Genomic DNA, 57,671 nt, shown 5'->3' on the forward strand with positions numbered 1-57,671 from the left:
CCAATTTTACGTATATTGGTTGTACTGGTCTCTGAAAAACTATTGGTCAGTGCATTAATAGGCAATTTTTTAAACTGCTCAAACGAAGGGTAACAACTGATGGATGATAACTCCTCAAAAGTCATTTTACGGGCTACAAAACCCAAAAACGAAACACTACATAAGATATTCGTATTCTGCCAGGTGTAGATTCCTCTCTGCGTAGGTCTTACTTCATACACCACTTTCTGATTCGATGCTTTTTTCAACAGCACGGCAATTTTCCATATCCGCAATTGTAATAAATCGGGTAAGTCTTCATAAATAGTCAGAGTCAGGTCCATTGCAGCGTTATTTCTTAGCTGCAATTCAATCTGGTTTTCATCACCATTACTCAGTCTGTTAGGCAAAACCCTTCGGCTGCTAATCAACTGCGATTTGCTATAAAGTAAGATTGTTTCTACCAAAACCACTAAAAAAAGCAGAAACAGCAGTAGTTGACCCAATACAAAGCTAAGGTTCAGCACCAAACCTATACAAAACAGGCCGATGCAAATGCCTAAAACTATAAATGCTCTTGGCGTAAGATAAAACGATTTAAAGAAATTCATCAGCGTGGAATCTCTACTTTTGAAAACAGATTATCAAGTACTTCATCTTCATTCACCCCTTCCATTTCAGCATCGGGTGTCAGAATAATCCGATGTCTTAACGTAGGTTTTGCCATACTTTTTACATCTTCCGGCGTTACAAAATCTCTGCCTGACAAGGCGGCTTTCGCTTTGGAGGCTAACATCAGCGCAATAGAAGCACGTGGTGAAGCACCTAACTCAAGTAATTTATAGTTTCTGGTTGCCTGAATCAGCAGCGTAATGTATTTTAGGATATTATCTTCAATAATCACCTGTCTCACATTCTGCCGTAATTCTTTCAATAACCTGATACTTAATACGGGCTGAAGATTGCTTACCACATCATTATACGTTTCATAATTAAAACGTTTAAGCATCAGAACCTCATCGTCCGGTGATGGGTAACCGATATTTACCTTGAAAAGAAAACGGTCTAATTGTGCTTCCGGCAAACGATAGGTTCCCTCCTGCTCTATCGGGTTTTGTGTAGCCAGCACAATAAAAGGCGTATCCATCAGATACGTGTTGCCATCAATCGTTATCTGGCGTTCTTCCATCAGTTCAAATAAGGCGGCCTGTGTTTTGGCAGGAGCTCTGTTTATCTCATCTATTAATATGATATTACCAAAAACAGGCCCACGTCTGTATTCAAAATCAAGGGTTTTCGGGTTAAACACAGAAGTACCCAGCACATCAGAAGGCATTAAATCGGGTGTAAACTGAATCCGTTTGAACGAAATGTCTAATACCTTACCCAATAGTTTACTCATCATGGTTTTGGCAACGCCCGGCACACCTTCAATCAGTATATGGCCATCGCTCAAAATGCCTATCAATATCAGGTCTATTACCTCATCTTGCCCGAAAACAATCTGATTAAGCTCGTGTTTAATATCGCTCACAGCTTTGGTAACCAATTCAAGGTCTATTCTATTTTTAAATATTTCTTCTTCGTTTTCCATTGGTAAGGTTTATGCTTGGTAAAAGGCGTTAATTCTCTGGTATAGGCTCATCAGGCTCTGCTTGGTAATTTCTTCCTGAGATTTAATAAGTGTAATTTCATCAAAAATCTCACGGATACTCTCTAAACTCCTGCCTGTTTTCAGGCTGATTTTTTCTAATTCTGACTCCTGAAAATCTTTGATGTGGATATGAAAATTATGAGTGAGATACTCAAAAAACTGACCTATGATTTTGTCGGCAATAGATTTATGGTTTTGCTGTTGCCAGTAAAGCCCGCTTACTACACTAATATACGCCTCGCTATTATTTTTAGGAGTACTATAAATTGGAATAGGCTTCTGTATTCTTCGGTAATAAATTAACAGGAATAATGCTATACCTGCCATAAAAGTATAAAAAGCCCATACTAAAGGCGGATTCTGAAAAATTACACGAAATACTTCGCTCCTGCCTATACCTGTCGAATCATTATCATCAAGGCTATTTACTGTCCGATAATAATCGTCCCATATAATATTATTTTCGGCCAGATTTATTTTATCTGCTATTTTATTAAAAAACGTATAATTATCTTGATAAAGCAAAAAATAATTGCTCACCAATATAGGGTTATTACAGAGAAATATACGGCCATACCCACACTCAATTTCAAGCATCTGTATTTTGTTGGCATTATCTGTAATAAGGGTATCGATATCTGTTATCAGGTCGTTGCCTGGCAGATAGATAGAATCCAATACGGCTGTTATAGGTTTATGTCCCCATAAATGGTACTGTGTCTGGGTGCTATCTTCTCCGTTCCAGTTAACATTCCAACGGCTTTCGATCAGATAAGGTGGAAACGATACACTGAGGTTATTTTTTTGTGGAGAAGAATATAAAGAATCTATTAGTTCTGCCGTAAGGCTGAAAGCACAAATAAATACATTGTTACCTTTACTGGCAAACGCTTTTAAATGGTTAATGGCAAAACTTGTCGGATAAAACTTGGGAGAGACAATAATGTAAGAAGTATTAGTGGTATTTCCCTCTCCCAGCTGGGTTAACTCAAAACTTATATTGTTTTCTTTGAATCCTTCTCCGGCGTTTCGCTTGAGCTCATCAAAAAAGAACTTGCAGTCATAAGGCTTGTAGGAATAGCGGCTTACTGTAAAAGACTTATCGAACTTCTTCTCAGAATTTAATAATTTATTCAGAATAAGAAAGAGAAAAGTTACTACTATTAGTATAGCTCCTCCTATTATCAATCTACTTTTCATGCTTTTTTAGCCAGAAAATCTTTAAAAGTTTTTTCAATTTTTAAAAATGCAGGTTCAGAAACAGCAAAATTACCAAACCACAAATACTCATAATAATGTGTACACAGCATAAACAGTTTCAACCTGTCGCCCGAAAAAGCACTTTTTCTACTTAATTCTTTGGTATAATCCTGATTGGTTTTATCAATATTAAATTCTATGAGATGAGACTCATTCAGCATTTTCATTACCCATAAATAGTAGAATCTTACCGCCAGACGATAATTTTTATCCTGAATACATTTTTCAATCTGACTACCTAAATCAACAGTATTGACCACCTTTATATCCAGTTCTTCTGTCAGCAGTTCTGACGTAGTAACCGGAATATCAGGATTGCTTTTGAATCTGAACCCTCTGAGGTTTTTGAAGATAAGATAACAAGCCCCGACAATAGCTAAACCTATAATAATCCAGACTAACACCTGAAAAATTGAGGCAATGATTTCAATAATTCTACTTAGATCATTATTGGGCTTTTTGTCTTTCTGTACCGGTTCGCTAACAGGTTTTTGCTCACTCTTAAACTTATCTACATACCAGAGTTTCTCTTCACTTTTCTTCAAAGAATCGACATGGCTTTTGGCTAAAGTACCTTTATCGGCAAAAGACATTGTACTTGAAAACAGGAAACTCAACCCCAATATAGTTATTTTATTTATGAACAATGTCTTCAAGGTATTTTTCATAAGGGTATTTTTCAGTCAGCTTTTTAGAGTAAATAAAAAAGTACCAGATAACAACCAGCCAACTGCCTATAAAGACCAGCGACAAAAATAGCATTACCAGTAAATTGTTATTCTGGAAGCCTTGTTTACCAAGATAGGTTACATAACTTTCTATCAGTGCCGCTATGGTGGTAAAAGGAACAGTTCCGATATAGATTTTTACACTTTCTGACAGGCCTTTTCTGAAAGCCTGTTTACGGGTGAGTGTACCGGGGAACAGAAAACTTAAGCCTAAGATAAATCCTGCCATGCACTCTAATACTAATCCCATGAGTTCAAAAGTACCATGTAGCATAATAACAAATACGGCATCGGTCCCAAGGTTATTGTGAATAAAGAGCGAGAGAAAAGCTCCTACCATTACCCCATTAGAAAAGGTAAAATAGAAACTCCCGATACCTAAACATATACCCGAAATAAAAAGAATAAGACCTACCCGAAGATTATTGGAGAAAATGGCTAAAAACATTTCTAAAGGAGACTTAGAGTCATATACGCCAAATGGCTCACCGTTTTTGATATTTTCTTCGGTCATTCTCACATAGTCTTTCCCAAGTATTCCCTCAATAAAATCGGTATCAATAAAAGAGCAAATGTAGCCTAAAATACAGAAAGTAAAAAAATAGCAGTGGCTACCCAGAGTACTCTGATATTATGACCAATGGTAAGCGGAAAATCTTTTACCCAGAAATGATAGAATGGGTTTTTATCTTGTTTTTGTTGAAGAAATATTTTCTTGTAAACCCTTGATGACAAAGAGTTTACGTATTCGTTTATTTTACTATGAGGATAATGTGTCTGAGCATAAGACAAATCGTTCATTAAATCAATGAAATCAGATGAAATCTCATCAGGATCTGTTTTTAAGTCGTTTTCAATCTCTTCCCATCGCTTAAAATTTTTATCAATAAAATTACTTTCTCGCATAGTGATATTTGAAACCTCAATGAAGCAAATTAGAAAATATATTTGATAAAGTTATATTTTTAAAAATAAAAAAAATAATTTTATCAGGTAACCGAGGCGTTCTAAAATGAAAGCACTTTTTGTTCCTACTTACCTGAATATTGACCTGAAATTTGAGTTGGCTCATGCAGGTACCCGATTTGGTGCCTATCTGATAGATTGGGTAATTAAATGGCTGTATTTATTAATTGTTTCTTCTATTACCAGTATTACCTTTCTGGGCAGTTCGGTTTTGCTTTCGTTCCTGGTTTATCTGCCACTCATCTTTTATTCATTTTTATTTGAATGGTTAAACAAGGGGCAATCGTTAGGAAAATATTTTCTTAAAATAAGAGTAGTAGGAGTTGATGGCAACTACCCGTCTGTTTACCAGTGTGCAACCCGATGGCTGTTTTTAGGAGCAGACACCTGGCTTATCTGGCTATTTGTTATCATTCATCCGGCCTTTTATTTTCTGGCCATTTTTAGCCCATTAATTGGCGGATTGCTGATTTTATTGACTGATAAACATCAGCGTTTTGGCGACATGGCCGCTAATACAGTGGTGATTAGTACAAAACAAAAGGAGATTTATATAGAAGATACTATTTATGCTTATGCTACCAAAAATAAGGGCTACCAGCCTAAATATCCTGAAATCATGCGCTTGTCAGACAAAGATATTAACCAGATAAAATTTCTGCTGGAAAGGGGTAGCGAAACGTTGAATCCTGAAATTGCCAATAAATTGGCCAGACACATCAAAAATCTACTGAAAATTGAAAGTAACGATGATAATTATGATTTTTTGAAACAGTTGCTGAACGATTATAATTATTATGCCATCAATGAAATAAAGTAGTGGCCTACTTAAATCCAAAAGTATAGCTTCCCCAATAGCTTTGCCAGTCGGCCTCGGTAGAATCAGTATGAGGTACCATCTGAACGGTACTAATCATAAATATGCCTTTGGGTTCAAAACTGAATGTTACTTTGCCTGTGGCATCAGTTCTGAATTTTCTTACATTCGGTTTTTCGATACCTTTTTGCCATACCAATAGCAAAGCATTTTCTACGGGTTTATTATCAAATAATACCTGAAATGTTAATGACTCTTTAGCTATATATGGATTTTGCTGCGGTATCAGTTCTAAACGCATACCTGTGTTGCGGCGATAGAGTTCATTCTGTGTTTTTCCTACCTGCAAAAGTGTTTTTACACAGCGCTGATACATTTCTCTACCTTTTTTATTCAGTGCCCCGTGTTCTTTTCGCCATTGCAATACATTATCCAATCCTTCCTCTTTCAGATACTCATTAAATTTATCTGCTTCTAACTCTATGTGTTTATTGGTATTGTTCAAGGCAATCAGGTGATTCCCTTCTTTTTCAAATTTCAGAAAATCATTCAGTTGCTGTTCATTAAGGCTACCACTGGTATTTTCTTCATCATCAGGTGAATAATGCGTATATTTAGCTACTTTGAATTTTGAAAAGTCAATTTCTTCTCCTACGAATCCCTCGCCGACAAAAATTTTCAGATGTAGTTTTTCGCCTGCTTCCAAAAGAAACTTTTGTGGCTCAAGCCAGAACTCATGGGCAATAGCAAACAGAGAAGAAACAATAATAAGACTTAGCAGAAGGGATAGTTTTTTCATTGGGTTGTTGAAGTAAAGCACAAATATACGAACATTAAAAAATCCTCTCAGTGGGCTGAGAGGATTTTTTCTATACACTTAATTGTGTCCGACGGAAAGTTTTGTTCAGAATTCCCCGATAAATACTTCCAAATTTTTCATAACACCATTTTTTCAATTCACGTACTTCTCGGAAAGACAATAGTTTTAATGCTTTTTTTAACTCTTTTTCAAACAAACTACTTTCAAAACTTACTTTTTCCAGGATCACCTTCACATAATCTAACATTTTCATAAATCATTAATTGGTTAGAATGGTTATAGCGATTAGATAGGTGTAAATTTACCAAATATTTTTTTAAATAAAAGCAAGAGAAACTTTAATTTTTTATTAAAAAAATAATTCAATTAAATCGGGTAATATTTACACTTTGTACTACTCTAACGCCTCAACTACTTCGGTTATTTCTTTGGTAATATTAAAAAAAGATGAAATCTTCATCATCACCGCTTCCATCACGGCATCGGGGCATGAGGCACCACACGTAAGCAGAATAGTTGTTTTTTCCTGTTCAGGAATAAATGCAGTTGTTACTTCCTGTCTGGTATGCAGGTCATAATGCTGAATCAGATTTTTGTCTAAAATCTTATGTTGCGACTGTATAAAAAACGTAGGCAGTTTCTCTTCGCATAACTCTACGAGGTGCGAGGTATTGGAGCTATTGTACCCTCCTACCACTACGGCAAAGTCTGCTTCGTTTGTCAGCAACGCATAAGTTGCCTGCTGGTTATCGCTGGTAGCATAACAAAGCGTATCACGTGTATTGGCAAAGTGTTTCTCAACCTCTTGTGGTTGTAGTTGGTAGTGCGTAATCATTACATGTTTCAGATAATCGGCTATAGCCTGGGTATCAGATGCCAGCATAGTTGTCTGGTTTACTACTCCGATACGCATCAGGTCTCTATCAGGGTCAAAGCCTTGTGAGTATTGCCCTTCAAAATCCTGATAGAACTGTTCTTTTGGTAATGAATGAGTAATGTATTGTGCCAGTAGTTGGGCCTCTTTCATATCATTTACCACCACCGTAGGCGCATTCTCTTTGCTATGCGAAAAAGTGGCACGGGTTTCTTCATGTTTTGGTTTGCCGTGTACCACTATGCTATATCCTCGCTCGCCTATCTGCGAGGCACGATTCCAGACTTTCTCTACAAAGGGGCAGGTAGTATCATATTTATAAGGGTCTATCTGCAAAGCCTCTAATTGTTGCTGAATCTCTAAGGTTGTACCAAAAGCAGGTACAATTACCGCATCGTCCGGATTCAGTTCTTTCCAGTCAATCAACTGATTGCCTTTCGTATCCATCAGAAATTTTACCCCCTGTGATTGCAAATCAGCATTTACATCAGGGTTATGAATCATTTCGCTCAATAAGAAAATTCGTTTTTCCGGATTTTCATTCACTGTTTTATAGGCAATCTCAACAGCATTTTCTACCCCGTAACAGAAACCAAAATGGCGGGCAATCAGAAACCTGACAGGACCTAAATCTAATATAGTAGGTGTAAAATCTTTCTTCAACCTGTCTTTGGTTCTGCGTATTTCTTTTATTTTGCCAATGACAGTACTCTTATAAATTTCAGGAATAACAAATGCTTTCATAAAGAATATGAGTGTTTTAATAATCAGTATGATTGAACAAAGATTTGCTTTTTTTGTTAATCATATAGTGTGCCCGATATACACGTATTGCACAAAATTACAATATCTGTAAGATAAACTAAGGAATTATCCGTAATTTCGCACCAAATAGCCTTAGCTATATAAAAGAACATATTTTAATGCGTTTGAGTTTTATCTTTTTTCTGGGAGTAATTTGTTTTAGTTCTTCGGCACAAGGTACGTTTACTCCGCTGAATAGCGATTATTTGCATTATATTGAACGCTATGAAATAAAAAGCGGTAAACTCTCCAATAAATTTTATAGCAATGTTAAACCTATAACTCGTAAAGACCTCATAGGGTTTATTGTTAATTTAGAAAAAGATTCTTCTGCAAAACTTTCTAAAGTTGACCATTTTAATCTGGCTTATTTGCAGAATGATAGCTGGGAATGGCTGGCCGATGCTTATCCTGACGGGATAGACGAAAGTAAAAACACCCAGAATAATACTAAAAAACCACTGCTCAAATATTTCCTCCAGAAAAAATCAGACTTTTATTATTTTCAGAACGAGGACTTTGATATACATATCAGCCCGATTTTTCAGTTTGCTTTTGGTAACGATAATCTGACGAACAATAGCCCGTTTACGAATACACGTGGAATAGAACTCAGAGGAAACCTGAATAAGAAATTAGGTTTTTATACCATGCTTACCGAAAACCAGATTGCCTATCCGCAATATGTAAGAGATTATTCAAGACTATATAATGGTTTCCCTTACGAGGGTTTTACCAAAGTTACCAATAATGATTCGACCAGAATGGTAACCGACTTCTTTTCGGCAAGAGGTTACATTACGTTTAAGGCATTAAAAAATCTTACCTTACAGTTCGGACACGACAAAAATTTTATTGGCTCTGGCATAAGATCATTAATCCTTTCTGACTTCTCGGCACCTTATTTGCACCTGAAAGCCATTACACAGGTAGGACGGTTTCAGTACATCAATATATTTGCACAGGCTGTTAATAAGCAGGTACCCGTAGCCAAAGATGGCACCGAGCAAATTCCGCCTAAATACTTTACTTTTCATCACCTGAGTGCCAATGTTACCAAAAACCTTAATATTGGTCTGTTTGAAACCGTTGTATTTGGGCAGCGTAAAATAGGTTTTGATGTCAATTATCTTAATCCTGTTATTTTCTACCGGTATGTAGAAGGACACCTAGGGAGTGTAGATAATTCAATTATCGGTGCCGACTTTAAGTATAATTTCCTGCGTCGTTTTTCGCTTTACGGGCAATTGGTGTTAGACGAGTTTAACTTCAAACATTTTCAAAGAAAAGGCTGGTGGGCAACAAAATATGCTACACAAATCGGCCTTCGCTATATAGACGCCCTGGGGGTGAAGAATCTTGACTTGCAGTTTGAATATAACCTGGCACGGCCTTATATTTACAGTCATAACTCTACTTACAGCAATTTTATACATTATAATATGCCTCTGGCTCATCCTTTGGGGGCAAATTTCCGTGAGTTTTTGTTCATTGCCCGTTATCAGCCTGTTAAAAGACTAACCCTGAACTATAATCTGATGATAGCCCAACACGGCGAAGACTATAATTTTATTAACTGGGGGGGGAATATTCAGCGTAATTATAATCTCTTACGCCCTTACGATTACAATAACTTTATCGGGCAAGGCAACGAGGCTAATATTCAATACATTGAGGTTGGAGCTTCGTATATGCTGGGTCATAATTTATTTATAGATGCAGGCTTTCAGAGCAGAAGAGTGAATTATCCAGAAACAGCACAAACCACCACAAGCAATATATTCTCATTCGGTGTACGATGGAATATAGGTAAAAGACAGCTATTATTTTAGTATTTTCATCTACTTTTAATCTCATTTCTACAGATTATTCATCTTTATTTGTAATTTTGCAATATAGTTGCATTTATAACAGTACGCCCTGATAATCGTACGATTGAACCAATGAAGAAAGTCTTTTCCCTATTCTTTTATTTTTTATACTTCTCCTCTTTCAGCCAGACCAAAGAAGAAACCGCTAAACCCATTCATTGCGACTGCTTCATACATGGAGTAGTGCTTGATAATGTTACGAAAGAGCCTATTGTGGGAGCAGTAGTATTTATAAAAGAATTAAATAAAGGTGTTGTTACTGACCTGACCGGGCATTATCATATGGCTAACCTTTGCCAGGGTACTTATACAGTCATTGGTCGGATTGTAGGCTATCAGGAGAAAACCTATACCATTAAACTTGTTCATGAAGCTGAACAGGAAATTAAACTTTCGGAAGGCGAATTGCATTTAGCTAATGTTGATATTAAAGCCGAAAAGATTGATAACCTGACCCAAACCAAAAATGTATTAGAAAATGCTGCACTTGACCAGACACGGGGTCAATCTTTAGGTGAAACCCTGAAACAGATTTCAGGGGTAACCACACTCCAGACAGGTAGCTCTATTTCAAAGCCTGTTATTCATGGCATGCACTCAAACCGTGTGCTGATTCTGAATAATGGTGTTCGGCAGGAAGGACAACAATGGGGTAGCGAACATGCCCCTGAGATTGACCCTTTTGTAGCTAAGAAAATAACTGTACTGAAAGGTGCGGCAGGTGTAAGATATGGCTCTGATGCCATAGCTGGGGTAGTTATGCTTGAACCCGAAGCCCTGCCTGACTCCACCACCATAGGTGGTGAAGTAAATACCGTTTACTTTACCAATGGCAATCAGATTGTAACATCAGCCATTGTAGAAGGTGGGCTTCGACCTAAAAAGGTAGCAGTTCCGCAATCTTTTGGGTATCGCTTACAGGGCACTTTTAAAAGAGGGGGTGATATTTCAACGCCCGATTACAGATTAGCCAATACAGGTGTTTCAGAAATCAATTTTTCGGTTGGCGCCAATTATAAAAGAAGAAACTGGCAATCAGAGGTTTTCTTTAGCCAGTTTAATACCCAGATTGGCGTATTCTCAGGGTCACATATCGGTAATGTAACTGATTTGATTGAAGCCATCAATCGTGGTAGCCCATTGAGTATTTATACGCCCGAAAACTTTACCTATACTATCGGTCGCCCGTATCAGGACGTACAACACAATCTGTTAAAACTCAAATCTATTCATGCTTTGCCGGGTGGTAAATTATCACTTACGTTAGGTCGTCAGTATAATTACAGAAAAGAAGTAGATATTCTGCGGGGCGATAAAAACCTTGTGCAGCTTTTTCAGATAACTACGTATACCGGAGAATTGCTTTTTGAGCATAAGCCGCTCTTCAGATTATTGACAGGCTCTATTGGCGTGAATGCCAATTTTCAACAAAATCTGACTACAGGCAACTTACGGGAACCTCGTTCTTCAACGGTTCTGATTCCTAATTTTCAGAACACAACAGGTGGCATATTTCTTATTGAAAGAATTGTAAAAAGCCAATGGGAAATAGAGGGAGGAGTAAGATACGACTTCCGTACGCTGAATGTATATAGAATACCCAGAGGACAGCAGGATATGGTTGAGAGTCTGAAGAAAAATGAAAATTTTACTGGTACTTTCGGAGTAAATTTCAGACCCAATTCACAGTGGAATTTTCTCTTTAATCTTACTTCTGCCTGGCGTGCCCCGACTGTCAATGAATTGTATAGCGATGGTGTACATCATGGTGCAGCCAGTTATGAAAAAGGCGACGAAAACCTGAATGCCGAAGTAGCCACTAATTTATCTTTTACAACCAATTATTTTACCAGACTATTCCAGTTAGAATTACATATGTATAATAACTATATACAAAACTTTATTTTTCTGGCGCCAACCGGACGCCCTACCCTTACTATCCGTGGAGCATTCCCTGAATTCTGGTACACGCAAACCAATGCACGTTTCAGAGGAATTGATTTAACCGGAAATTTCCAGATTCAGAAGCATATTTCGCTCAACTCTAAATTATCGTATCTGCAAGCACAGGATATCAGCCATGCACAGCCATTAATTATGATTCCACCCAATCGTTGGGAAAATACACTACGTTATGAATGGAAAAAGAGCGGTATTTCACTCACAAACCTATACGTAGCAAAACAGAGCCGTGTGCCTGCTAAAGTAATTTTCAGCGAGATTCCGGCAGATGAAATTATCTTTAATCAGTATGGTGGCGACTTTGCGCCTCCCCCACCCGCTTATATGCTTTGGTCGGCGGCGTTTACGCAACAATTAAAATTTAATAACAAAAATAGCTTAGACGTATCGCTCACAGTCAATAATTTATTAAATACTAACTACCGCGATTACCTGAACCGCTTCAGATACTTTGCTGATGAAATAGGTAGAAATTTTGTTATAAGAGCCAAGTATTCTTTCTGAAACTATTTTTTTAGACAGATATTATTTTTGCAATATTGTTGCATAAGAAAAAACGTGATCTTATATTTGCACCATTGTTGCAAACACAAAATCATCATTAAATCTAAAACCCATGCAAAAAAATCGCATCAGTATTTTCAGTTACTTTGCTTTAGCCTTGTTGTTTTCAATGGCAGCTTGTAAAGACACCTCTGTAGATATAGAAGAAGAAAATGAAATCATCACGACAGTAAAATTAAATTTCACCTCTGCAGGTAATACACAAACCTTTGTATTTAATGACCCCGACGGTGAAGGAGGAAACACCCCTACTAAATTCGACAATATCACTCTTAAACCCAATACCAGCTATACGCTTACAGTTGAGTTGTTAGATGAGTCAAAAACACCTGCAGAAAATATTACAAATGAAGTAGCTACTGAGAGCGACGAACATTTATTTGTATTTACACCATCACCAACAAGCCTCTTGACTTATACCTATACCGACAAAGATGCCCGTAATTTTCCGATTGGATTGGCTGGCACAGTACAGACAGGTGCCGCTGGCACAGGTAAATTAAAAGTACAATTACGTCATCAGCCGCCTGTAAATGGCAAAGAAGTAAAAGATGGTACCTCTGCACCGGGCAGTGATGATGTAAACTTAGATTTTAATCTTACAATTCAATAAAGATTTTCTTTTTAATCTTATATAGTTTAGTTTAGGTAATAAATCCACAGGCTTATGGTTTGTGGATTTTTAATTGGAAGAAGTACGCAGATTAACTTCTGTAGGTATTTTTACAGTTTTCACGGCTTTGGCTGTTTGCTTATTCTCAATAGTCTCTAAAAGAATTTCAGCGGCAGTTTTACCAATTTCAAAGGCAGGCTGCACAACAGTACTCAAAGGTGGGTCTAACAGGTGTGCTACCTGTAAATTGGTAAACCCTATAAAAGCAACCTGCTTTGGTATATCAATGTCTTTTGCCTTTACAGCCGCATAACTATCAAGCGCAAGGCGGTCGCTGGCTGTAAAAATAGCATCAGGGTGCTGTTTATCTAATACGTCAAAAATCACCTGCTGTGCTTCTTCGGGTGCAAACCCGCAATATCGCACCAGGTTTTCATCAAAGGCTATTCCGTGTTTTTCGAGTGCTGCCTTGTAGCCTTCTAATCTCTGACTGGTTGTGTAAAGCAAAGAAGGGCTTGTAATATGGGCTATTCGTTTTCTGCCAGATAATATAAGGTGTTCTGTTGCCTCAAAAGCTCCCTGAAAATTATCAGCAATTACTTTATTCGCTTCAATTTCATTCGAAATCCTGTCGAAAACCACCAATGGCACTCCCCTCCTCTGTATTTCCTGCAAATGACTTACATCGGTAGTTTCACCTGATAAAGAAATCAGTAAACCATCTACCTTGCGTCCTACCAGATGCTGAATATTACTCAATTCTCTTTCGTAAGACTCATGGCTCTGAAAAATTACCACATGGTATCCCCGGTCATAAGCAACTGCTTCAATTCCGTTGATCGCCTGAGAAAAAAAGTTATTGGCTATTTCAGGCACAATTACCCCTATGGCTCTGCTCCGGTTTTCTTTTAAACTCAGTGCTATCGGGTTAGGGTGGTAATTCATCTTTTCAGCATATTCCAACACGAGTTTTTTCGTCTCGGAATTAATCTCATAGCTGCCCCTTAATGCCCTCGAAACCGTAGAAGTAGAGAGATTAAGTGCCTTAGCAATATCTTTGATGGTTATAGCTTCCAAGATGCGTAAGTAAAATACAATTTTATAATTGGCTCATTAGAGAACGAATCTCTGAACAGGAACAACTATCAAAGATATTAAAATTATCTGTACCTATGGTAGCAGGAAGTTTTTTTGGTAACGTTCCCGATAACGATTGCATAAATAAAGTCAATTATTTATTTGTTTATTCCTATGTTGCGTTTGCATCTTCGTGTATAAATTTGAATGATTTCAAAGGCCTATTTGTAGGCTTTATCTTAGACTAACTTTATTACTCTCAGAAAAATGTTCAATCTTTCAGGCAAAGTTGCCCTTGTAACAGGTTGCAATAAAGGCATCGGTAAAGCCATAGCTATCGGGCTTGCAGAAGCAGGTGCCGACATCATAGGGGTATCTGCCAGTATCGAATTAGAAAATAGTGCGGTAGAAATAGCCGTTAAAGGTTTACAGAGAAATTTTAAAGCCTATCAGGCCGACTTCGGTAATCGAGAGAGTCTTTATCAATTTATTAATCAGGTTAAAGCCGATTTTCCGGTTATTGATATTTTAATAAATAATGCAGGTACTATTATGCGCAAACCTGCCGCTGAACATCCGGACGAATATTGGGATAAAGTAATGACTATCAATCTTGATTCTCAGTTTATACTGGCACGTGAAATAGGAGCCGGAATGGTAGAACGGCAATCAGGGAAAATCATATTTACTGCTTCATTACTAACCTTTCAGGGAGGTATCAATGTACCTGGATACGCTGCCAGTAAAGGAGCTATCGGTAGTTTAGTAAAAGCATTAGCCAATGAATGGGCATCGAAAGGCGTTAACGTAAATGCCATTGCGCCGGGGTATATTGCCACTGATAATACGGAAGCCTTAAGAAATGACCCCGACAGAAGCATATCGATATTAGCCCGTATTCCGGCAGGGCGTTGGGGAGAACCCGAAGATTTCAAAGGCCCCGCAGTATTTCTGGCTTCATCAGCTTCTGATTATATACACGGCACTATCCTGACTGTGGACGGCGGCTGGATGGGAAGGTAAACTATTGAGTGATTGTGTGAATTAGTGATTAAGTGATTAGTCTCTATTGCAAATACCTCTATCAGACTAAGGAATCAGTGAAATCCTAAAATCAGTTAAATCACAGTTCAAAGACACAATCACTCAATCACTCAATTTTTAAAATCACTAAATTAAAACATATGCAAGCAAGATATGAAAGTAGCCCCAAAGAAACGGCAAGCATGAATACTGCCGAATTAAGGAGTAATTTTCTGGTAGAAACTTTGTTTACACCTGACCAGATACATATAGTTTACTCTCACTATGACCGTATGATTTTAGGCGGAATTATGCCTAAGAACGAATCTTTAAACCTAAGCACTTATGATGAATTAAAATCTGATTATTTTCTGGAAAGAAGAGAAATCGGTATCATCAATGTAGCAGGTGATGGCAAAATTACGGCAGATGGCGAGGTTTTTAGCATTAGCAAATTAGACTGCCTTTATGTAGGTAAAGGAGTAAAAAAAGTAGTTTTCGAAAGTATCGACAGTACAAATCCTGCAAAGTATTTTATTCTTTCTGCACCTGCACATGCCACTTACCCAACCAGACTCATGACCAAAGAAGAGGCTTCTCCGGCTGTGATGGGTGCCATTGAAACAGCCAATCAAAGGGTAATTTATAAATATATCCATTTAGAGGGTATCAAGAGTTGCCAGTTGGTGATGGGTTTAACCGTATTACAAATAGGTAGTGTATGGAATACAATGCCTTCTCATACACACGACCGCCGCATGGAGGCCTATTGCTATTTTGATGTACCCGAAAATCATGGGGTATTACACCTGATGGGGCAACCACAAGAAACCCGCCATCTCTGGATTAGCAACCATCAGGCAATCATTTCACCACCCTGGTCGGTTCATTCAGGTTGTGGTACCTCCAACTATTCGTTTATCTGGGGTATGGCAGGCGAAAACCAGTCTTTTTCAGATATGGATTTTATTCCAATTTCAGAGCTGCGTTAGTACCTATTTATTCATACGCTTATTTTTTATTTTCAACCGTTTATACAAATGAAACTTACCTCTAAATTGATTATTGCACTGCTTTTTGTTTCATCAATTGTTCTTGGCCAGAAGAAAATTGATGTAGCGAAAGAATTTGCCTTTGCTGCCCAGCAATATGAAGGCATGTTGAAAAGCCATCCTGATATTACTAAAACACCGCAATCGACTAATCCTGATGGCTCTCCAAGAGATATGCCTACCAGTTGGTGGTGCAGTGGCTTCTTTGGCGGTTCTCTATGGTATATTTTTGAACAAACCAAAGACCAGAAATGGAAAGAGGCAGCCGACAAATGGACAATGGCCATAGAAAAAGAACAATACAACACAGGCACGCATGATTTGGGCTTTATGCTGTATTGTCCTTTTGGTAATGGGTATCGTCTGACCAAAAACCCGAAATACAAAGAAATCATGCTTACCGGAGCTAAATCTTTGGCTACCCGTTTTGGCCCGAAAGTAGGTGTAATCAAATCCTGGAATAACTGGAAAGGTTATAAATATCCGGTGATTGTGGATAACATGATGAACCTTGAATTTCTATTCTGGGCAGCACGTGAATCTGGTAATAAAGAATTTTACAATATCAGCGTAACTCATGCAGATAATACCATAAAAAATCATTTTCGCCCGGATAATAGCAGCTACCATGTAATTGCCTATGGTGAAAATGGTGAGGTACTGAAAAAAGGCACACATCAGGGCTATGCCGACGAATCGGCATGGGCAAGAGGTCAGGCATGGGCGTTATATGGCTATACCGATATGTATAGAGAAACCAAAGACAAAAAATATCTCGCACAAGCTGAGAAAATCGCTGACTTTTACCTGAATCACCCAAACTTACCTAAAGACAAAATTCCTTACTGGGACTTTAATGCACCTAATATCCCGAACGAAGAACGTGATGCCTCTGCAGGTGCTATTACAGCATCAGCCTTATTAGAGTTGAGTACTTATGTAAGCAAAGCCAAAAGCAAAGTTTATTTTGATGCCGCCGAAACCATGTTAGAAAATCTGGCAAGTCCTGCTTATAAAGCAAATTTAGGTGAGAACAACCATTTCATACTCAAACATTCGGTAGGTGCCAAGCCTCTTAAATCAGAAATAGACGTACCACTGGTTTATGCTGATTATTATTTTCTGGAAGGGTTATTGCGTTATCAGAAATTAAAGAAATAATAGAAAACCAGTCTTTATTATAAATAGTAAAAGTCTATCATAAACAGTGAAAAACTGACACTTATGATAGACTTTTGCAGTTATGATAAACGCTCTTTGTTTGCCTGGTACTGATGCCCCTTGTCAATACTGTTTCTCACATACTTTACCTTGTTGGTTCGGTTATATACCTAACTTTTCCATTCATCTAATCAAAAAACAATCTGCGTCCAAGTTATCCGATAAAAAGTTTGAAAAGGTTTACTATTATTTAGCAGACTTGGCATCAGGTTTGTGCATATTTTCTTGTTTTATACATTTAACTTTTCTTACTCACCCAAATGCCGGAAAACAAAAAAATAAGAATTCTACAAACAATCAGACAAGGGAAAATAGGCGGTGGTGAAACCCATGTTCTTGATTTGGTAAGTACGCTGGACCAAAACAAATACGAATCAGTTGTGCTTTCTTTTACTGAAGGTCCAATGGTTGATAAAATGAAAGCTATGGGTGTAAAAACCTATATGATTTATACCGAAAAACCCTTTGATATATCTGTATGGGATAAAGTCAAAACAATTCTGATAGAAGAGAAAATAGATATAGTGCATGCCCACGGCACAAGAGCCAATTCTAATACCTATTCTTCTGCTAAAAAACTGGGCATTCCTTTACTATATACCGTTCATGGTTGGTCTTTTCACAACGACCAGAATTTTCTGGTTAAAACTCTCAGAACTTACAGTGAAAAGTTTTTAGTGAAAAACGCCACAAAAACCATTTGCGTTTCTAAGAGCAACTATGAAGATGGTGCCAAAAGATTCAGCATGAAAAATGCCACCGTCATTACCAATGGGATTAATCTGGCAAAATTTGACCTCAATAAATCGTTTAAAAATGTAAGAAAAGAGTTTAACATTAAAGAAAATGAAGTTTTAGTGGGCTTTATTGCACGTATGACATCCCAGAAAGACCCTTTTACCTTGCTTAAAGCCATAGCAAAGATTCCTGCCGACAGCCTGATAAAATTCCTGTTGGTTGGCGATGGCGATAGTAAAGAAGAAGTTTTGAAAATGGCCGAAGATTTAGGCATTAATTCAAGGGTTATTTTTGAGAGCTTCAGAGAAGATATACCGGATATACTTCATGCTATTGATATTTTTTGTCTGCCATCATTATGGGAAGGCTTACCCATTGCTTTATTAGAAGCTATGGCTATGGCAAAAGCTGTAGTAGCCACTGCTATTGATGGCACAAAAGAAGTAATTGTACATGAGAAAAACGGTTTATTAGTACAACCTTCCAACCCCGATGAATTGGCCAATGCCCTGATACGTTTAGCCAATGATAAAGCTTTACGGGAGCAACTGAGGAAAGAAGCCCGTATGACTGTTGAAAAGAACTATAATGTAGCACGTATGACACGGGAAGTTGAAAAGATTTACGACGAATTACACCAACCACATTAACCATTCACGCTATCGATAAAAATTTATCTGCTACCTCAAATCTTAACATTCAGGCAATTATAAAAACCAGATTTATATGTATTTTGGCAAAATAATTGCTATATAACTTATTGACTGAAAGGTTAATAAAAAACTGTAATCATAGCAAAGAATATTTCTGTTAACACTATTGCAACATTCAGACACAGTAATCTACCAATAGTGCTTTCTCAATTGTTAAATAGGGTTAAATACAGAATATTACCAATGCTTTTCTAAATTTTCTCAAAACTTAATAACGATGAACAAAAAATTAAAACTTCTGATAATTGATGATGAGGCAAGTATTAGAAAAGTTTTAGAGCATTTCCTTAATAAAGAGTTTGAAGTAACAGCCAAGAACGATGGTATGGAAGGTATGAGCTGGCTTGAGGCCGGAAACGATACCGACTTTATTATTGCTGACCTGAATATGCCGAATCTGAACGGTAAAGAATTTACGAAGGTAATAAGAGCCAGTAATCTGTATGCAGATTTACCAATCATTATTCTTTCAGGGACTGACGAGAGTAAGGAACGGATTGAGTGTCTGAATATCGGAGCTGACGACTTTATGCTGAAACCTTTCAATCCAATGGAAGTACATGCTAAAATCAAAGCGATTTTACGACGCGTAAAACCAAAATCTATAGTTGATTCATATTAACCTCATCATTCTTATATGAATAATACTGTACCAAATACTACGACACTTACAGAAGCAGAAAAACTTCCGATTAAGATAATTTTAGTTGAAAGAGATGACAAAGCAGTAGTGGATTTTCTGAAGAGATTCGGAGAGAAAATTCATGTAAAAGTGATGAACAGCGCTGAAAACTGTCTTGAATACCTGAAAAATACTTATCCGCCCGATGCCGTTGTCATTGGCAGAAGTAGCGGTGGCTTAAAATTCTTAGAAACCATTCGGGGACAAGCCTGGACAAGGACACTACCGGTAATTATTACAAGCGACCACATTACACATGGATTATTGAAAGAAATCCAAGAAAAAGGTGGTGACGACATCTATCCGAGTGATTTTAGTAGCGGAGACTTAATTACCCGTCTCGACTATTTCGTTAAGCGTCGTCATTACAAAGCGATGCAGCAAACCAAAGCCAGTATTTTAGATGTGAAAATTCCTTTATGGAAGAGATTTATAGATGTAACCACAACCGGATTAGCACTATTGTTGTTATCACCGCTTTTAATCATCGTAGCTATTTTAATCAAACTTGACTCTAAAGGTCCGGTTATTTATTTATCGAAACGTGTAGGTGCCGGATACAAGATTTTCAGCATTTATAAATTCCGTACCATGCGAACTGATGCCGATAAGCTGATTAAAAACATGGGTTCGCTGAATATGTACACCAAAAATACAGAAACCAAACAAACAATCGGGCTCTGCGAAACCTGTGCCGGTATAGGTACCTGCCAACAGCAATTATATCTGGACGGTGAAATGGTTTGTGAAAAAATGTACTTAACTGAGAAGAAAGAAAAAGTGGCTTTCATGAAATTTCAGAACGACCCGCGTATTACGAGATTAGGTAAATTTTTGCGCAATAGTAGTATAGATGAATTACCTCAGCTGTTCAATATTTTTTTAGGAGATATGTCTTTGGTTGGCAATCGTCCTTTGCCCTTATATGAGGCAGAAAAGCTGACAACTGATGAATACATAGAGCGTTTTGCAGGCCCCGGAGGCTTAACCGGACTATGGCAGGTAACCAAACGAGGCAAAGGTAAAAAAGACATGACCGAAGAAGAAAGAATTCAGTTAGATATTGAGTATGCAAGAAACTTCTCCTTCAAATATGATATGAAAATTTTCTTTATGACATTCCCTGCCTTGTTACAGTCTGAGAATGTTTAAGGTTGTTTCTCATCACTTTTGAGCCTTTAACTTTCCTGAGTATAAAGCTTACCAATTACGTTTAGTCTTTTATGTCAAGCAAAGCACCTAAAGTTTCAATTATTACAGTCAATTTCAATGGTACTGCTGTAACTGCCGATTTACTTCGTTCTTTGGAGAAAATCACCTATCCCTCTATTGAGGTAATTGTGGTTGATAATAGTAATAAAGAACCGGGACACCAGCTACCCATTGATTTTCCCTGGATTAAATATATTGAAACCGGAGCTAATTTAGGCTTTGCTGGTGGCAATAATCTTGGCATGGAAGCCGCCACAGGCGACTACTTTTTTTTATTGAATAATGATACAGAAGTTGACCCGGGATTCTTGGAGCCATTGGTGCAGCGTATGCAAAGCGATAGAAATATCGGTATAGTTTGTCCCAAACTACTCTATTTCGATGAACCTGACACTATTCAGTTTGCAGGTTTCTTGCCTATCAACCCGGTTACAGGCAGAGGTTTTTCAATTGGTCATTTAGAAAAAGATAAAGGACAACACGAAGTAGCCCGGCCTACCTCAAGGGCACATGGCGCAGCCATGATGTATTCGAGAGAAGCCTTCGAAAAAGTAGGCATGATGGCCGAACTTTTCTTTCTGTATTATGAAGAAATGGACTATTGTGAAAGATTCAAGCGGGCAGGTTATACCATCTGGTATGAACCTAAAAGCAGGGTCTGGCATAAAGAATCGATGAGTACCGGAAAAGGCTCTACTTTAAAAACATATTATTACAGCCGAAACAGGTTGCTTTATTTACGCCGCAATACCTTTGGCTTCCAGAAATTCCTGATGTTTATTTATTACTACCTGATAGCTGTGCCTAAAAATATGATAGGATATTTGTTTAAACGCGACTGGCCACATCTCAAAGCTTTCTGGCAAGGTTTTATCTGGAATTTCAGTAACAGTACTAAAGATGTGCATGATAAAATGAGTTTATCATAAAGTTTGAGTTCATAGCTATTCTTACCGGAACTTTTACGCACGTTTTGTTTTTGTATCTACACATATTTTATTTACTTATCAGATGCGTATAGGAATAGAAGCCCAACGAATTTTCCGACAAAAAAAGCATGGCATGGACATTGTCATACTTGAAATATTACGCCAGCTACAGCAAATAAAAACCCCTCACGAATACTTAGTTTATGCGCAATCCTATAAAGATACAGACACGCTTCGCTCTACCGAAAATGTCAATATCAAACTAAGTGGACCCACTTTATACCCCATCTGGGAGCAATACATTTTACCAAAGGCAATCAGAAAAGATAAAATAGATTTGTTGCATTGTACCAGCAATACCGCTCCTATTACTCCCACTATTCCTTTAGTAGTTACCATTCATGATGTTATTTATCTCGAAAAAAAGGTAAGCAATAATGGCGTTTTTTACCAGCGATTAGGTGGCATTTATCGAAGATGGAATGTACCTCAGATTGCTAAAAAAGCCTCTATGATTGTTACAGTAAGTAATTATGAGCGCAACCGGATGATTGAAAAACTAAACCTGCCTGAAGAAAAGGTACGAACGGTTTATAATGCCTGCAGCAACCATTTTGCCGACGAATATAGTACAGAAGAGTTGAACGATTTTAGTAAACGAATGAATCTGCCTGAACGGTTTGTGTTATTTTTAGGCAATACAGACCCGAAAAAGAATTTACCGAATGTAATAAGGACATTAGCATTACTTTATGAAAGGAAACAATTAGACTTTACTTTAGTAATTACTGATTTTAAGGAAGAACACCTGTTACCTTTATTAAAAGAACAAAACAACGAACATCTGCTGAAACATATTCTGCTTATTGGTTATGTGGTTAACCGGGAATTGCCTAAGCTCTATAAACTGGCGCAATTATTTTTGTATCCGTCTCTGAGAGAAAGTTTCGGGATTCCGATACTGGAAGCCATGCAGTGTGGTACACCAGTAATTACCAGTAATACCTCAGCTATGCCCGAAATAGCCGGAGCAGGCGCAGTATTGATAGACCCCACACAAATAGAAGATATTGCCGAAAAAATAGTAAGACTGTTAAACGATGCTGATATGAGAGCAAAAGTAATAGCTTATGGTCTCGAAAGAGTCAAGCTATTTTCATGGAAACAGACAACTGAACAAATGGTTGGTATTTATAATGAGGTTTTAGGAGTTTAACCGATAGTCAGTGCAACTCCTTGTATTTAACTTTATCCAATTCGTCTAATAATTCATCAGAAAGTTGTGGACTGAATTTTCTGGCAAATATCTTTCCTGAATTTAGTAACACCTGAAAATCCTGCATTGTAAAAGTTTTTGGACTCGCCTTTCCTTCCGACCAGTCAATATACCTCAGATTATCGTTTACAATATCTTCTCTGTAAGAAGAATTATACAGAATTGTCTGGAATATAATTTCATCTGCCCCCCAGGTCAATTCAAAGAATCGCTTAATCTGCGGATTTTTCTGTAAGTATTCAACAATATAACTGACATGATTCAAGCTCATGGTAAACCACTGAGAACGCCCGACCGGAACTAACCCATTAGGCATCTTGCGGCGTGGAGTCAGCAAGTTCACCGCCTTTTCAAAGAAATATCTCCCTCTAAAATGGAAGTCCGCAAAATGATATTTTCTTATTCTTGGTAATGCTTCCTGCCATTCAGTTTCTATGAGCAGAGCATCCATAAAAGCTTTTCCGGGCTGATGCGCTAAAAAATCATGAATAAATTCTGCACTCTTCAGCGGGTAATCCTGGCCACTCAACAGATTTACATAGTCATATGGCTCATGTGAACCCAGAATTTCATTGAAGCTATTTACTGTTGCCTGCACAATACTATAAGCCCCCCAATAGACTTTTATACGTTTCTGAATGAAAAAAACATGATTACTTGCTAAAGGAAGTAGTGGCTCTATATCGGTCTTTAAGTCAACATGAATATAAAAATCTGCGTCAGGATGCGCTAAACTTTCTATCAATCTTTTTAATTGACCTGAATTATTCGCATGGGTTAATATTAAATGGGCTATTTTCATAAGTAATTGTTAAGCAGTCTTATTTTTATAGAAAAACTGACTGTATAATTGTTTGATTTCATTAAACCCTGTTGTAAAAAAACCCAATAGCGTAAAGTCCAGATACCTTTTCAACCAGATATATCCAAAAATAATACCTGCCGAAAAAGTAAAGAAAGTAGCGATAGCCACACCAATAATGTCATTAAAAAGATAAAGACCTAAAAAATCAAAAGCGATATTGGTCGATAACATGATTAATACTTTATAAAAATTGATTCTGGGCTGATGAATAATATCCAGCGTAACACCCATGAATCTATCAAGAGGAAAAAACATGGCAAAAGACATAAAAATGCGATAAACCGTAACTGCCTGCGTATCTACATACTTACCTCCGCCTAAAATACCAATGGCTAAATCTGCCAGTACTAAGGCTATCAGACTTATGGGTATCAGGCATATGGTAAGCATGCCCCCATATTTCTGCATAATATTTACAACCTCTTTTTTGTTATTTTTATTAAACGCTTCTGACATAGAAGGCATACCTGTTGCCAAAAAACTACGCAGAGGTATTTCTATAATTTCCATTAATCGCATCGGAATATTATACATGGCAACTGCAGCAGGTCCTGCTGTACCTAATACAATCATAATAATGAAAGTATCTGAGCTACGGAGCAGGTTAGCACTGATGGTTGTTCCGACACTGTACTTTCCGAAATGAAACAGTTCACTGATTGATTCTTTAGTACGTTTCTTGAATGTATCTAAATGCGTCCAGCCTTTCAGTAAACTGAAAATACTTACCACCAATACACAGGCGGCATTAATTATCAATATCTTTGGCAGTGATAATTCATGAAATATGATCATCGCTAAAACAGCGAGAATAAACAATCCCTGATTGATGACTCTCAAAATCAGTAGTTTATCAAATCTTTGTTCAGCCTGTAAAACCCACATGGCAATATTTGATGGTAAACTGCACAGAAAAGTAATGCCAAACCATTGAATTGTAATAACTGTACCTGTACTATCGGTAAAATTTAAAAAAGGAACAGCCAATAGATTCAGTACTACCATAACCCCTGTAATAACAATACCCAGATACCATACCGAGCCTAATACCGCTTCGGCTTTGGCTTTTTCGGCACCTGTATAAAATTTTATCAATGCTACCTGCAAACAGCCACTTCTGAATGTATCTAACAATACAAATACAGACTGAAAAAAGAACCAGTATCCGAGGTCGTCTGATGGCATGAATCTGAATAAAATACCGGCCAGCACCATTCCTAAAACAGCCATTGCGCCATTCCCAAACAGCGACAAAAAATGTCTGTTACGCAGTTTTGATATAATACCCTTTAGATTCATGCGAATGATTACAGCGATGAAATGCTTTTAAGATGAGACTGGTCTTTTTCTGTTAATAACTGGTCTTGTACTGCAAAGATTTTCTCAACGCAGGCTTCCCAGGTGTGGCTTTTGGCACAGTTGATAGCCGCTAACTTTTGCTCCATACTTTGTGGTTGCAGGGCTTTTTCTATGGCTTTCAGGTAACCTTCTAAGCCGACGGCTAACTCTACGTGTGGCAGAAACATTTTCATTGCCAGGGTTTCTGTAGCTACTGTTGGCTTACCCATTGATAAATACTCATCAATTTTCCGGGGATAATTGCCAATCGTTAACCCATTAATTACCTGCGGATTCATACATACATCCATATAGTGCATATAAGCAGGCAATTCGCTTGTTTTTTTTGCGCCTAAGAAATGTACGTTCGGAATCTCATGCAATCGGCTTTTTTCAAATACAGGGTCCTCTGGCCCTATCAATACAATCTGCCAGTCTTTTTTGGCCTCGGCGATTTGCTCTAATAATTGAATATCCAATCGCTCATGTGTCAGAAAACCTACGTAACCTATTCTTGGGTGCTTGATAGGTGCTAAGTCAGCAGGTTCTGTTTTCTCCGAAAAAGCATCATAGATGTCAGTTTCACACCCCTGCCCTATTTCCAGACTTCTTAAATTATATTTTAAGCCATATTCGGTAAGATAAGCCGAATTACCAAAAATAGCATCAGCTTCTTTGATGGTAACAGGCTCTATACGTGGCCCGTGAAATCTAAAATAGGCCTGCTCAACCAGATTATCTCTGATATAGTAAAAACTTAATCTTGGATTAAAAAACTCTTTCACAAAAGGCCCTGCAAACATCTGGCTATCATTAAAAACAATACAGTTTTCAGGTTGCCAGTTGAGTTTTTTTACCGCCTTTTTCAGGCTTTCAAAAAATCCTTTTGCATTTCTTCTGTTCAGCATATCATACAGCTTAAAATTTTTCAACCAGTTAATAGAGCTACTGATATTCTGTGGGGTATGTAACCATAAGTTATCGGCAAGTTTTTCGGTATTTTCACCTATGCCTAAAGCTAATTTCAATCGTTTACGTCCATAAGGCGTGCTGGCCCTGCTAATAAGCGATTTAACATTAGTATCAGGGTTTACATATATTACAGGCATGGTCTTACTGATTTCCACGGCCAGATTACGGGCATTACTACCGAGGTTCAGTTCCCATTCCTGCTGTGCAATCAGAATAAATGCATCAACTTTTTTTGACATAACGTTTACTTTTAGTTTTCAGACCTTTCAAAAAACCCCAGACTATACCTATTATACCCACTACTGCAATAATATCCCAAGGCATAATTACTCTAATTTAAGTGTTAAGACTCACCATGTGGTGTATGAATAAACTGCTTGCGGGCTTTACCAATATGCAACATGGCTTTCAGCATTGAGAATAATGCGCTTGGTATCTGCAAAAATGCCATGAGCAGCTTTTTGTTATACCACTTAGCTGGAATGCCCATCAATAATGCTAAAACCAAAGCAAAAAACATTCCAATTGTTACATACAAAAACTCCTTAAAAAACAAGATTGTTAGTACTAACCAAAGGCATACTATGGCTACCAACATCACTCTTGGCAACAGATATGTCTGGAAAACTTTATCGAAAAAAGCCACATTTCCTCTGAAAAGCTGAACCCAACCCTCAACAAAATATTTTTCAAAAAACTCAATTTGCATGGCTATCCAGCGGCTTCTTTGTTTGCTAAAAACATCAGTCTTAGCTACTTTTTCATCATAGACATAGCGCCCGTCCAGAAAAGCTATCTTTTTCCCTTGTCTGATAATTCTGTATTCCATTTCCTTATCTTCACCTGATGTATCGCCGATATTATGCAGTAACGAAACAAAGAAATCCCATTGAAAAGCCATACCGCTACCAATCAGTGCCGAAGGCAAACCTACGGCCACGTGGCCTCTACGGAAAATATGATTATTAATTTCTTCAGTACAGGCATCTAACAAAGCAAATGGCGTTTTAAAATCCTTAGCAGTTCTGTGGCCTTGCACTACCTGATACCCTTTTTCAAAAGCATTGTTTACCGCATGCAGAAAACCTTTAGACATATGATTATCAGCATCTAAAATCACTACGATGTCCACAGGTTCATGGGCTGTAGCGGCAACAGCTTTCTCTAAAGCCTTTCCTTTCGTACTTTTCTCAAAGCTCACTTCTATCACTTTAATCGGAAGTGTTTTAAGCGTAGCCAAGGTAGCTTCGCTGAAAGAGTCAGCTATAATGACGACCTCGTATTTATCTTTGGGATAATCTTGCAGAACAGCATCTTTTGCGGTATTGATAATTACGGCATCTTCTTTATAACCCGGAATAAAAATCCTGATTTTTCTGAGTGTTTTTGCCTCTGCAAAAGTTTCTTTCCGGGCTATTTTACCTGCAATAGAATAAAAAAGCAGATAAGCTACCTGAATAAACAGATAGACAAGAATAATGTAGAGAAAAATGTTCAGTATAAGGTATAGTACACTCATCGTTTGATTAGGTTTTGCCCAAAGGTGATTACATATTTGAAATAGAACTGATTCATGAAAAACACTTATTAGATGCTTAATTAAGCCATTACTTCCTGACCTTCTTCAATTTTTACCTCTTTAGGTGCAGGCGTGTCCCATCTTGGACTTAACCATATAAAGGCAAAACTTACATAAACAACAGCTTCTGACGGCATGGCATTGAGTACCTCGTTGCCATAGCTACAAAGCAGAATACCGGCTGCTCCCGAACATAGCGATACCAGTTGATTTTTAAGCACCGGGTCACGTGTTTTCCAGATGATTCCGGCACTTTTACCCATAATATACATCATCATTCCAAACCATATCAGAAAACCTACAATGCCGTACATACCCCATATTTTTACATAAAGGCTGTCGGGTGGTATAGTAGAAATATATTTATCCTTATTATAGATAGTACCCCATGTACCCATTGTACCTACTCCTGCACCAAAAGGCTTGGTGCGTATATATTCAGCCAATATTTTCTGGTTGATAAATCGTACCTGTAAAGAAGCATCTTTAGGGTCTAATGAGGTACGCAAACGTCTTACTTCAGCATTCTGGTTTCCTATGGTAGTATATTTCAGAACTCCAAGGGCTCCTCCACCTACTATTGCGCCTAAGAGCAGAATTTTTATCTGCTTACTTAGTATCAGAAAGGTAAAGCCCCCTCCTACCAGGCCAAACAAAGCACCTCTTGTGCCGGATATAAGCATCCCATACATAATTACCAACCCTGCAATCATATACACTATTTTCTTTTTCTTTGTATAAGGCCCAACTGCCAGAATGATACACATAATGGCAATCTGTGCCTGAGATGCACCAAATTGTCCGGCATCAGAGTAATAGGAGAAAACCCTGAGTTTGCCGAACAAAACGTGTGTTTTCTTAGGTCCTTCTTCCAGCCACCTGTTTTCGGCAGCATCAGGCCCTAATTTCATTTGTTTTACCCCATATATGGCGCCTATAAAAGAAAGCACGATAATAATGGTCAGAAAAGTGTTAATATCTTTCTTTTTATAAAAGAGTAAAATAGCCAGTGGAATGGTTAATATCCAGTATAATGTTGCCGAACGCATTTCATATACCCAACCTAAAACACTGGGTCTTTCGGGATTACCTAATTGCAGTACAGTAATCACAAACCATACTACTGCTGTCCAGAACAAATCGTTGTTGATATATCTGAACTTAAACTTATCGCTCCTGAAAAACAATACGGCAAACAGCGTAAGAAACAGCAAAGCATCTGTACCTAAACCAGCCTGCAACCCCGGCACGTGCTTACCAATAGTTGGCATCAGAAAACAGTACACAATGTAGGTAAACATGCCTATACGAGGTTTCAGAAACACTAATGTTACAAAGCCTACAATAAATGGTAATACCAAAAGAATTATGCCGATAGCAACCCCCATCTTGGCTATTATCCAACCAAAGGCAACGGCAAAAAGAACAATGGGTATCAGCCAGATATTCTTTATGACATTACGGTTAGTTGTATAAAAAACATTGCTTTCCATGCGTACTACTGCTTATCCTCTATAGACAGATTTTCTGTTACCAAATTCAAATTTTACCACTTTCTTTATAAACGACCTTATGGCATTACGTTTCTTAGGCACTTCACCAATGTATTCTTCGGCAAAATCAGTTTCTACCCCATTCAGAATAAACATTGGTTGACTGCCGGTAGTCTGGGTAAAGATTGAAACCATTTGTTTATCTTTTGTATCCCAGATACGATTGGCTCTACAAACAAGAATAGAATGACTGAGTGGTGGAAAAAGGCCGGGCTTAATTACCATTTTTTCTAAGGCAGGAAACTCTACCAATACAAAATCTTTTTCTTTCTTTCTTACCAACTCCCCCCCTTGCATTTTCAGTAGTCCGGTATCCTGATGCTGTTTGATAATCTCCTGTTCATTGGCCCATTCTATCTGGTGAGCCGCTAAACTAAGAGGCATAGAAATACCTAATTGCCGATACTCGGTATTTGATAATAATAGTTGTTTTTCGACATGGTAATTAAGGTCTAATAACTGTCTCTCTAATATATCAATAATTGTGCTTTTACCCTCTCCTTTTTGTGTACTGATAAAACCTAAATAAATGGTATCCTGACGGCCATCTATTTTAGCAAGCACATGTTGCAAGAGTCTCAGGTCGGCTTGTCTTAAAAAATCAGGATTATCGTTCAGCAGCGGATAGATTCCTAACAATGGTAAATTAACCATTTTTTTAGCCCTTGATGGCTCTAATAATGTTTTATTAATAAAGGCCCTGCCAATAATCACAGCCATTACCAATACAAAACCCACCATAAAACCTACTATAACCAATATAATACGTTTAGACGGATTAGGTTTTAATGGAAGAAACGGTGGGTCAACCACATCTAATCTTGATGTAAGCTCGGTATTTTGTTGCGAGAGCTTTGCCTGATTAAGGTCGTGCAATAGTTGCAGGTACTCCTGTTCCGAGACATTGATTTGCCTTTCAATCTTTTTGAGAATGGCACCCAATGGTGCAAATTTCCTATATTCTTCAGTAAACTCTTTTTTGCGTTTATCCATAACGGCCAGTTTTGCTTTGCTTTGTTCAAAAGCAAGCGTTGTTCTCAGCCATTCGTCCAGCACATTCTTGGTCGGGATTCCATTAGGGGTATTTGTCTGCTGATTCAGGTTATTGAGCGATTTCTTGATATTAGCCTCATAAGTAGCAGCCAGGTTTTTAAGGCTATCTAATTCTCTTTTATTAGAACCATCTTTATTAACAATTTCGCTATTGGCAATTTTGTTATAGATATCCGACAGTTTCTGACGCTCGTCAATAATTTCACTTCCATAAATCGACTGATATACACGGTTTTTGATGCTTTCATTTACTTTATCCAAAGATTTACTGGAGGCCAGCTCTTCCATTTCCAAATCATGATTCATGGCATACAAATCTTCTCTTTCCCCTGCTACAGCTTTGGTTTGTTCGTAGTAGTTAATGATGTCGTTATTTTTATTAAAATCCAGGAAGAGTTTTTCTACCGAATCAAGCTTGATAAAAGCTTTTCTGGTTTGTGTTTCAAAATAATCTACTACCGAGGTAGTCTGTCCACCTTTCACCGACTTGTATTTTTCCATAAAAATACTTTCCAGCAACTCCAACGTCCGCTTGCAGATAAAAGGGTCATTGGTTTCGTAGGAGATTTTCACCAAATCACTGGAACTGATACGATTCGCTTCAATTTTCTTGAGTGCATCTAAAGAATAGAAAGGCTCTTTCGAATTCAGAAGTTCATATATCAGATTATCGTCGCTACTCTCCATAAATTTAGTGATAGCTTCACGTGTTTCAGATAGTGTTGGCTTTACTATTATTTGTCTAATACTATCCGGCACCTGCCTGCTTAGTTCGTCGTATGCCAACCAGGTCATTACCTGTGGGTCATGTTTTTTTAGGGATAAATGCTCTGCCAGTAATGAAATGGCAACATCTTGTTTAGTTTCCCGTGATTGAATAAGCGTAAGGAGGTTATCAAATGCATTGCTGGTAGAAAAGAAGTCAGCCTTAATTTCGCCACTAAGGCTATATCCTGAGGCAATACCCGTGTAAATAGTTGATTCTGAAGCATATACTTTTTTCTCCTTACGTGTAAAATAAAAAATCGCAACAGCTAATACGATAGGTACCAATATCAGCCATTTAAGATTTTTATAAACCAGATTAAGGAAATGCAAGAAACTCATTTTATTCTCTTTAATAATGACGCTAAAGTTGTTCCTGTGAATGTCTCTAATTGCATAAGATTAGTCTGAAACAGGTTTACTGTCTGCTCATATTCTATCTTAGCTTTATTATTCATATCAAGTACTCTCGAAAGTTGCTCAACAGTCAGTTGTCCTTGCAAAAACTCTTTCTCAGCCAGGTCATAATTCAATTGTGACGATTGCTTATTACTGGTAGTGATAGCCAGTAATTTCTGAGAGAGTTTCAGTTCCTGATACATCCGTATTACCTCTTGCTTTACCGCCATCGTAGCCGATTCTCTTTCATGACCAAATATTTCCATCTGCATCTGAGCCGTTTTTACCAGATGTTTACGGTTGATAACTGTGGTAATAGGTAAAGATATACCTACACCTAAATTATAAAAGCCTGTTTGGGTAGTAGTAAGTCTGTTAAAATTGGTCGATGCCGTAGCATCCGCTACCGCAGCATAATTGGTACCGTAGGCATAACTGGCCTGCAAACCAAGCGCACTATAAATAGAATTCTTATTTATTTTCACGTTGGCCTGAGCCATTTGAATACTCTTATCGAATCTTTTTATATCTCCCGAATTTTTTAAGGCAGCATCGATCAGAAAAGGCAGGAGTTCATCGGTGGCAAATGCTTTTGCCAGAGTGGCGTCAACAGAGGTAACCTGAGCATGTACTTCTGTATTAATAGAAATAAGGATAAATACAGCAATAAACACTGTAGAAAGTCTTCTAAGGCACGTCATTTTTTTATCAACAAAGGTTTGTTGTCTTTCAATATAAGTTAAGCCTAAAGGCTTATTAGCAAGTTCCTCAAATATCATACCCAATCTTATTTTGGTAAGAAATACTTATCAAAAATCACTTTTCTTTTTTTTGAGTAACCCAATAGCAGAGTTCAAGAGGATAGCAGGAGTTCAGGAAAAGGAGGAAAATTTTGATTCAATTACAGCAATAATTATAAATTCTGTGAATTTATAATACAATTAACACTCTTTCTGAATAAAAACAGCTACTAATGTTTTAGTAACTGTTTTTTTCGAAAATTATTATATTTTTATCATTGCGCACGTTTAACTTTCTCCCAGATACCGGAAGTAATTCCCTGGCGATAGCGGTTATAGCCTTTAATAGCACAATAGTTCATGAATGAAAAGTAAAATGGTACAAAAAGCAGTTTTATTCTGATTTTCTGATTTTCTAACCAATAGCCTACTATGGCTAATACATAAAACACAATCTGTGCAACCAGTAATGCTTTATAAAAAGTTACAGGCTCGTTCATATCTTCCATCAATACCAAAGCCAGATTCAATAAAAATATAATAGGCAGGCAAAACGGTGCTACTGCCCAACGCATGGCTCTATGCGATACGTATTGAAAAGATAACCAGCCATACTTAAATATATTCCATAAAAACCCAAGACGGGCAATAGACTGAAATCCTCCTGTGGCAATACGGATTTTTCGTTTCATTTCGTCCTGAATAGAAAAAGATGGTCGCTCAATAGCATAGGCTTCCGGTTCATAGATTACCCGATATCCGTTAGCGGCCACCCTTAGCGAAACCATAAAGTCGTCAAGCAAAGTATCTTTTTCAACCGAGCCATAAAGATTTGTTCTGACAGCAAATAATTCACCTGCTGCCCCAACTACCGAATAAAGCTTGGTATCTAATTTTTTCAGAAAAGACTCGTACTTCCAGTATAACCCCTCTCCTGCGCCTGCCGCAGCTTCACTATCATCAACCTGAATACGTTTCTCTCCTGCTACTGCTCCTACGTTTTCATCTTTAAAATGGCGGACAATATTCTTGATAACTGCTTTATTCAGTGTGGTGTTAGCGTCGGTAAAAATAACAATCGGCGTATCAATTGTTTTAATTGCCATATTCATGGCTTCTATCTTTCCCTTACGTTCGTTGCCTCCAATGATTTTCAGGTTCGGATAAGTAGCCATCAAAGACTGTATATATTCGGTAGTACCATCATTTGAACCCTCTGTTACAAACAGAATATCTATTTTATCTGCCGGATAATCTAAGCCAAAAGAATTTTTCACTTTTGCTTCGATACAACTCATTTCGTTGTAGGCAGGAATCGCCAGCGTAACTTTAGGCTGAAAAGCAGGGTCATTCAATGTTGGGAAGGAGATTCCCAGTAGGGTTCTGATTTTAACAAATAGCCAGGCTACTATGCCATAGCCTATATAAGTGTAAAAAACCAGACCTATACAAACCCAGAAAAGAATTTCAATGATAGTTTTCATTATGAATCTAATAAGTAGCAGGAAAGTTCTATAATACAAAAACAACGATTGACCAGATAGGAACTTGCCTTACCGGAACAAATCATTATTTTTTTAATTAAACATAATCTTCCATTCGCTTCAGGTCTTCTTCAATTACCAGTTTTGCATGATTAACATCTACTGCAATCTGTTGGTATTGAGTCAGCAACTCTCCCTGAGCAGGGCCTGATTTGGCAAAAGTTTCAAAGGCCTGAATCTTGGGATGTAAGAAAGTTAACCCTACCATCGAAAACGACGGTTTAATCTGATGAGCCAGACGACCAACTTCAGCATAATTTTTACTGACTATTTTATCGTACATCTCATTCCATACCGGAATGCTTTCTTCTAAAAAAGAACTAAACATGATTTGTACGATAGATAAATCTCCACCATAAATTTCGTTGATATAGTCGGCGTCAAGATGAGCATTAAACTCAAACATACAAGTATAATTTTTTAGGTAAGAATAAAGCAAAAAAAGTACCATTATGAACTTTTCACTGAAAAATATTTCAGCGAAACTCTGGTAGTTTTTCAGGGGTTAACAGGAGAGCTGAAATGGTTAGAGCATATTAAGGCGGTTCATTAACTCAGGTTTATTGGCTCGGCTGATAGGAATTACTTTCTTGGCTATAACCAGGTTGTTTTCTTCTATATCAACAATTTTATCGAGATGAACAATGAAAGAACGATGTACACGTAGAAACTGGTTGCCTAATTTTTCTTCCAGATACTTCATGGTTGTATGAATAATGTAAGAATTGTCTTGTGTAAAAATTTTGACATAATCGCCTATGTTTTCAATATACAGAATATCTGCATAGGCCAGACGTATATATCTGCCATCTGTTTTTACATAAATCTCTTGTCGTTGTGTGGAAACCGTCGTTTTCCGGGCATTCAGTTCCAATACCTTATCAACTGCCATTTTAAACCGTGGCAGCATAACAGGTTTTTTCAGATAATCGGTTACTTGATACTGATAGGCATCAAAGGCATATTCTATCTTAGTAGTAGTCATTATCACCTGAGGTATAGAGGTCAGGTTTTCCAGCAAATCAAATCCTGAAAGTCCTGGCATCTCTACGTCAAGCCATATAATATCCACTTTTTCAGTCGATAAGAAAACTAAAGCATCTTCGGCATTCTCAAAAACAGAAACTAAGTCAAGCGACTCATGTTGTTCGCAGAGTCGCTGTAATGATTTCCGAGCCATTACTTCATCTTCAACGATGATACATTTTAATTTCATGTTCGTAATTTGGCTAATTCATTTTTTATAATTGGAAGGCTCTGATTTATATCAGCAAAAATATCTTTCCAGATGTTCAATAAATTTTCTTTATCCGGCGTAATCCTTACTTTTTCTTCAAAATCAAGCATTCTTTTTTCCAGTTCTGTCAATCCTACCATAGCCAGTGTAGGTTTCAGTTTATGAACTGCTTTTGCCAGATTCTCCCAGTCTTCATTAGTAATTGCCCCTTGCAAAGTACCAAAATCAGGTACCACCTCTGTAAGAAAGGTCTGGAACATATCAGCAGCATATTCTTTATCATTGCCATACATTTCCGTCAGACAGGCACGGTTCAGTTCTATTTTTCCTCCTGTACTCGAAACCACTTCTTTAGCCGGAGCTTTTTTTGCATTCAGATACTCCTGAATAGTTCCTAAAAGATGGTTCGGTGTAAACGGTTTTGATATAAAATCGTTCATTCCTACGGCCATTGCCCTGTTTTTTTGGTCAATCATGGCAGAGGCAGTCAAGGCTATTATAGGTGTTTTCTTATTCAGGTTTTCAGTATTTCTGATGTGGATAGTAGCTTCATAACCATCCATATTTGGCATCTGAATATCCATAAGAATAATATCAAATGTTTGTTGTTGAGCCAGTTCAACGGCTTTTTTGCCATCGGGTGCAATAATAAACGGTATATTCCACTTATTCAAAAGATTACTTATATACTTCTGATTCATGGCATTATCTTCAGCCACTAATACCTGACTCACACTCAAATCATCAGCCGATGGTTCTTTTTTAATGGTACCATCTGCTACTCTCTGGAGTGGCAGCGTAAAAGTGAAAGTAGAACCTTGTCCTTCGTGGCTTTTTACTGAGATACTCCCCCCCTGCAATTCTATCAACTGCTTGGTAATAGTGAGCCCCAATCCGGTTCCTTTGTGTTTATTGCCATGGATGGTTACCTGCTCAAATTTTTGAAAAATCAGGTCTAATTTTTCTTCAGGAATACCAATTCCCGTATCAGATACCTTAAACTCAAGTAAACAATTATCGCCTTCTTCTTTTTTGACTTTCACCATTATATCTATGGCACCTTCCTGTGTGAATTTTTCGGCATTGCCTACAATATTCAGCAGAATCTGGTTAAGCAATAAATCATCTCCTATATAATTACCCGAAATCTGCCCATCAATCATCAGGTCTAACGTAATCGGGCGGTTTCCTAACTTAATTTTAAATATCTGTTGTGTTGTACGCAACAAACCAATTAAGTCGAAAGATTTTTTCTTTACTTCTATTTTGCCATCTTCTATTTTGGCCATATCTAATAAGTTAGAGATAAGCCCATGAAGAAAATCGGCTGTTGTTTTTAATATATCAAGGTATTCTTTCTGTTGCTGGCTTGGGCGCGTATCAAACAACAGGTGGGTCATTCCGATAATAGCATTGAGCGGCGTTCGTATTTCATGACTCATATTGGCTAAAAACTGTTTCTCGGCCTGACTGGCTTCTTCTGCTACCTGCTTGGCTTTCTCCAGTTCCTGCTCTAATTCTTTACGCTGGGTAATATCGTAATGAATACCTATAGAACCTACTGTATTGCCATATTCGTCTATAATTGGCGTTCCGCTGATAATAGCCCAGAGAGGGTTCCCGTCTTTTCTGATGAGTTTCATCTCATAAGAACTTCCCTTACCGTGGCTTCTTTTTTCCTGTTCTGCTTCAAGCACACTTTCGTATTCTTTTGATATAAATAATTCGGGTGCAATTTTACCTACCAGTTCTTCTTCTGAATAGCCAATCATTTTGCAGAAACGGTCATAGGCACGTATAATTCTCTGGTCATTATCAACCTCCAGAAGGCCTAACTCCATATTATCCATAATACTACGGTATTTTTCTTCACTCTTACGAATAGTTTCGGTAGATAAGTGTCTTTGTGTGATGTCGGCATATTCCCAGAGATTTCCCCTGTAAGCCCCCTCTAAAAAAATCGGAATGTAGTCTCGCTCCAATATTCTTCCGTCAGCAGTAGTCAGTTTTTCTTCCACTACTATTTCCTGATTATTCAGCAATTCAGTCATTCGTTGAACAAAACCCTCGGCATCTTCGAACGAATACATGACTTGTGCCAATGACTCTGTATAATTAGTACCTATCAAAGCTTCGGGGGTAGCAGCAATACCAAAAAAATCGCAGAATAATTGATTGACCAGAATCACCTTTCGGTTTTCATCTTCAACCAGTACAGCTTTTTGCAGGTTAGTAATCAAAGCCGCCAAGCGGCCCTGAGTAGTTCGTAGCACATCTCCGGTGTTTTTCTTTTCAGTTATGTCACGAGCAACGGCAGACAGTTCGACAATTCTGTTGTCTTGTTTAAGAAGGTGTACGCTCTGGCCAATCCATACGGTTCTTTGGTCTTTAGCCAGCACAGGGAATTCAGTATATGTACTTCCCTGTTTTTCCTTCATCATGTTCCAGTAAAAATTCACGAGTGGTTCTCTATATTCAGGTAAAACTAATTCGGTAAAATGTTTTCCGATTATTTCTTTTTCATCATATCCCAATACTTGCTCAACTACCGGATTCACAAAAGTAAAATAGCCCTCAGGCGAGATTTTATAAATAATATCTCTTAAAGATTCAATTAATTGCTGATAACGGTTCTCGCTTTGCTGTAGTGCAGCATCTCCTTCTTCTATCTGGCGTTCAAAATTCGCATTTACTTTATGCAACTGTTCTTTTACCTGACTCAACTGCATAGTTTGTTCCTGCAGAAGAGCCTCAGCCTTCATACGAGCATCACGTTCTTGTTCAATCTGTTTCTTCAGAAGTTCTATTTCTTCCATATATTATTTTACAATCACAAAAAATGCGACCACAATCTATAAGACTCATACCCATCAGCCAATCATGAAGAACAAGGTATTTGCTAAGGATTATAGACCCTAAATATTAATTGATTGGTAGCAGTTTTGAAAATATATTGAGAGCACTAAAATTATTATCACATAGATTTCTATTAGAATACTATACACTCCAAATCTATTCTAATACAGCAAAATTTGATTTAAAATCTACACAGTAAAATTGTCTCACTTCGCAAAATCTTTATTGGTACTCCTGAACTGAAAGATTGCAATAAGTATGCCTATTTTTTTAAAACTTGAAATATATTTATTATATGGGCTATTTGTCTGGATTTTTAATAAACTTTTAATTGTTGTATCAAAAGCTATACTTCAGAAATAAGGCGTAATTATAACTTTTCTACCCCCTGAAAGGTTTTGAACAGAGTTACTAAATACCTATAAAACAATTCTTCAAACTCCCTTACTTTATCGCTTCTTACCTGAATCTTATCTATAAAAATTACTATTTCATAGCTAAGTCCAAAAATCAGACAAGCTTTTGTATATATCAATCTCGTTGTATAAAATGTAGATAATACAGATAGTCTTCTTACATTTATCACACTAAAACCAAATATATTCACATTCCTATGAAAAAAAAGCTACACAAACTGTGTTTTTTACTCTGCCTTTTGCTCTCCTTACACGTATCTGCACAGAATACAATCAGAGGAAAAGTTACATCTGCAGATGATGGCACGGCAATTCCGGGTGTCAATGTTACAGCCAAAGGAAAAAATGTTGGAACTGTTACAGATGCTAATGGCGAATACAGCATCTCGGCAACTCAAGGCACTGAACTGATATTCAGTTTTGTGGGGATGGAAACCCAAACCGTATTGGTGCAAAACCAGACTACTATCAATGTTGTAATGACCTCTTCAGCTTCGGCCTTAGGCGAAGTTGTAGTTACTGCCTTAGGGCAGACACAGGAAAAGCGTGCGATTGGCTATTCTATTCAGGCCATTAAAGCAGATGAAATCAAGAATTCGGGTAATCAGAATGTGGTTGGTGCTTTGCAAGGGAAAATCGCCGGAGCTGTTATTACCGGTTCGGGTGGTGCACCGGGTTCCGGTATCAACATTATTCTAAGAGGGGTTACCTCGTTGAGCGGGAATGCTGATAACCAGCCTTTATTTGTAATAGACGGCATTATTATCTCAAACTCAACCAGTGTGGGTAATCCATTACCAAGCGCAGGAAGTAACTCACCTGGTGCAGGAGAACAGTTTGCCAACACCAACCGTGCGGCTGATATTAACCCTGATGATATTGAAAGTATATCTATCTTAAAAGGCCCTTCGGCTACTGCACTTTATGGGTTACGTGCGTCAAACGGAGCTATTATTATTACTACTAAAAGAGGAAAATCAGGTAAACTCAACCTCTCAGTTTCTTCTTCAGTTAGTGCCGATGTATTAGGCAAATCACCCGATATACAAACTACGTTCCTGCAAGGTAGATTAGGCGAATTTATTCCGTTAGGCCCCGGTAGAACACCCTATCAATCATTTGGTCCGGTTTTAGACCCACAGAATACTACTGATAAGATTTATGACAACTTCCGTGGATTTTACAGAACCGGGCTAACCAATAACAACAATATTACATTGACCAAAGGGGGCGATAAAGGCAATATTTATTTGTCTTTAGGGCGTAGCTATCAAGCGGGTATTGTGCCTAATACAGACTTTGGCCGTACTTCTGCCAAAGTAGCCGGGCTCTATAATATTACTAAAAACTTCTCGGTTTCGGCCTCATTCAATTACATCAATTCAGGAGGTAAACGCCCACCTGCCGGAGATAAATCTATCTTTAGTGCCTTAGGGTACTGGCCTAATACTTATGATGTAAACGATTATCTGAATCCGGATGGAACACAGAAAAATATTCTTCCGGGTTTTACAGACAACCCTCGTTATCTGGTTGAAAAAAGTCCTCGCATTGATAAAGTAAACCGCTACATAGCCGATGTTACTTTAAATTATAAAATCACTGACTGGTTATCGGCCAAATATCAGTTAACCTATGATACTTATCACGAGACACGTAGCCGCCAGGTGGATAGTACCTTTGACGTAGGGATACAGGTGAAAGGCTTCCTGGTGAATGAATTTCTGAATTACCGCGAGCTTAACTCAAACTTATATGTAACCGCAACAAAAGATTTCAGCGATAGCTGGAGTGGCTCATTAATGGTGGGAAATTCTTTAGTAAACAGCAAACGTCCTGATAGCTATTATATTCGTGGGGAAGGGTGGAAAACACCATTTACCAATGACCTCAGTTCATACCGGAATCAGCAGACACGTTTTTATTCTCCGGCGCATTATCGCATAGCCAGTTTCTTTGCCGATGCCAAATTGAGTTATAAAGATATTTTATATCTGAATGCAACCGGACGTAACGATATTGTTTCTACCCTACCACAAGCCAATAACTCATTCTTTTATCCGTCATTCAGCGCAGGGTATATCTTCACCGAGCATTTTGCCAGTAATAATACCTTGTCTTATGGTAAATTGCGGGCGTCGTGGGCACAGGTGGGTAAAGGTACTGACCCTTATGTATCGGGCAATTATTTTGACATTACTGATAACTTCCCATTTGGTAATAATGTGCCGGGGTATTTCCGTAGGTCAACAACGGCTGACCCTAACCTGAAGCCTGAACGCACCACTTCTATAGAGTTAGGTACAGAACTACGTTTCTTCAAAAACCGCTTTATGATTGATGCTACTTATTTTACGATGGATAGCCGAGACCAGATTGTAAGGGCTCCGGTTTCAAACGTATCGGGTTATTCTTTCTATTATACCAATATTGGGTTGATTCGCAACAAAGGGGTAGAATTATTGGCTACGGCAAAAATTATCCAGAACAAGGATTTTAGCTGGGATGCTTCCATCAACTGGTCGAAAATGTCGGGTAAAGTCATTGAAATGCCTGCCGAACTAAAAGAGATAGCCTATTATGACAACGTAGTAGGTAGTTTAAGAATCCGTGAGGGCAGTAAAATAGGTGATTTATGGGGATATGATTACAGAAGAGCCCCAGACGGACAATTGATTATTGATGCGAATACAGGCTTCCCTATTACCAGTACAACTTTGACCCAATACGGTAATGCTTTACCTGATTGGCTGGGAGGCTTGACCAATACCTTCAACTATAAAGGTTTAAGCCTATCGGCCTTGTTAGAATGGCGACACGGTGGCGATGCCATTGACTTGGGCGAAAGAAATGCGCTAAGAAGTGGTTCTATCAAACTAACCGAAAGACGATATGAAAGAGTAGTTTTTAATGGTGTAGTTGAGCAAAAAGGCACAGACGGAACCGTAAGCTATGTACCTAATACAAGAGAAGTGTTTTTAGATGATGCCCTGTACAACCCATCTACCTCTACCCGTTTCAATAGCTGGTCGAAACTGAATATTCAGGATGCTTCTTGGGTGCGTCTTCGTACGGTAAGCCTTAACTACTCACTGCCTCAAAGCCTGATTGGTAAGTCAGTATTTAAAAATGGGGTGCGTTTCAGCTTTACCGGAACGAACTTATTCCTGAATACACCCTTCCGTGGATATGACCCGGAGGCATTATCTTTTGGTTCAGGAACCAACATCATTGGTTTTGTAGGCAGAAACAACCCTGCTACCAAAAGCTTTATGTTTGGTGTATCAGCTAATTTCTAATCGAATCCACTTGTAAAAACAATATTCCAATTATTGCAATGAAAAAAGTACAATATATATACACACTTTTAGTGGCCGGGTTCGTGACCCTTTTATCGGGATGTCAGGATTTTCTGGACGTGAACGTTGACCCCACACTAAAATCTGATGCCACAGTACAGGAGCTTTTACCGACTGCGCAGTTTTATACCAGCGAAGCCAGTTATCAGCAAGCCTATTTTGCTGGTCAGTATGCACAACAATTAGGCAGTAACTTAGGCACGAATGGTACTGATGCTTATTATGAGGCCGAAAATGCCACCGGATGGTCAAACTTATACTTATATGTGATTCCGCAATTAAATCTGATTATTCAGAAAGGCACAACCGAAAACAATCCGGCTTATGTGGGTATTGCTAAAACCTTATTGGCTTATAATCTGGGCATTGCTACTGCCAACTGGGAGAATGTACCTTATTCACAAGCCGACCAGAAAAACTTTTCTCCGGCCTACGATAGCCAGCAAACCGTTTATACCACTATTCAGAAGTTGTTAGACGAAGGAATTACTGAACTGGCTAAAAACTCAGGTACAAAACCCGGTGCTGATGATATGATTTATGGTGGCGATTTGGCTAAATGGTCTCGTCTGGCTTACTCATTGAAAGCCCGATATGCCATGCACCAATCAGCTTTAAACCCCCAGACCGCCTCGCAGACAGCCTTAACTGCTTTGCAGAATGCCATGACAAGTAACGCTGACGATTTCCAGTTACAATACAACTCCAAAAACCTGAGCCCCTGGTACAGCCGTGTAGCATTGGCTAACAGCACAGGTAACCTGTCAATTACTTATGGCAGCACCTTTGTTGACTTGATGAATGGAAAGATACAAGGCATTGTTGACCCTCGCCTACCGATTGTTGTGAGCCTGAAAACCGGACAAACTACCTATGCAGGCGTGATTCCGGGTTCAGGAGCAGGTTCAACCGTTGACCTGACTACAAGAGCATGGCATTCAAACATCAATTCGCCGATTGTGATGATGAACTATGCCGAAGTAAAAGCCATAGAAGCCGAAGCAAGATTTCTGGCCAATGGTGGCTCTATCACCTCAACAGGTACTACTACCGAAGCCTACAACGCTTATTTAGAAATTGCCAGAGCTAATATGCAAAAGCTGGGTGTAAGTGCTGAAAATATTAATACTTACTTATCGGCTCCTGTGGTTAATACAGGTGCTGCTAATCTCAGTTTATTACATATTATGCGTGAAAAATACAAAGCGATGTTTCTGATTGGCGATATATGGACCGATGTAAGAAAGTATAATTACCTTGATTTCCCGATGCCACTTAATACCAATCCTGATTTAAATGGTCAGCGTATTCAGCGCATGAAATACCCATCGTCAGAATTAACCAGAAATGCCCAGAATGCAGAGTCCAATCTGAAACAGCCGGGCATAAAAATGTGGGTATTTACCAAATAATCAGGCTTGTCAAAACAGGCATTAAAAATGAAATTATCGATTTTAAATTCAAGAGATATGAAAAATATAAAAGGAATAGTATTCACCTTACTGGCTTTTTCGGCAGTCTTTATCACAGGGTGTTACGAAGAACCCAACTTACTTAGCGAAATAACTACCAGCAAAGGCAAAGTACCACAGATTTCAGTGGTCTGGATAGGTACAACCCGTACTACTACGGCTAATACATCGGTAGTAACCGGACTTACTACTGCGCCGGGTACTACTACTAATTTCAATATTGAATATACATCAGAAGTTCCTGTGAAAGAGTTCAGAGTTTATTGGGCACCTACAGCATCCGGTACACAAACTTTAGTTACCAGTATTCCGGTGGGTACACAAAAATATGATGCTACACTCAGGAATTATGTATTAGCCGTACCGATTACAGCACAGGAAACCTCTAAAACCTCACGTGTTTTCTTTGCTGAAATTGTTTCAGAAAACGGACTGGTTTCGGCTCAAAGGTCAGCAACCTTAACTACTAACTAATATAGATCCGGATATTAAACTATAATTATTCTCCAAAAATCCTGATAGCTACCAGACTGTCAGGATTTTTTATGGACAAATAATAGAGATTAAGGTATTCTGTATGGTTTTTAACAGATTTCTTAGATATTTACAATTCAATTAAACCTAAGTGCAATTTTGGCAACGTTCCCGATAACGTTTGCATAAAAATATCAATCAGGATTAAATATTTTCCTTAGAAATAATAGGTACTTTTACTTTACTGTAGAAGTATAAGAAACTGTATAACTTAATCTCTTTAAATCAAAATGAATTATTTTTTGCAAAGACAAGGCGCTAAAACCGCAGCTTAGCAGAGCTAAGTGAGGATTTTTGCAACGCAGTATTTGCGAAAAAGAATCATTTTGAACAAATAGGATTAAGTTATACAGTTTCAATATTCAATCAACTATCTATTAAGCACAAACCTTGAACTCTTTCGTACATACGGTCTTTGAAAAAACATTAGTAGCCGACAATGAGCTACCCTGGGAAGTAGTCAATGATAAAATCAGGCGAAAAATCATGTCTTATTCTAAAGACCTGATGCTGGTAAAAGTCGCTTTTGAAAAAGGCGGTATTGGCACTATTCACAAGCATCCACATCTGCAAATCAGCTATATTGCCAGCGGTGTTTTTGAAATCACTATTAATGATGAAACCAAAACCCTGAAAGAAGGCGATGTATATTTTGTACCATCTGATGTTTTGCACGGGGCAGTTTGTATAGAAGATGGTGTGCTGATTGATGTCTTTAACCCCATGCGAGAAGATTTTATTTATACTTAACTCTATTCACTCCTATGAAAACCTTATTTTTCATCATTTGTCTTACTTTGGTTGGTTTTTGTGCGTTCAGCCAGTACAATCCCGAAAAACCTGACTTGATGCAGGGGAAATTCTATACCGAAGAACAGGCTGTAAAAGTGCATGAAGATTTAGCTAAACAATACTCGGATAAAAAAAGCTGGGAGAAACACGCCAATCTTATCCGAAAAGGTATTTTAGAGGGTTCGGAATTGGATCAGCTAAAATTGAAGAAACCTACGAATATTACGATACACAGCAAGAAAGAATTAAATGGTTATAGCGTTGAGAATGTTTCTTTCCAGACCTTAGGAGGTATTTATGTAACAGGCAATCTGTATCATCCGTTGAATCACACCGGAAAAATGGCAGGTATTCTTTGCCCTCATGGACACGGACAAGACCCACGTTTCAAAGAATATACGCAACAGCGTTGTGCTACGCTGGCACGTATGGGAGCAACTGTATTTGCCTACGACATGATTGGCATGGGAGATTCCAAACAATGCGACCACAAAATCCCGAAAGCCGTAAAAGTACAATTAGCTAATGGCATTGCTGCTTTAGATTTCCTGCTGGGTTTGCCGGATATAGATAAAGACAGAATCGGTATGACCGGAGAATCAGGCGGTGGTACACAAACCTTTTTATTAACAGCAATAGACCAGAGAATAAAAGTATCTGTACCTGTGGTAATGGTATCAGGTTATTTCTTTGGTGGGTGTGTTTGCGAGAGTGGTATGCCTGTTCATAAACGCCCTACCCATACTACCAGCAATGTTGAGATAGCGGCTCTTGCTGCTCCTCGTCCCATGATAATGATTTCAGACGGTGGCGACTGGACAAAAAATACACCGGAATTAGAGTATCCTTTTATTAAAAGAATCTACGGTTTCTATGGTGCCGAAAACCAGTTAGAAAACGTGCATCTGCCAAACGAAAAACATGATTATGGTATTTCTAAACGCTTGGCTGCTTATGATTTTTTAGCTAAACATCTGAAATTAGACATCAATAAAGTAAAGGTAAATGGCAAAGTAGATGAAAGTGCCAATGCAGTTTTAACTGCGGCAGATTTAAAGGTATTTGATGAAAAACATCCTTTACCGGCTAATGCCTTAGTGGGAGACGAAGCAGTAATGAAATTATTAAACTAAGCCCGTGATGAAGAAAATTCTTTCAACCTTATTGGCATTATCAGTCTGGGCTTGTAATACTGACACACAGACCAGGGAAACACAAACAACTATGAAATCGGAAGAGACTTTTGGGTATGATTATGATTTTTTGAAAAAATATAAGGAAGTAGTCTTATTAGAGCAAGACAGCATGAAAGTGGCTATTGTAGGCGACTATCAGGCACGCGTGATGACAAGTTCAGCCAAAGGTATGAATGGCTTCAGTTATGGATGGATTAATCATGAGTTTATTGCCTCCGGTAAATTTACACCACACATGAATGCTTTTGGCGGTGAAGAACGTTTCTGGTTCGGTCCGGAGGGTGGGCAGTTTTCAGTCTTTTTCAAAAAAGGGAGTACATTCGACTTCGCTAATTGGCAGACCCCTGCTGAAATAGATACGGTTTCTTATGATTTAGTAGAGAAACAAGCCGATAAGGCCCTATTCTCGAAAGATATGGAATTAGAAAACTATTCGGGTACAAAATTTAAAGTAAACCTGAATCGTGAAATCAGTTTGCTGAACAATGCCGATGCTGAGAAACTTTTAGGCGTTTCACTTAAGGATATAAATTGGGTTGGCTACCAGACTAAGAATGTACTGAAAAATACCGGAGCCGAAGACTGGGATAAATCAAAAGGAGTACTTTCTATCTGGCTTTTGGGTATGATGAAAGCCTCTCCACAAAATACCATTATTATCCCTTATCAATCAGGTAAAGCCGACCAGATTAATGATAGTTACTTTGGCAAAATAGCTGCTGAACGATTGGTAAAAAAAGATGATATACTATTTTTCAAAGCCGATGCGCAATCAAGAGGTAAAATCGGTATTCCTCCGCAAGCTCTGAAACCCGTAGCAGGAAGCTATGACGTAGAAAATAAAATCCTGACGATTGTTCAGTTTGATTATAATGGAGAAACGGACTATGTAAATTCGATGTGGGAGATACAGAAAAATCCGTACAAAGGCGATGCCATTAATGCCTATAATGATGGCAAGAACGATTCAGGCTCACAGATGGGACAATTTTATGAATTAGAGACCTCCTCCCCTGCCATTGCCTTAAAACGCAATGAATCCCTTACGCATACGCAACGGACATTCCATTTTGAAGGAACTGAAAACGCCTTAGATGCCATCAGTAAAAAAATCTTGGGCGTTAACCTATCAGAAGTACCTAAACTCTGACACTAACTTGTGGCGCGAGCTTCCAGCTCGCAGTTTGTAGTCGAATCAATTCTTACTTAAACTCTAAACTAAAGGATAAAACTCCTGGCATGAAAAAATACAAACTACTACTACTTCTTTTCACCATTACAAATATCAGCTACGCACAACCTGATAAAACACTTTGGTATAAAAAACCAGCACAATATTTTGAAGAATCCTTAGTGCTCGGCAATGGAAAATTAGGTGCTACAGTTTTTGGTGGTGTACAATCTGAAAAAATTTACCTGAATGATGCCACTTTGTGGTCGGGTGAGCCTGTGAATGCCCGTATGAATCCCGAAGCATATAAGCATATTCCGGAAATAAGAGAAGCCTTAAAAAACGAAGACTATCAGTTGGCAGATAAACTGTATCGAAAAATACAAGGCAAATACTCCGAGTCTTTTGCCCCATTAGGCACTTTATATATCAATTTTGCCAATGCTGATAATGCACAAAACTATTATCGGGAATTAAATATCAGCGATGCTGTTTCTAAAACGACGTATGAAATTGATGGAGTAAAATATACAAGAGAATACTTTGTCTCTCACCCCGACCAGGTTATGGTAATTAAGTTAAGCAGCAACAAGCCCGACGCACTGAACTTTGACGTTAAGTTTAACAGCTTACTAAAAAACAAGGTTTCAGGAACTGATAATCTGCTGACCGTAAACGGTTATGCTCCTGTAAAAGCAGCGCCTAACTATGTAAATATTCCTGATGCAGTTGTATTTGATGAGAGCAAAGGAACACGTTTTACTACTTTAGCCAAAATCAAAAACAATGGCAGTGGCGAGGTAGTACATACCGATAGCACCATAGGCATTAAAAATGGCACTGACGCACTAATTTTTGTTGCCATAGCTACCAGCTTTAATGGTTTTGATAAAAACCCTGCCACCGAGGGTCTTGATAATCAGGCAATAGCAGCAGCAAATCTGAATAAAGCCTTTGCCAGAACTTATACGCAGTTAAAGCAGGCACATATCAAAGACTATCAAACCTATTTCAATAGAGTTGATTTAAATTTAGGTACTTCACAAGCTCCTATCTTACCCACCGACGAGCGATTGAGACGCTATGCCGAGGGTAAAGAAGACAAGGTTTTAGAAGTTTTGTACTTCCAGTATGGCCGTTATTTATTAATCAGTAGTTCCCGAAGCAAAGGTGTACCTGCCAACCTTCAAGGCATCTGGAATCCATACATGCGTCCGCCCTGGAGTAGTAATTATACCACCAATATCAATGCCGAAGAAAATTACTGGTTGGCAGAAAACACCAACTTATCTGAAATGCACGCACCGCTTTTAGGTTTCATTAAAAATGCATCTGAAACCGGAAAGGTTACTGCTAAAACCTTTTATGGAGTCAACGGCTGGACAGTAGCCCACAACTCTGATATATGGGCGATGAGTAATCCGGTAGGTGATTTTGGCAAAGGCGACCCTGTATGGGCCAACTGGACGATGGGTGGTACCTGGTTAAGCACCCACCTATGGGAGCATTACATTTTTACAAAAGACCTGAATTTCCTGAAAAATGAAGCTTATGACCTCATGCGAGGCGCAGCACAGTTTTGTCTGGAGTTTATGATTGAAGATAAAAACGGACATCTGATTACCTCCCCTTCTACCTCTCCTGAAAACAAATATGTCAATTCGGCAGGTTATAAAGGCGCTACACTTTATGGGGGTACTGCCGACCTTGCCATGATTAGAGAGTGCTTTGAACAAACCATCAAAGCCGCTAAAATACTGAATACTGACGCTGAATTCAGAGGAAAATTGGAGCAGGCATTAGCTAAGCTTTATCCTTATCAGATTGGCAAAAAAGGCAATCTACAGGAATGGTACTATGATTGGGAAGACGAAGACCCGAAACACCGCCACCAGTCGCATTTGTTTGGTTTGTTTCCGGGCAACCATATTACCCCTGAAAAAACACCTCTGTTGGCCGATGCCTGCCGAAAAACCTTAGAGATAAAAGGCGATGAAACCACAGGTTGGTCTAAAGGTTGGCGCATTAACCTCTGGGCAAGGCTTTGGGACGGCAATCATGCCTATAAAATGTATCGTGAGTTATTGCACTATGTAGAGCCTGATGGTGTAAAAACCAACTATTCCCGTGGAGGCGGCACTTACCCTAATTTATTTGATGCGCACCCACCTTTCCAGATTGATGGGAATTTCGGTGGCGCAGCTGCTGTAGCTGAAATGTTGGTACAGTCAGACGAAAATCAAATTCTTTTATTGCCTGCTTTACCCGACGACTGGGTAACTGGCTCGGTAAAAGGTTTATGTGCCAGAGGAGGTTTTGAAATTTCAATGACATGGGCCAATAAGTCTATCAAGACCCTGACTATTTTCTCGAAAAAAGGTGGAGAAACCACGCTTCTTAACGGCAAGAAATCAAAAAAAATCAACCTGAAAGCAGGGCAGAAATTGAATGTAACCTGGTAATATCAAACTGCCCTGTAATTATTCATATTTATTATTTCTGATAATGAAACTTACAAAATTATTGGTTATTCTATTTATCAGTAGTCTGAGTAGTCTGGCACAAAAACCTTATTCTGTTCAGATGGCAGAGTCGTTTATGACATGGTACAAAGACTCTATTGCTGTTAAACCTAATAGACCTGCGGCCTGGGACTACGAACAAGGATTAATGCTGAAAGCCCTCGAAAAAGTATGGTATCGAACCGGAGACGGAAGATATTTTGAGTATATCCGTAAAGACCTTGACCGCTATGTGCAAAAAGATGGCAGTATCCGCACCTATCCTTACAATGATTTCAATCTCGATAATATTCCTACCGGCAGGGCTTTGTTGATGCTTGCGCAGCAAACCCAACCCGACAAAGAAAAATATATTAAAGCCGCTAATCAATTATGGAAACAAATTGAAAATCAACCCAAAACCAAAGAGGGTGGGTATTGGCATAAACAAAGGTATCCCTACCAGATGTGGTTAGACGGGCTGTTTATGTGTGAGCCTTTTGCAGCTGAATACAGCAAGTTATTCAATAAACCTGAGCATTTTGATGAAATTGCCAAACAATTTGCCCTGATAGAAAAATATGCGGTAGATGAACAAACAGGCTTGGTTTATCATGGCTATGACGAAAGCCGGGAGCAAAAATGGGCAGATAAAAAAACCGGACTTTCGCCACATTTCTGGAGCCGTGCCATTGGTTGGTATGCTATGGCTCTGGTAGATGTATTGGATTATTTCCCTGAACATAACCCCGAAAAAGCCAATCTTATTAAATACCTGCAAAGATTGGCTCCTGCCTTGGTAAAATATCAGGATGCCAAAACAGGCGTATGGTATCAGATGACTACGCAAGGAACCAGAAAAGGCAATTACTTTGAGGCATCCGGGTCATGTATGTTTGTATATGCCTTAGCGAAAGGTGTACGACAAGGGTATTTAGACCCAAAATATCTGACAGCAGCTAAAAAAGGCTATGCAGGCATATTGAAAGAGTTTGTAGAAAAAGAAAAAGATGGCACCATCAGTCTTAATAAAACTGTGAGTGTAGGAGGCTTGGGTGGTAATCCCTACCGTGATGGTTCTTATGAATATTACCTGAGTGAGCCTATTCGTAAAAACGATTTAAAAGGCGTAGGACCGTTTATTTTTGCCAGTGTAGAAATGGAAATTGCCAACGAAAATACCCTTGGCAAAGGTAAAATAGTTGCAGTAGATGGACATTTCAACAATGAGTTCAGAAAAGATTTGAATGGCAATCAGGAGAACTTCCACTATACATGGGAAGACCGTATGCACTCAGGTTTCTGGGTATGGGGAAAAATCTTTAATGAATTAGGTGCCAGAACAACTACCATTAAAACCGCACCAACTGCCGAAAACCTGAAAGACGTGAATGTGTATATCATTGTTGACCCTGATACCAGAAAAGAAACAGCCAAACCGAATTTTATTCAGGCCGATGCTATTAAAAATATAAGTGACTGGGTAAGCAATGGGGGTGTATTAGTTATGATGGCGAATGATACAGCCAACTGTGAACACAAAAACTTCAATCTGTTAGCTAAAGAATTCGGTATTCAGTTCCTGCCCAAAAATATCAATATGGTGCAAGGTACACAATGGGAACAGGGACGTCTGGATATTCCGGCTAATAATCCTGTTTTTAAAAATACAAAGGCTGTTTATATCAAAGAACTTTCACCACTTGCCCTAACCGGCTCTGCAAAAGCTATATTGAGTGATAAAGGGGAGGTAATTATTGCAGTAGCAAAAGTGGGCAAAGGGACTGTTTTTGCCGTAGGAGACCCCTGGCTATACAATGAATATACCGATGGCCGACGCATTCCTATTGTGTATGAAAATTTCAATGCCGCTAAGGATTTGGCGACGTGGTTGTTACAACAAAGCCCTAAGAAATAAATATATTCATATTTTATTAATGCAAAAGCCGACTTGAGTCGGCTTAGGTACAAAATACAACCTTTGTTACTTTAGCCACCGAATTCATTCGGTGAACTTTTTATGATTATAAAGTCATTCTTCCTTAAATTCTATTTTGTCAAAATAGTATTAAAAAAAGAAAAATTAGGGCAGAATAAATTAATTGAAACTAAATAGTTTTGCTGAATCAATATTTTATAATTATCAGGAACAGAGCAAAGGACTGAAATTCCTTGTGTCGTTCTTCAAAATTTAGCCTTTCAGAGAGCATGAAACCGTTTTTAGACGAAGATTTTTTGTTGCAAACCAAAACCGCCCGCACACTCTACCATGAGTTTGCGAAAGATATGCCTATCATTGATTACCACAATCACTTGCCTCCTGACCAGATTTTAGGAGATAAAGTATTCAAAAATATCACTGAAATATGGCTGTATGGCGACCATTATAAATGGCGTGCCATGCGTACTAATGGAATCAATGAAAAATACTGCACGGGTGATGCCTCTGATTACGAAAAATTTGAGAAATGGGCTGAGACCGTACCTTATACCATGCGTAACCCGTTGTATCACTGGACACACCTTGAATTACAACGCTATTTTGATATAAAGGACACGTTAAGTCCGGCAACAGCTAAAAAAATTTACGACATCAGTTCAGAAAAAGTCAACTCTCCTGAATTTTCGGTAAGGAATCTGCTTCGTAAAATGAATGTAAAAGTAGTTTGTACAACCGATGACCCATTAGATTCATTAGAATACCACCAGAAATTAAGAGAAGCAGGTGATTTTGAAATAAAAGTACTTCCGGCATTCAGACCTGACAAGTTTATATTGATTGACAACCCTAATTTCCCGACTTATATCCAGAAATTAGGAGCGATTGTCAATTTTGAAATACAATCATTTGAGGACTTACTAAAAGCACTTCGCCAGAGAGCAGATTTCTTTGCTTCGCAAGGCGGTCAAATCTCAGACCACGGTTTAGAACAAATCTATGCCGCCGATTTCACACCGGAAACCGCCGATAGTGCCTTTAAAAATGCCCTTGCCGGAAAAACCCTCTCAGAAGCAGAAGCACTGATTTTTAAATCAGCTATTCTGCACGAATTAGGTAAAATGTATGCCGAATTAGGCTGGACACAACAGTTTCATTTAGGAGCGTTGCGCAATAATAACAAGCGTGCCATGCGCCTTTTAGGTCCTGATACAGGTTGGGACTCTATCGGCGACTGGTCACAGGCAATCGCCTTATCTAAGTTTTTAGGGAAATTAGATGAATACGACCAGTTAGCCAAAACCATTATTTATAACCTGAATCCCCGGGATAATGAGTTAATTGCCACAATGGTGGGTAATTTCAATGATGGCTCAATGGCCGGAAAAGTTCAGTTTGGCTCGGGTTGGTGGTTCCTCGACCAGAAAGATGGCATGGAAAGACAAATCAATGCCTTATCAAACATGGGTCTTTTAAGCCGCTTTATTGGCATGTTAACAGATTCGCGCAGTTTCTTGTCATTTCCTCGTCACGAATATTTCCGCCGCATCCTTTGCAATATTTATGGCAATGACATCGAAAACGGTGAGTTACCTAACGACATTCCGTGGATTGGTGAAACTATACAAAACATTTGCTATAACAACGCCAAAAACTATTTTGGCTGGTAACTGATAGTTCTATGAAACGCTTTGTTATTCTTTTTTGTCTGATTGCTTGTCAGGTTTCGGCACAAGTATCTACTACAAAGCCCTGGGCTTACTGGTGGTGGATGGGTAGTGCCGTTACAAAAGAGGGAATCAGGCAAAACCTACAGGAATATGCCAAAGCGGGTTTTGGTGGTATGCACATCATTCCAATTTATGGCGTAAAAGGAGAAGAAAGCAAGTTTTTACCCTTTCTATCAAAAGAATGGTTAGATATGCTTGATTTCACCTTGCAGGAAGCTAAGAAAAATAATTTAGGCATTGACCTCACCTTAGGGACAGGTTGGCCTTTTGGTGGTAAAAATGTATCTGTTCAAGATGCAGCCCAAGCCTTTAAAATACAGGAACAAGGCGGCAAGTACACACTTACCTTTGCCCCAACCAATCAGAAAGTAAAAAGAGCCGCACCGGGTGGTGAAGGATTAGTGGTTGACCCTTTCAACAAAGCGGCTATAGAACGCTATCTGCAAACTTTTAAAGAGGCTTTCGGACAAAAAAATTATCCTGTCCGTGCTTTTTATAATGATTCCTACGAAGCCTATGGTGCTAACTGGACAGCAAATTTCTTTCAGAGATTCAAAGAACTCAGAGGATACGATTTAGCCAGGCACCTCGATGTATTGGCTAAAGAAAAAGCAGAAACCGAAAGAGAAAAACTCATTTGGGGAGATTATAATGAAACTCTCTCAGATATTCTTCATGATGATTTCACCAAAACATGGGTAAACTGGTCGAAAAAACAAGGTAAAATTACCCGTAACGAAGCCCACGGCTCACCTGCCAATATTTTAGATTTATATGCTATTGCCGACATTCCCGAAACAGAATTTTTCGGCAGTAAACCTTATGATATTCCGCTGTCTCGCATTGACCCTGATTATGAGGAAAAACGCTTTGGCGTACCTGATGCCCTGGTTTTGAAATTGGCTTCTTCTGTAGCCCATGTAACAGGTAAAAAGTTAGTGAGTTCAGAAACAGCCACCTGGCTCGGCAACCATTTTAAAGTATCACTTTCGCAAGTCAAACCTATTATTGATGAGTCATTCACTGGGGGAGTTAATCATGTTTTTTATCATGGACTCCCTTATTCGCCACCCAATGAACCATTTCCGGGTTGGTTGTTTTATGCCTCTACCAATTTCAATCAACAAAGTCATTTCTGGGAATACCTGCCTGAATTGAACCATTATATTGCCCGTTGTCAGGAAAAACTGCAAAACAGCAAGCCGAATAATGATATTCTGATGTATTTCCCTATCTATGATTTATGGCAATCAGTGGGTAATAAAGCTAAAACGCATGCAATAGACGTACACGCCATTATGAGAGATGGCATGCTGAAATCTGCTTTTGGCGATGCGTGTAAAGAATTAGTTAATCATGGTTACAGTTTCGATTTTATTTCTGACTTACAACTCAAAAATGCTCAGATTGCCAAAAAACAGTTGATTACACAAGGAAAACAAGCCTACAAAGCAATCGTGGTTCCTCCTATGCAATATCTTCCGGTAGAAACATTAGTTTATTTAGATAAATGTAAAAGCGCAGGAATCCCCGTATTTTTTGTAAATCAGTTGCCACAATCTACCACAGGTTTTCATGAATGGGACACACGCCAGAAGCAATTTGAACAACTCTTATCTAAATTTAATACAAGCATTAGTTCAAATATCATTGAGAGTTTAAAGTCAGCTAAAATCAGACAAGAGTCAATGGCTGAATCGGGTTTATCATTTATCCGTAAGAAAAATGCAACGGGTGCTGTGTACTTTGTCAGCAACTTAGGTAATCAGTTTCAACAAGGCAATATTCAACTGGCAACTACGGCACAGGCTGTCAGATTATATGACCCACTCCATCAGAAAAGTATGTGGGTTTCAGTCAAAAAAGTCAATAACAATCTGATAGAAATACCTTTGACACTTTTTGGAGGAGAAAGTGTATTTATTGAAACCTTCAATCAAAAACCTGCCAGTGCTAAAGTATCTTCAGGCAAAAAGGCAGTTGAAACCATCACCTTGAAAGGTAACTGGAAAGTAGATTTTGTAAAAGGGCAGCCTTTTATCCCTAATTCGTTCCAGACCGATAGTCTGCAATCATGGGTTAATATGACTGACTCGACAGGTCAATACTTTAGCGGCACAGCGCATTATCAATTGCAATTCAGCTTAGATAAAAGCCAGATTAAAAACGGCTATTTAGATTTAGGCGATGTAAGAGAAATGGCAATCGTGAAACTCAATGGCAAAGACTTAGGCAAATACTGGTCTTTACCTTTCAGGGTACCATTTACAGCAGACATGTTAAGTACCACTAATAGATTAGAAATAGAAGTAACCAATCTATCGGCTAACCGGATTAGGTATTTAGACAAAACAGGAGTAAATTGGAAGAAATTTTATGACACCAATATGGTGGACATCCGTTATCAACCCTTTAATTCGGCTAAATGGCAACCCGTTCCATCAGGATTGTTAAGCCCTGTAAAATTAGTTTTTGAACAATAATCCATCACTGAAAGGAAGAGAACCCTTTCCTGAACCTAATCTTTTTTAACCCTATAAACTATGGAAAAAATCGGAAAGTATCGTTGGACTATCTGTAGTCTTCTTTTTATTGCTACCACTATTAATTACCTCGACCGAAACGTAATCTCTTATTTAAAACCTTATCTGGCCGAAGCCTTTGGCTGGACCCCTACACAGGAAGTAAACGACTACGCCAACATTGAGTTAGCCTTCAAATTTGCCTATGCCTTCGGGATGTTTTTTGCAGGTGGCTTTGTTGATAAATTCGGAACAAAATTAGGTTATGCTATTGCAACCGGGCTTTGGAGTGTGGCGGCTGTTGCTCATGCCTTTTGTACAGGCACTTTGGGTTTTATTGTTGCCCGTATTTTTTTAGGAGTTACCGAAGCCGGAAACTTTCCTGCGGCTATTAAAGCAGTCGCCGAATGGTTTCCTCAAAAAGAAAGAGCTTTAGCTGCCGGTTTTTTCAATTCAGGCACTAATATCGGTGCTATTATAGTACCTTTAAGTGTACCCCTGATTGCTGAAACCTGGGGTTGGCAATGGGCATTTATTCTGACAGGGGTTATTGGTTTTGGCTGGCTCATTTTATGGTTTATTTATTATGAAGTACCAGAAAAACAAAAACGCTTATCAAAGGCCGAATACGATTATATTCAGTCTGATAAAGCAGAACCTGTTTCACAAGAAAGCGTCCCGTGGTCAAAACTTCTGACTTATCGTCAGACTTGGGCGTTTGCTATTGGTAAATTCCTGACCGACCCTGTATGGTGGTTCTATTTATTCTGGTTACCTGACTTTCTGATGAAAGAATATGGTCTTTCTAAAACCGAAGTTGCCTGGCCCTCAGCATTAGTATATATCATTGGCAGTATCGGAAGTATTGCCGGAGGATGGTTACCTTTGAGCCTGATTAATAAAAAATGGCCTGCTTTCAAAGCACGTAAAACCAGTATGCTTATCTATGCCTTTGCGGTATTGCCTGTATTATTCTCACAATATTTAGGTGCCATTAATATGTGGCTGGCTGTATTGGTAATTGGTATTGCGGCATCAGCCCATCAGGCATGGAGTGCTAATATTTTCACTACGGTATCAGATATGTTCCCTAAAAAAGCAACGGGTTCTGTAACAGGTATTGGTGGGATGTTTGGTGGATTAGGGGGTATTTTATTGACCTGGTTAGTCCAGAAAAATATGTTTGTTTATTATACCGAAATAGGGCAAATCCAGACTGGCTACTTCATTATGTTTTGTATTTGTGGGGGTGCTTATTTATTAGCATGGCTTATCATGCACTTCCTGGTACCTACTATGAAAAAAGTAGACTTATAATAAAAAACCTGTTTTGCTATTCAACCAAAATAAAAGTTTACCATGAGAAAAATTTTTGTATTAGTTGTACTCCTATGTATTACTCAATTTTCTTTCGGGCAAGATATAAAAGCCACTATTGAAGATTTAGAAAGAAAACGCTTTGCCGCACAGGTTGCCAAAGATGGAGATTATCTGAATAAAATCTTCGCTGATGATTTAATATATGTACATTCGAGCGGAAAAAAAGATAATAAAGAGGCCTATGTTGCGTCGGTTCTGAATGGAGGTAGTGTCTATTCAAAAGTAGATATAGAAGACATAACCGTAAGAGCCTATAATAAAGACCAGACAGCCGTTGTGAACGGAACCGTTCTGATTACGCAACCACCTGTTGATGGTAAGCCTGTGCTTTTACACTTGCGCTATCTGGTTGTTTATACCAAAGATAGCAAGAAAGGCTGGCAATTAAACTCGTGGCAGTCTTCAAGGTTACCAAATTAAATTAGTCAAGCTCAACGTTCATCGTAGATAAATACTCACCCAAATTCATTTGGATTCCTTCAATCAAATCAATGGTTTTGTTCCAATCCACAATTCTCCAGTCTTGATGTGGTTCAGCAATCCAGATGGTTTGGGTGGTAGTAAAAACCCAAATCAGTTTTTCTACGCCAAACTCTAATAAACGCTTTGTTTTTTGAGTAACATATTGATTATCAGTGATATTACTATTATCAATATTGGTATCTACTTCGACTTGTAGCATAGGAGCTACTTCAAGGTATTTTTTCGTAAAAACAGGTATCTGGCCAGTTTTATAAACCATTATATCGCCTGATAAATTATTTTTATGGCTCAAATGCAGACCTACTTCTCCTGTAAGGGGCAAGTATAACTTTTCATCAAGGTTTTTTATGAGCAATTTTTGTATGAATAATATAATCAAGCCTTGTAGTCCACTTGAGCCCATAATTTCCTCTAAAGTTTTATTTCCATTCAGAACACTT

At 38.4% G+C, this 57,671-nt stretch carries 46 protein-coding genes (2 of these 46 running past the window's edge); 24 read left to right on the top strand and 22 right to left on the bottom strand.

Translation table 11 applies throughout. From position 1 onward, the window contains the following. The 6 genes in view from EWM59_RS04725 to EWM59_RS04750 are tightly spaced (at most 9 nt apart) and all read right to left on the bottom strand, a layout consistent with a single transcriptional unit that may run on beyond the window. Positions 1–590, bottom strand: the 5' end (the start) of a protein-coding gene (locus tag EWM59_RS04725) for a DUF58 domain-containing protein (RefSeq protein ID WP_130019791.1). 745 nt of this gene lie to the left of the window's left edge; only the first 590 of its 1,335 coding nucleotides appear in the window; the start codon lies at positions 588–590; the stop codon falls past the left edge of the window. Next, positions 590–1,573, bottom strand: coding sequence for an AAA family ATPase (locus tag EWM59_RS04730; protein WP_130019792.1), 984 nt, complete (start codon positions 1,571–1,573; stop codon positions 590–592). The genes EWM59_RS04725 and EWM59_RS04730 overlap by 1 nt, the downstream gene beginning before the upstream one ends. Before the next feature lie 9 nt (positions 1,574–1,582). Then, positions 1,583–2,833, bottom strand: coding sequence for a DUF4350 domain-containing protein (locus EWM59_RS04735; protein ID WP_130019793.1), 1,251 nt, complete (start codon positions 2,831–2,833; stop codon positions 1,583–1,585). Continuing rightward, positions 2,830–3,561, bottom strand: a complete 732-nt coding sequence (locus tag EWM59_RS04740) for a hypothetical protein (protein ID WP_165372097.1) — start codon at positions 3,559–3,561, stop codon at positions 2,830–2,832. The genes EWM59_RS04735 and EWM59_RS04740 overlap by 4 nt, the downstream gene beginning before the upstream one ends. Next, on the bottom strand, positions 3,527–4,240 hold the full coding sequence (locus EWM59_RS04745; protein WP_130019795.1) for a stage II sporulation protein M: 714 nt from the start codon (positions 4,238–4,240) through the stop codon (positions 3,527–3,529). Before EWM59_RS04745 ends, EWM59_RS04740 begins: the two co-directional genes overlap by 35 nt. After that, on the bottom strand, positions 4,201–4,527 hold the full coding sequence (locus EWM59_RS04750; RefSeq protein ID WP_130019796.1) for a stage II sporulation protein M: 327 nt from the start codon (positions 4,525–4,527) through the stop codon (positions 4,201–4,203). Before EWM59_RS04750 ends, EWM59_RS04745 begins: the two co-directional genes overlap by 40 nt. A 106-nt stretch (positions 4,528–4,633) precedes the next feature. Between EWM59_RS04750 and EWM59_RS04755 the strand changes: the two genes are divergently transcribed. After that, positions 4,634–5,407 (top strand): RDD family protein, encoded by a 774-nt coding sequence (locus tag EWM59_RS04755; protein WP_130019797.1) that lies wholly within the window; start codon positions 4,634–4,636, stop codon positions 5,405–5,407. Between the two features lie 4 nt (positions 5,408–5,411). Here the strand turns inward: EWM59_RS04755 and EWM59_RS04760 are convergent, their stop codons facing one another. The 3 genes from EWM59_RS04760 to EWM59_RS04770 all read right to left on the bottom strand — a co-directional run bounded on the left by EWM59_RS04760 (position 5,412) and on the right by EWM59_RS04770 (position 7,842). Further along, positions 5,412–6,203, bottom strand: coding sequence for a DUF4198 domain-containing protein (locus tag EWM59_RS04760; protein ID WP_130019798.1), 792 nt, complete (start codon positions 6,201–6,203; stop codon positions 5,412–5,414). Positions 6,204–6,273: 70 nt separating this feature from the next. Beyond that, entirely contained in the window at positions 6,274–6,477 is a 204-nt protein-coding gene (locus EWM59_RS04765) for a hypothetical protein (RefSeq protein ID WP_130019799.1), read from the bottom strand. Between the two features lie 141 nt (positions 6,478–6,618). Next, positions 6,619–7,842 (bottom strand): 4-hydroxy-3-methylbut-2-enyl diphosphate reductase, encoded by a 1,224-nt coding sequence (locus tag EWM59_RS04770; protein ID WP_130019800.1) that lies wholly within the window; start codon positions 7,840–7,842, stop codon positions 6,619–6,621. 179 nt (positions 7,843–8,021) lie between these two features. Between EWM59_RS04770 and EWM59_RS04775 the strand changes: the two genes are divergently transcribed. The 3 genes from EWM59_RS04775 to EWM59_RS04785 all read left to right on the top strand — a co-directional run bounded on the left by EWM59_RS04775 (position 8,022) and on the right by EWM59_RS04785 (position 12,912). Beyond that, positions 8,022–9,734, top strand: a complete 1,713-nt coding sequence (locus tag EWM59_RS04775; RefSeq protein ID WP_130019801.1) for a capsule assembly Wzi family protein — start codon at positions 8,022–8,024, stop codon at positions 9,732–9,734. Between the two features lie 111 nt (positions 9,735–9,845). Beyond that, complete coding sequence (locus EWM59_RS04780) at positions 9,846–12,239, top strand: TonB-dependent receptor (RefSeq protein ID WP_130019802.1); 2,394 nt, start codon at positions 9,846–9,848, stop codon at positions 12,237–12,239. 112 nt (positions 12,240–12,351) lie between these two features. Beyond that, positions 12,352–12,912, top strand: a complete 561-nt coding sequence (locus EWM59_RS04785) for a hypothetical protein (protein ID WP_130019803.1) — start codon at positions 12,352–12,354, stop codon at positions 12,910–12,912. 69 nt (positions 12,913–12,981) lie between these two features. Here the strand turns inward: EWM59_RS04785 and EWM59_RS04790 are convergent, their stop codons facing one another. Next, complete coding sequence (locus tag EWM59_RS04790; protein ID WP_130019804.1) at positions 12,982–13,989, bottom strand: LacI family DNA-binding transcriptional regulator; 1,008 nt, start codon at positions 13,987–13,989, stop codon at positions 12,982–12,984. A gap of 267 nt (positions 13,990–14,256) precedes the next feature. Between EWM59_RS04790 and EWM59_RS04795 the strand changes: the two genes are divergently transcribed. The 8 genes from EWM59_RS04795 (at position 14,257) to EWM59_RS04830 (ending at position 22,775) form a co-directional block, all read left to right on the top strand. After that, positions 14,257–15,012 (top strand): SDR family oxidoreductase, encoded by a 756-nt coding sequence (locus tag EWM59_RS04795; RefSeq protein WP_207219939.1) that lies wholly within the window; start codon positions 14,257–14,259, stop codon positions 15,010–15,012. Between the two features lie 161 nt (positions 15,013–15,173). After that, positions 15,174–16,004, top strand: coding sequence for a 5-dehydro-4-deoxy-D-glucuronate isomerase (kduI, locus tag EWM59_RS04800; RefSeq protein ID WP_130019806.1), 831 nt, complete (start codon positions 15,174–15,176; stop codon positions 16,002–16,004). A 48-nt stretch (positions 16,005–16,052) separates the two neighbouring features. Then, entirely contained in the window at positions 16,053–17,225 is a 1,173-nt protein-coding gene (locus EWM59_RS04805; protein WP_130019807.1) for a glycoside hydrolase family 88 protein, read from the top strand. Positions 17,226–17,545: 320 nt separating this feature from the next. Beyond that, positions 17,546–18,673 (top strand): glycosyltransferase, encoded by a 1,128-nt coding sequence (locus tag EWM59_RS04810; RefSeq protein ID WP_130019808.1) that lies wholly within the window; start codon positions 17,546–17,548, stop codon positions 18,671–18,673. A gap of 280 nt (positions 18,674–18,953) precedes the next feature. Next, the gene (locus EWM59_RS04815; protein WP_130019809.1) at positions 18,954–19,358 is read left to right on the top strand and encodes a response regulator transcription factor; all 405 of its coding nucleotides are present in this window, start codon (positions 18,954–18,956) and stop codon (positions 19,356–19,358) included. 15 nt (positions 19,359–19,373) lie between these two features. Next, positions 19,374–20,570: a sugar transferase gene (locus EWM59_RS28645; protein WP_310587829.1), complete on the top strand. Its 1,197-nt coding sequence runs from the start codon at positions 19,374–19,376 to the stop codon at positions 20,568–20,570. 71 nt (positions 20,571–20,641) lie between these two features. Then, entirely contained in the window at positions 20,642–21,559 is a 918-nt protein-coding gene (locus EWM59_RS04825; protein ID WP_130019810.1) for a glycosyltransferase family 2 protein, read from the top strand. 82 nt (positions 21,560–21,641) lie between these two features. Further along, the gene (locus EWM59_RS04830) at positions 21,642–22,775 is read left to right on the top strand and encodes a glycosyltransferase family 4 protein (RefSeq protein ID WP_130019811.1); all 1,134 of its coding nucleotides are present in this window, start codon (positions 21,642–21,644) and stop codon (positions 22,773–22,775) included. 7 nt (positions 22,776–22,782) lie between these two features. On the opposite strand, the gene EWM59_RS04835 is transcribed toward EWM59_RS04830, so the two are convergent. The 11 genes from EWM59_RS04835 to EWM59_RS04885 all read right to left on the bottom strand — a co-directional run bounded on the left by EWM59_RS04835 (position 22,783) and on the right by EWM59_RS04885 (position 37,696). After that, a complete protein-coding gene (locus EWM59_RS04835; protein ID WP_130019812.1) occupies positions 22,783–23,637 on the bottom strand; it encodes a beta-1,6-N-acetylglucosaminyltransferase in 855 nt (284 codons plus the stop codon). A gap of 9 nt (positions 23,638–23,646) precedes the next feature. Further along, positions 23,647–24,999, bottom strand: a complete 1,353-nt coding sequence (locus tag EWM59_RS04840; protein ID WP_130019813.1) for an oligosaccharide flippase family protein — start codon at positions 24,997–24,999, stop codon at positions 23,647–23,649. Between the two features lie 8 nt (positions 25,000–25,007). Continuing rightward, positions 25,008–26,249: a glycosyltransferase gene (locus EWM59_RS04845; RefSeq protein WP_130019814.1), complete on the bottom strand. Its 1,242-nt coding sequence runs from the start codon at positions 26,247–26,249 to the stop codon at positions 25,008–25,010. A 104-nt stretch (positions 26,250–26,353) separates the two neighbouring features. Further along, positions 26,354–27,529, bottom strand: a complete 1,176-nt coding sequence (locus tag EWM59_RS04850; RefSeq protein ID WP_130019815.1) for a glycosyltransferase family 2 protein — start codon at positions 27,527–27,529, stop codon at positions 26,354–26,356. An 80-nt stretch (positions 27,530–27,609) separates the two neighbouring features. Continuing rightward, a complete protein-coding gene (locus EWM59_RS04855; protein ID WP_130019816.1) occupies positions 27,610–29,082 on the bottom strand; it encodes an O-antigen ligase family protein in 1,473 nt (490 codons plus the stop codon). 12 nt (positions 29,083–29,094) lie between these two features. Next, the gene (locus EWM59_RS04860) at positions 29,095–31,302 is read right to left on the bottom strand and encodes a GumC family protein (protein ID WP_130019817.1); all 2,208 of its coding nucleotides are present in this window, start codon (positions 31,300–31,302) and stop codon (positions 29,095–29,097) included. Beyond that, complete coding sequence (locus EWM59_RS04865; RefSeq protein ID WP_130019818.1) at positions 31,299–32,138, bottom strand: TolC family protein; 840 nt, start codon at positions 32,136–32,138, stop codon at positions 31,299–31,301. The genes EWM59_RS04860 and EWM59_RS04865 overlap by 4 nt, the downstream gene beginning before the upstream one ends. 236 nt (positions 32,139–32,374) lie before the next feature. Continuing rightward, positions 32,375–33,583 (bottom strand): glycosyltransferase family 2 protein, encoded by a 1,209-nt coding sequence (locus EWM59_RS04870; RefSeq protein WP_130019819.1) that lies wholly within the window; start codon positions 33,581–33,583, stop codon positions 32,375–32,377. A gap of 97 nt (positions 33,584–33,680) precedes the next feature. Then, on the bottom strand, positions 33,681–34,049 hold the full coding sequence (locus EWM59_RS04875) for an Hpt domain-containing protein (protein ID WP_165372098.1): 369 nt from the start codon (positions 34,047–34,049) through the stop codon (positions 33,681–33,683). A gap of 120 nt (positions 34,050–34,169) precedes the next feature. Next, on the bottom strand, positions 34,170–34,859 hold the full coding sequence (locus EWM59_RS04880; RefSeq protein WP_130019821.1) for a LytR/AlgR family response regulator transcription factor: 690 nt from the start codon (positions 34,857–34,859) through the stop codon (positions 34,170–34,172). Beyond that, positions 34,856–37,696 carry a PAS domain-containing hybrid sensor histidine kinase/response regulator gene (locus tag EWM59_RS04885; RefSeq protein WP_130019822.1) on the bottom strand — a complete coding sequence of 947 codons (2,841 nt, stop codon included), beginning with the start codon at positions 37,694–37,696 and terminating at the stop codon, positions 34,856–34,858. The genes EWM59_RS04880 and EWM59_RS04885 overlap by 4 nt, the downstream gene beginning before the upstream one ends. A gap of 653 nt (positions 37,697–38,349) precedes the next feature. Here EWM59_RS04885 and EWM59_RS04890 point away from each other — a divergent pair. From EWM59_RS04890 to EWM59_RS04945, 12 genes are all read left to right on the top strand, one after another. Next, complete coding sequence (locus EWM59_RS04890; RefSeq protein WP_130019823.1) at positions 38,350–41,451, top strand: SusC/RagA family TonB-linked outer membrane protein; 3,102 nt, start codon at positions 38,350–38,352, stop codon at positions 41,449–41,451. A gap of 38 nt (positions 41,452–41,489) precedes the next feature. Further along, the gene (locus tag EWM59_RS04895) at positions 41,490–42,923 is read left to right on the top strand and encodes a SusD/RagB family nutrient-binding outer membrane lipoprotein (protein WP_130019824.1); all 1,434 of its coding nucleotides are present in this window, start codon (positions 41,490–41,492) and stop codon (positions 42,921–42,923) included. 57 nt (positions 42,924–42,980) lie between these two features. Continuing rightward, positions 42,981–43,457: a hypothetical protein gene (locus tag EWM59_RS04900; protein ID WP_130019825.1), complete on the top strand. Its 477-nt coding sequence runs from the start codon at positions 42,981–42,983 to the stop codon at positions 43,455–43,457. Positions 43,458–43,907: 450 nt separating this feature from the next. Then, entirely contained in the window at positions 43,908–44,267 is a 360-nt protein-coding gene (locus tag EWM59_RS04905) for a cupin domain-containing protein (RefSeq protein ID WP_130019826.1), read from the top strand. Between the two features lie 14 nt (positions 44,268–44,281). Next, complete coding sequence (locus EWM59_RS04910) at positions 44,282–45,442, top strand: alpha/beta hydrolase (RefSeq protein WP_130019827.1); 1,161 nt, start codon at positions 44,282–44,284, stop codon at positions 45,440–45,442. A gap of 7 nt (positions 45,443–45,449) precedes the next feature. Further along, positions 45,450–46,655 (top strand): DUF6786 family protein, encoded by a 1,206-nt coding sequence (locus EWM59_RS04915; protein ID WP_207219940.1) that lies wholly within the window; start codon positions 45,450–45,452, stop codon positions 46,653–46,655. Positions 46,656–46,744: 89 nt separating this feature from the next. Beyond that, entirely contained in the window at positions 46,745–49,138 is a 2,394-nt protein-coding gene (locus tag EWM59_RS04920; RefSeq protein ID WP_130019828.1) for a glycoside hydrolase family 95 protein, read from the top strand. A 43-nt stretch (positions 49,139–49,181) separates the two neighbouring features. Next, on the top strand, positions 49,182–51,095 hold the full coding sequence (locus EWM59_RS04925) for a glycoside hydrolase family 88/105 protein (protein ID WP_130019829.1): 1,914 nt from the start codon (positions 49,182–49,184) through the stop codon (positions 51,093–51,095). Positions 51,096–51,385: 290 nt separating this feature from the next. Continuing rightward, positions 51,386–52,786, top strand: coding sequence for a glucuronate isomerase (gene uxaC / locus EWM59_RS04930; protein ID WP_130019830.1), 1,401 nt, complete (start codon positions 51,386–51,388; stop codon positions 52,784–52,786). Between the two features lie 11 nt (positions 52,787–52,797). Further along, positions 52,798–55,329 (top strand): glycosyl hydrolase, encoded by a 2,532-nt coding sequence (locus tag EWM59_RS04935; protein WP_130019831.1) that lies wholly within the window; start codon positions 52,798–52,800, stop codon positions 55,327–55,329. A gap of 60 nt (positions 55,330–55,389) precedes the next feature. Beyond that, positions 55,390–56,685 carry an MFS transporter gene (locus EWM59_RS04940; protein WP_130019832.1) on the top strand — a complete coding sequence of 432 codons (1,296 nt, stop codon included), beginning with the start codon at positions 55,390–55,392 and terminating at the stop codon, positions 56,683–56,685. A 42-nt stretch (positions 56,686–56,727) separates the two neighbouring features. Continuing rightward, entirely contained in the window at positions 56,728–57,168 is a 441-nt protein-coding gene (locus EWM59_RS04945; RefSeq protein ID WP_130019833.1) for a nuclear transport factor 2 family protein, read from the top strand. A gap of 1 nt (position 57,169) precedes the next feature. Here the strand turns inward: EWM59_RS04945 and EWM59_RS04950 are convergent, their stop codons facing one another. Next, a protein-coding gene (locus EWM59_RS04950; protein ID WP_130019834.1) for a Uma2 family endonuclease crosses the window boundary here: on the bottom strand, positions 57,170–57,671 show its 3' portion. It continues 104 nt past the right edge of the window; only the last 502 of its 606 coding nucleotides appear in the window; its start codon lies beyond the right edge, outside the window; the stop codon is at positions 57,170–57,172.

The sequence above is a fragment of the Emticicia agri genome (assembly GCF_004168285.1).
Lineage (GTDB): Bacteria > Bacteroidota > Bacteroidia > Cytophagales > Spirosomataceae > Emticicia > Emticicia agri.

Coding starts and splice junctions, on each gene's coding strand:
- EWM59_RS04730 (WP_130019792.1), bottom strand. CDS start 1,573: ATGGAAAACGAAGAAGAAATATTTAAAAATAGAATAGACCTTGAATTG.
- EWM59_RS04735 (WP_130019793.1), bottom strand. CDS start 2,833: ATGAAAAGTAGATTGATAATAGGAGGAGCTATACTAATAGTAGTAACT.
- EWM59_RS04740 (WP_165372097.1), bottom strand. CDS start 3,561: ATGAAAAATACCTTGAAGACATTGTTCATAAATAAAATAACTATATTG.
- EWM59_RS04750 (WP_130019796.1), bottom strand. CDS start 4,527: ATGCGAGAAAGTAATTTTATTGATAAAAATTTTAAGCGATGGGAAGAG.
- EWM59_RS04755 (WP_130019797.1), top strand. CDS start 4,634: ATGAAAGCACTTTTTGTTCCTACTTACCTGAATATTGACCTGAAATTT.
- EWM59_RS04760 (WP_130019798.1), bottom strand. CDS start 6,203: ATGAAAAAACTATCCCTTCTGCTAAGTCTTATTATTGTTTCTTCTCTG.
- EWM59_RS04765 (WP_130019799.1), bottom strand. CDS start 6,477: ATGAAAATGTTAGATTATGTGAAGGTGATCCTGGAAAAAGTAAGTTTT.
- EWM59_RS04770 (WP_130019800.1), bottom strand. CDS start 7,842: ATGAAAGCATTTGTTATTCCTGAAATTTATAAGAGTACTGTCATTGGC.
- EWM59_RS04775 (WP_130019801.1), top strand. CDS start 8,022: ATGCGTTTGAGTTTTATCTTTTTTCTGGGAGTAATTTGTTTTAGTTCT.
- EWM59_RS04780 (WP_130019802.1), top strand. CDS start 9,846: ATGAAGAAAGTCTTTTCCCTATTCTTTTATTTTTTATACTTCTCCTCT.
- EWM59_RS04785 (WP_130019803.1), top strand. CDS start 12,352: ATGCAAAAAAATCGCATCAGTATTTTCAGTTACTTTGCTTTAGCCTTG.
- EWM59_RS04795 (WP_207219939.1), top strand. CDS start 14,257: ATGTTCAATCTTTCAGGCAAAGTTGCCCTTGTAACAGGTTGCAATAAA.
- kduI (WP_130019806.1), top strand. CDS start 15,174: ATGCAAGCAAGATATGAAAGTAGCCCCAAAGAAACGGCAAGCATGAAT.
- EWM59_RS04805 (WP_130019807.1), top strand. CDS start 16,053: ATGAAACTTACCTCTAAATTGATTATTGCACTGCTTTTTGTTTCATCA.
- EWM59_RS04810 (WP_130019808.1), top strand. CDS start 17,546: ATGCCGGAAAACAAAAAAATAAGAATTCTACAAACAATCAGACAAGGG.
- EWM59_RS04815 (WP_130019809.1), top strand. CDS start 18,954: ATGAACAAAAAATTAAAACTTCTGATAATTGATGATGAGGCAAGTATT.
- EWM59_RS28645 (WP_310587829.1), top strand. CDS start 19,374: ATGAATAATACTGTACCAAATACTACGACACTTACAGAAGCAGAAAAA.
- EWM59_RS04825 (WP_130019810.1), top strand. CDS start 20,642: ATGTCAAGCAAAGCACCTAAAGTTTCAATTATTACAGTCAATTTCAAT.
- EWM59_RS04830 (WP_130019811.1), top strand. CDS start 21,642: ATGCGTATAGGAATAGAAGCCCAACGAATTTTCCGACAAAAAAAGCAT.
- EWM59_RS04835 (WP_130019812.1), bottom strand. CDS start 23,637: ATGAAAATAGCCCATTTAATATTAACCCATGCGAATAATTCAGGTCAA.
- EWM59_RS04840 (WP_130019813.1), bottom strand. CDS start 24,999: ATGAATCTAAAGGGTATTATATCAAAACTGCGTAACAGACATTTTTTG.
- EWM59_RS04845 (WP_130019814.1), bottom strand. CDS start 26,249: ATGTCAAAAAAAGTTGATGCATTTATTCTGATTGCACAGCAGGAATGG.
- EWM59_RS04850 (WP_130019815.1), bottom strand. CDS start 27,529: ATGAGTGTACTATACCTTATACTGAACATTTTTCTCTACATTATTCTT.
- EWM59_RS04855 (WP_130019816.1), bottom strand. CDS start 29,082: ATGGAAAGCAATGTTTTTTATACAACTAACCGTAATGTCATAAAGAAT.
- EWM59_RS04860 (WP_130019817.1), bottom strand. CDS start 31,302: ATGAGTTTCTTGCATTTCCTTAATCTGGTTTATAAAAATCTTAAATGG.
- EWM59_RS04865 (WP_130019818.1), bottom strand. CDS start 32,138: ATGATATTTGAGGAACTTGCTAATAAGCCTTTAGGCTTAACTTATATT.
- EWM59_RS04870 (WP_130019819.1), bottom strand. CDS start 33,583: ATGAAAACTATCATTGAAATTCTTTTCTGGGTTTGTATAGGTCTGGTT.
- EWM59_RS04875 (WP_165372098.1), bottom strand. CDS start 34,049: ATGTTTGAGTTTAATGCTCATCTTGACGCCGACTATATCAACGAAATT.
- EWM59_RS04880 (WP_130019821.1), bottom strand. CDS start 34,859: ATGAAATTAAAATGTATCATCGTTGAAGATGAAGTAATGGCTCGGAAA.
- EWM59_RS04885 (WP_130019822.1), bottom strand. CDS start 37,696: ATGGAAGAAATAGAACTTCTGAAGAAACAGATTGAACAAGAACGTGAT.
- EWM59_RS04890 (WP_130019823.1), top strand. CDS start 38,350: ATGAAAAAAAAGCTACACAAACTGTGTTTTTTACTCTGCCTTTTGCTC.
- EWM59_RS04895 (WP_130019824.1), top strand. CDS start 41,490: ATGAAAAAAGTACAATATATATACACACTTTTAGTGGCCGGGTTCGTG.
- EWM59_RS04900 (WP_130019825.1), top strand. CDS start 42,981: ATGAAAAATATAAAAGGAATAGTATTCACCTTACTGGCTTTTTCGGCA.
- EWM59_RS04910 (WP_130019827.1), top strand. CDS start 44,282: ATGAAAACCTTATTTTTCATCATTTGTCTTACTTTGGTTGGTTTTTGT.
- EWM59_RS04915 (WP_207219940.1), top strand. CDS start 45,450: ATGAAGAAAATTCTTTCAACCTTATTGGCATTATCAGTCTGGGCTTGT.
- EWM59_RS04920 (WP_130019828.1), top strand. CDS start 46,745: ATGAAAAAATACAAACTACTACTACTTCTTTTCACCATTACAAATATC.
- EWM59_RS04925 (WP_130019829.1), top strand. CDS start 49,182: ATGAAACTTACAAAATTATTGGTTATTCTATTTATCAGTAGTCTGAGT.
- uxaC (WP_130019830.1), top strand. CDS start 51,386: ATGAAACCGTTTTTAGACGAAGATTTTTTGTTGCAAACCAAAACCGCC.
- EWM59_RS04935 (WP_130019831.1), top strand. CDS start 52,798: ATGAAACGCTTTGTTATTCTTTTTTGTCTGATTGCTTGTCAGGTTTCG.
- EWM59_RS04940 (WP_130019832.1), top strand. CDS start 55,390: ATGGAAAAAATCGGAAAGTATCGTTGGACTATCTGTAGTCTTCTTTTT.
- EWM59_RS04945 (WP_130019833.1), top strand. CDS start 56,728: ATGAGAAAAATTTTTGTATTAGTTGTACTCCTATGTATTACTCAATTT.